At 54.7% G+C, this 57,671-nt stretch carries 53 protein-coding genes (1 of these 53 running past the window's edge); 28 read left to right on the forward strand and 25 right to left on the reverse strand.

Annotated features, from left to right (window positions below; genetic code table 11):
• Both ABK821_RS07520 and dacC read left to right on the forward strand, forming a co-directional pair.
• Window positions 1-220: hypothetical protein (locus ABK821_RS07520; RefSeq protein ID WP_395033904.1), on the forward strand; the 220-nt coding region annotated here is incomplete at its 5' end.
• A 359-nt stretch (window positions 221-579) separates the two neighbouring features.
• Window positions 580-1,782, forward strand: a complete 1,203-nt coding sequence (dacC, locus tag ABK821_RS07525) for a serine-type D-Ala-D-Ala carboxypeptidase (protein WP_138360404.1) — start codon at window positions 580-582, stop codon at window positions 1,780-1,782.
• Window positions 1,783-1,817: 35 nt separating this feature from the next.
• Here the strand turns inward: dacC and deoR are convergent, their stop codons facing one another.
• Both deoR and ybjG read right to left on the reverse strand, forming a co-directional pair.
• Window positions 1,818-2,576 carry a DNA-binding transcriptional repressor DeoR gene (gene deoR, locus ABK821_RS07530; protein WP_138360405.1) on the reverse strand — a complete coding sequence of 253 codons (759 nt, stop codon included), beginning with the start codon at window positions 2,574-2,576 and terminating at the stop codon, window positions 1,818-1,820.
• 125 nt (window positions 2,577-2,701) lie between these two features.
• Window positions 2,702-3,295, reverse strand: coding sequence for an undecaprenyl-diphosphate phosphatase (gene ybjG, locus ABK821_RS07535; protein WP_138360406.1), 594 nt, complete (start codon window positions 3,293-3,295; stop codon window positions 2,702-2,704).
• Between the two features lie 315 nt (window positions 3,296-3,610).
• Between ybjG and ABK821_RS07540 the strand changes: the two genes are divergently transcribed.
• Window positions 3,611-4,846 carry an MFS transporter gene (locus ABK821_RS07540; RefSeq protein WP_142501594.1) on the forward strand — a complete coding sequence of 412 codons (1,236 nt, stop codon included), beginning with the start codon at window positions 3,611-3,613 and terminating at the stop codon, window positions 4,844-4,846.
• A 61-nt stretch (window positions 4,847-4,907) separates the two neighbouring features.
• Here ABK821_RS07540 and ABK821_RS07545 read toward each other — a convergent pair whose 3' ends face one another.
• Window positions 4,908-6,110 (reverse strand): MFS transporter, encoded by a 1,203-nt coding sequence (locus ABK821_RS07545; RefSeq protein WP_138360408.1) that lies wholly within the window; start codon window positions 6,108-6,110, stop codon window positions 4,908-4,910.
• 178 nt (window positions 6,111-6,288) lie between these two features.
• Between ABK821_RS07545 and ABK821_RS07550 the strand changes: the two genes are divergently transcribed.
• Window positions 6,289-6,831, forward strand: a complete 543-nt coding sequence (locus ABK821_RS07550; protein ID WP_142501593.1) for a TetR/AcrR family transcriptional regulator — start codon at window positions 6,289-6,291, stop codon at window positions 6,829-6,831.
• 157 nt (window positions 6,832-6,988) lie between these two features.
• Here the strand turns inward: ABK821_RS07550 and ABK821_RS07555 are convergent, their stop codons facing one another.
• Window positions 6,989-8,674 (reverse strand): aspartate:alanine antiporter, encoded by a 1,686-nt coding sequence (locus ABK821_RS07555; RefSeq protein WP_138360410.1) that lies wholly within the window; start codon window positions 8,672-8,674, stop codon window positions 6,989-6,991.
• Window positions 8,675-8,942: 268 nt separating this feature from the next.
• On the opposite strand from ABK821_RS07555, the gene ABK821_RS07560 reads away from it, so the two are divergent.
• Window positions 8,943-9,326, forward strand: coding sequence for an inner membrane protein YbjM (locus tag ABK821_RS07560; protein ID WP_138360411.1), 384 nt, complete (start codon window positions 8,943-8,945; stop codon window positions 9,324-9,326).
• Window positions 9,327-9,329: 3 nt separating this feature from the next.
• Here the strand turns inward: ABK821_RS07560 and ABK821_RS07565 are convergent, their stop codons facing one another.
• Window positions 9,330-9,593: a GrxA family glutaredoxin gene (locus ABK821_RS07565; protein WP_004100567.1), complete on the reverse strand. Its 264-nt coding sequence runs from the start codon at window positions 9,591-9,593 to the stop codon at window positions 9,330-9,332.
• A gap of 204 nt (window positions 9,594-9,797) precedes the next feature.
• On the opposite strand from ABK821_RS07565, the gene ABK821_RS07570 reads away from it, so the two are divergent.
• From ABK821_RS07570 to ABK821_RS07625, 12 genes are all read left to right on the forward strand, one after another.
• On the forward strand, window positions 9,798-10,088 hold the full coding sequence (locus ABK821_RS07570) for a YbjC family protein (protein WP_138360530.1): 291 nt from the start codon (window positions 9,798-9,800) through the stop codon (window positions 10,086-10,088).
• The gene (nfsA, locus tag ABK821_RS07575) at window positions 10,072-10,794 is read left to right on the forward strand and encodes a nitroreductase NfsA (RefSeq protein ID WP_138360412.1); all 723 of its coding nucleotides are present in this window, start codon (window positions 10,072-10,074) and stop codon (window positions 10,792-10,794) included. Before ABK821_RS07570 ends, nfsA begins: the two co-directional genes overlap by 17 nt.
• Window positions 10,795-10,909: 115 nt before the next feature.
• Window positions 10,910-11,812: a 30S ribosomal protein S6--L-glutamate ligase gene (rimK, locus tag ABK821_RS07580; RefSeq protein ID WP_138360413.1), complete on the forward strand. Its 903-nt coding sequence runs from the start codon at window positions 10,910-10,912 to the stop codon at window positions 11,810-11,812.
• 89 nt (window positions 11,813-11,901) lie between these two features.
• Window positions 11,902-12,381: a YbjN domain-containing protein gene (locus ABK821_RS07585; protein ID WP_138360414.1), complete on the forward strand. Its 480-nt coding sequence runs from the start codon at window positions 11,902-11,904 to the stop codon at window positions 12,379-12,381.
• 347 nt (window positions 12,382-12,728) lie between these two features.
• On the forward strand, window positions 12,729-13,841 hold the full coding sequence (gene potF / locus ABK821_RS07590; protein WP_138360415.1) for a spermidine/putrescine ABC transporter substrate-binding protein PotF: 1,113 nt from the start codon (window positions 12,729-12,731) through the stop codon (window positions 13,839-13,841).
• Between the two features lie 170 nt (window positions 13,842-14,011).
• Window positions 14,012-15,145 (forward strand): putrescine ABC transporter ATP-binding subunit PotG, encoded by a 1,134-nt coding sequence (gene potG / locus ABK821_RS07595; RefSeq protein ID WP_138360416.1) that lies wholly within the window; start codon window positions 14,012-14,014, stop codon window positions 15,143-15,145.
• Window positions 15,146-15,155: 10 nt separating this feature from the next.
• Window positions 15,156-16,109 carry a putrescine ABC transporter permease PotH gene (gene potH, locus ABK821_RS07600; RefSeq protein ID WP_138360417.1) on the forward strand — a complete coding sequence of 318 codons (954 nt, stop codon included), beginning with the start codon at window positions 15,156-15,158 and terminating at the stop codon, window positions 16,107-16,109.
• On the forward strand, window positions 16,106-16,951 hold the full coding sequence (gene potI, locus ABK821_RS07605; RefSeq protein ID WP_138360418.1) for a putrescine ABC transporter permease PotI: 846 nt from the start codon (window positions 16,106-16,108) through the stop codon (window positions 16,949-16,951). The genes potH and potI overlap by 4 nt, the downstream gene beginning before the upstream one ends.
• A gap of 57 nt (window positions 16,952-17,008) precedes the next feature.
• Entirely contained in the window at window positions 17,009-17,497 is a 489-nt protein-coding gene (locus ABK821_RS07610; protein ID WP_142501592.1) for a YbjO family protein, read from the forward strand.
• A gap of 42 nt (window positions 17,498-17,539) precedes the next feature.
• The gene (gene rlmC, locus ABK821_RS07615; RefSeq protein WP_138360420.1) at window positions 17,540-18,670 is read left to right on the forward strand and encodes a 23S rRNA (uracil(747)-C(5))-methyltransferase RlmC; all 1,131 of its coding nucleotides are present in this window, start codon (window positions 17,540-17,542) and stop codon (window positions 18,668-18,670) included.
• Window positions 18,671-18,748: 78 nt separating this feature from the next.
• Entirely contained in the window at window positions 18,749-19,465 is a 717-nt protein-coding gene (locus tag ABK821_RS07620; protein ID WP_138360421.1) for a response regulator transcription factor, read from the forward strand.
• On the forward strand, window positions 19,462-20,934 hold the full coding sequence (locus ABK821_RS07625; RefSeq protein WP_142501590.1) for an ATP-binding protein: 1,473 nt from the start codon (window positions 19,462-19,464) through the stop codon (window positions 20,932-20,934). Before ABK821_RS07620 ends, ABK821_RS07625 begins: the two co-directional genes overlap by 4 nt.
• A gap of 68 nt (window positions 20,935-21,002) precedes the next feature.
• On the opposite strand, the gene artJ is transcribed toward ABK821_RS07625, so the two are convergent.
• The 6 genes from artJ to ABK821_RS07655 form a co-directional block, all read right to left on the reverse strand.
• Complete coding sequence (gene artJ, locus ABK821_RS07630) at window positions 21,003-21,734, reverse strand: arginine ABC transporter substrate-binding protein ArtJ (protein ID WP_138360423.1); 732 nt, start codon at window positions 21,732-21,734, stop codon at window positions 21,003-21,005.
• A 191-nt stretch (window positions 21,735-21,925) separates the two neighbouring features.
• Entirely contained in the window at window positions 21,926-22,594 is a 669-nt protein-coding gene (gene artM, locus ABK821_RS07635; RefSeq protein WP_138360424.1) for an arginine ABC transporter permease ArtM, read from the reverse strand.
• Window positions 22,594-23,310 (reverse strand): arginine ABC transporter permease ArtQ, encoded by a 717-nt coding sequence (gene artQ / locus ABK821_RS07640; protein ID WP_395033908.1) that lies wholly within the window; start codon window positions 23,308-23,310, stop codon window positions 22,594-22,596. The genes artM and artQ overlap by 1 nt, the downstream gene beginning before the upstream one ends.
• 6 nt (window positions 23,311-23,316) lie before the next feature.
• On the reverse strand, window positions 23,317-24,048 hold the full coding sequence (artI, locus tag ABK821_RS07645; RefSeq protein WP_138360426.1) for an arginine ABC transporter substrate-binding protein ArtI: 732 nt from the start codon (window positions 24,046-24,048) through the stop codon (window positions 23,317-23,319).
• A gap of 19 nt (window positions 24,049-24,067) precedes the next feature.
• Window positions 24,068-24,796, reverse strand: a complete 729-nt coding sequence (gene artP, locus ABK821_RS07650; protein ID WP_138360427.1) for an arginine ABC transporter ATP-binding protein ArtP — start codon at window positions 24,794-24,796, stop codon at window positions 24,068-24,070.
• A 204-nt stretch (window positions 24,797-25,000) separates the two neighbouring features.
• Window positions 25,001-25,516 carry a lipoprotein gene (locus ABK821_RS07655; protein ID WP_395033910.1) on the reverse strand — a complete coding sequence of 172 codons (516 nt, stop codon included), beginning with the start codon at window positions 25,514-25,516 and terminating at the stop codon, window positions 25,001-25,003.
• A 117-nt stretch (window positions 25,517-25,633) separates the two neighbouring features.
• On the opposite strand from ABK821_RS07655, the gene ABK821_RS07660 reads away from it, so the two are divergent.
• Both ABK821_RS07660 and ABK821_RS07665 read left to right on the forward strand, forming a co-directional pair.
• Window positions 25,634-25,957, forward strand: coding sequence for a heavy metal-binding domain-containing protein (locus ABK821_RS07660; RefSeq protein ID WP_138360429.1), 324 nt, complete (start codon window positions 25,634-25,636; stop codon window positions 25,955-25,957).
• A complete protein-coding gene (locus ABK821_RS07665) occupies window positions 25,954-26,784 on the forward strand; it encodes an N-acetylmuramoyl-L-alanine amidase (RefSeq protein WP_343178245.1) in 831 nt (276 codons plus the stop codon). The genes ABK821_RS07660 and ABK821_RS07665 overlap by 4 nt, the downstream gene beginning before the upstream one ends.
• Here ABK821_RS07665 and ABK821_RS07670 read toward each other — a convergent pair.
• From ABK821_RS07670 to poxB, 4 genes are all read right to left on the reverse strand, one after another.
• A complete protein-coding gene (locus ABK821_RS07670) occupies window positions 26,781-27,794 on the reverse strand; it encodes an NAD(P)-dependent oxidoreductase (protein WP_308560920.1) in 1,014 nt (337 codons plus the stop codon). The genes ABK821_RS07665 and ABK821_RS07670 overlap by 4 nt on opposite strands.
• Window positions 27,795-27,890: 96 nt before the next feature.
• Window positions 27,891-29,324, reverse strand: a complete 1,434-nt coding sequence (locus ABK821_RS07675; protein ID WP_138360431.1) for a DUF2867 domain-containing protein — start codon at window positions 29,322-29,324, stop codon at window positions 27,891-27,893.
• 9 nt (window positions 29,325-29,333) lie between these two features.
• A complete protein-coding gene (gene ltaE / locus ABK821_RS07680) occupies window positions 29,334-30,335 on the reverse strand; it encodes a low-specificity L-threonine aldolase (RefSeq protein WP_138360432.1) in 1,002 nt (333 codons plus the stop codon).
• A gap of 39 nt (window positions 30,336-30,374) precedes the next feature.
• Complete coding sequence (poxB, locus tag ABK821_RS07685) at window positions 30,375-32,093, reverse strand: ubiquinone-dependent pyruvate dehydrogenase (RefSeq protein WP_343178247.1); 1,719 nt, start codon at window positions 32,091-32,093, stop codon at window positions 30,375-30,377.
• Between the two features lie 150 nt (window positions 32,094-32,243).
• On the opposite strand from poxB, the gene ABK821_RS07690 reads away from it, so the two are divergent.
• A complete protein-coding gene (locus ABK821_RS07690) occupies window positions 32,244-32,678 on the forward strand; it encodes a DoxX family protein (protein WP_138360434.1) in 435 nt (144 codons plus the stop codon).
• 368 nt (window positions 32,679-33,046) lie between these two features.
• Here the strand turns inward: ABK821_RS07690 and hcr are convergent, their stop codons facing one another.
• The 4 genes from hcr to aqpZ form a co-directional block, all read right to left on the reverse strand.
• The gene (hcr, locus tag ABK821_RS07695; protein WP_343178248.1) at window positions 33,047-34,015 is read right to left on the reverse strand and encodes an NADH oxidoreductase; all 969 of its coding nucleotides are present in this window, start codon (window positions 34,013-34,015) and stop codon (window positions 33,047-33,049) included.
• Between the two features lie 11 nt (window positions 34,016-34,026).
• A complete protein-coding gene (hcp, locus tag ABK821_RS07700) occupies window positions 34,027-35,679 on the reverse strand; it encodes a hydroxylamine reductase (protein ID WP_343178249.1) in 1,653 nt (550 codons plus the stop codon).
• Window positions 35,680-35,824: 145 nt separating this feature from the next.
• Entirely contained in the window at window positions 35,825-36,724 is a 900-nt protein-coding gene (locus tag ABK821_RS07705; protein ID WP_343178250.1) for a lysine exporter LysO family protein, read from the reverse strand.
• Between the two features lie 173 nt (window positions 36,725-36,897).
• Window positions 36,898-37,593, reverse strand: a complete 696-nt coding sequence (gene aqpZ / locus ABK821_RS07710; RefSeq protein WP_138360438.1) for an aquaporin Z — start codon at window positions 37,591-37,593, stop codon at window positions 36,898-36,900.
• 395 nt (window positions 37,594-37,988) lie between these two features.
• Between aqpZ and ABK821_RS07715 the strand changes: the two genes are divergently transcribed.
• Window positions 37,989-39,647 carry an ATP-dependent endonuclease gene (locus tag ABK821_RS07715; RefSeq protein ID WP_308560851.1) on the forward strand — a complete coding sequence of 553 codons (1,659 nt, stop codon included), beginning with the start codon at window positions 37,989-37,991 and terminating at the stop codon, window positions 39,645-39,647.
• A gap of 204 nt (window positions 39,648-39,851) precedes the next feature.
• Here the strand turns inward: ABK821_RS07715 and cspD are convergent, their stop codons facing one another.
• On the reverse strand, window positions 39,852-40,073 hold the full coding sequence (gene cspD / locus ABK821_RS07720; protein WP_002896516.1) for a cold shock-like protein CspD: 222 nt from the start codon (window positions 40,071-40,073) through the stop codon (window positions 39,852-39,854).
• Between the two features lie 326 nt (window positions 40,074-40,399).
• Between cspD and clpS the strand changes: the two genes are divergently transcribed.
• Together clpS and clpA are read left to right on the forward strand one after the other, a co-directional pair.
• The gene (clpS, locus tag ABK821_RS07725; protein WP_138360440.1) at window positions 40,400-40,717 is read left to right on the forward strand and encodes an ATP-dependent Clp protease adapter ClpS; all 318 of its coding nucleotides are present in this window, start codon (window positions 40,400-40,402) and stop codon (window positions 40,715-40,717) included.
• 31 nt (window positions 40,718-40,748) lie between these two features.
• Complete coding sequence (gene clpA / locus ABK821_RS07730; protein WP_343178251.1) at window positions 40,749-43,031, forward strand: ATP-dependent Clp protease ATP-binding subunit ClpA; 2,283 nt, start codon at window positions 40,749-40,751, stop codon at window positions 43,029-43,031.
• Window positions 43,032-43,360: 329 nt separating this feature from the next.
• On the opposite strand, the gene infA is transcribed toward clpA, so the two are convergent.
• The 5 genes from infA to trxB form a co-directional block, all read right to left on the reverse strand.
• On the reverse strand, window positions 43,361-43,579 hold the full coding sequence (gene infA / locus ABK821_RS07735; RefSeq protein WP_002211347.1) for a translation initiation factor IF-1: 219 nt from the start codon (window positions 43,577-43,579) through the stop codon (window positions 43,361-43,363).
• Window positions 43,580-44,018: 439 nt separating this feature from the next.
• The gene (gene aat, locus ABK821_RS07740) at window positions 44,019-44,723 is read right to left on the reverse strand and encodes a leucyl/phenylalanyl-tRNA--protein transferase (RefSeq protein WP_308560850.1); all 705 of its coding nucleotides are present in this window, start codon (window positions 44,721-44,723) and stop codon (window positions 44,019-44,021) included.
• Window positions 44,724-44,763: 40 nt separating this feature from the next.
• The gene (gene cydC / locus ABK821_RS07745) at window positions 44,764-46,485 is read right to left on the reverse strand and encodes a cysteine/glutathione ABC transporter ATP-binding protein/permease CydC (protein WP_343178252.1); all 1,722 of its coding nucleotides are present in this window, start codon (window positions 46,483-46,485) and stop codon (window positions 44,764-44,766) included.
• Window positions 46,486-48,252 (reverse strand): cysteine/glutathione ABC transporter permease/ATP-binding protein CydD, encoded by a 1,767-nt coding sequence (gene cydD / locus ABK821_RS07750; RefSeq protein ID WP_138360444.1) that lies wholly within the window; start codon window positions 48,250-48,252, stop codon window positions 46,486-46,488.
• Between the two features lie 114 nt (window positions 48,253-48,366).
• Window positions 48,367-49,335, reverse strand: coding sequence for a thioredoxin-disulfide reductase (gene trxB, locus ABK821_RS07755; RefSeq protein WP_138360445.1), 969 nt, complete (start codon window positions 49,333-49,335; stop codon window positions 48,367-48,369).
• Window positions 49,336-49,866: 531 nt separating this feature from the next.
• On the opposite strand from trxB, the gene lrp reads away from it, so the two are divergent.
• The 5 genes from lrp to serS all read left to right on the forward strand — a co-directional run.
• A complete protein-coding gene (gene lrp / locus ABK821_RS07760) occupies window positions 49,867-50,361 on the forward strand; it encodes a leucine-responsive transcriptional regulator Lrp (RefSeq protein WP_002439523.1) in 495 nt (164 codons plus the stop codon).
• A 135-nt stretch (window positions 50,362-50,496) separates the two neighbouring features.
• The gene (gene ftsK / locus ABK821_RS07765; protein ID WP_343178253.1) at window positions 50,497-54,486 is read left to right on the forward strand and encodes a DNA translocase FtsK; all 3,990 of its coding nucleotides are present in this window, start codon (window positions 50,497-50,499) and stop codon (window positions 54,484-54,486) included.
• A 120-nt stretch (window positions 54,487-54,606) separates the two neighbouring features.
• Complete coding sequence (gene lolA / locus ABK821_RS07770; protein WP_138360447.1) at window positions 54,607-55,218, forward strand: outer membrane lipoprotein chaperone LolA; 612 nt, start codon at window positions 54,607-54,609, stop codon at window positions 55,216-55,218.
• An 8-nt stretch (window positions 55,219-55,226) separates the two neighbouring features.
• A complete protein-coding gene (gene rarA / locus ABK821_RS07775) occupies window positions 55,227-56,570 on the forward strand; it encodes a replication-associated recombination protein RarA (protein WP_343178254.1) in 1,344 nt (447 codons plus the stop codon).
• A gap of 90 nt (window positions 56,571-56,660) precedes the next feature.
• On the forward strand, window positions 56,661-57,671 hold the 5' portion of the coding sequence (gene serS / locus ABK821_RS07780; RefSeq protein ID WP_142501579.1) for a serine--tRNA ligase. It continues 282 nt past the right edge of the window; only the first 1,011 of its 1,293 coding nucleotides appear in the window; it begins with the start codon at window positions 56,661-56,663; the stop codon falls past the right edge of the window.

Raw genomic sequence — 57,671 nt, forward strand, 5'->3', positions numbered from 1 at the left:
CCCTCTGGCCGCCGTCCTGGCGGCCAGTCCTGGATGCGCGCCTGCGTTCTCGCCAGGTTTCCTTGATGCGCCCAACCCCCATGCGGTGAGTCCGTTATTCGTCAGGGGCTTTTCAGAGGCTGAAAATCATAAAAAAAGTTATATCCTTTATATTTCAGCCCGTAGTATCAGATCAGTAAGTGAATCAACCGAATCAGATTTTCGTTTAAACCACCGATAATGCGATTGCCACAGGCAAATAAAAAAAGACAACACCGATGATTTGCTTAAGTGAACGGCATTACTGTCTGCGTCCTGGTTGTACGCGCCGGATATGTGTATCGTTCCGGTATGACGCATCCTGGCGAGGCGAGGCCGTTCAAACGGATAGCCGTTTTGTAAGGTAACTTGAATTATTTTGCGTATTAGCCATCATGATCAAAAAATTGCTCGGTTTGCAGCAACAGGCGAGATTATTGCGTAAACTTTAGCAACTCGCTGTTTCTTTAAGGTCATTTGTACGCTGTACTCACCGATCGCAGCGGCGCGGAAGAGTGTGGCGGCATATTTTTGTTTGGAATGGATACTTGGGTGGCTCTTATGAAGCATGATGCATTTTCCCTTCGCGGCATGGTGACAGGCTGCGCGCTTTTATTTTTCGCTGCGCCTGCGCTACAGGCTGCTGAACAACTCCCTGATGCCCCATCAATTGATGCCCGCGCCTGGATCCTGATGGACTATGACAGCGGAAAAGTGCTCAGCGAAGGCAATGCCGATGAAAAACTGGACCCGGCAAGTCTGACTAAAATCATGACCAGCTACGTTGTCGGCCAGGCGTTAAAGGCGGGTAAGATTAAGTCTACCGATATGGTGACGATTGGACGCGATGCGTGGGCAACAGGAAATCCGGCGCTGCGCGGTTCTTCGGTGATGTTCCTCAAACCGGGCATGCAGGTGTCGGTGGACGATCTTAATAAGGGCGTGATCGTTCAGTCCGGTAATGACGCCTGTATCGCGATTGCTGATTATGTCGCGGGCAGCCAGGATGCGTTTATCAGCCTGATGAACGGCTATGCGAAGAAGCTGGGCCTGACTAACACCACGTTTATGACCGTACACGGCCTTGATGCGCCGGGGCAGTTCAGTACCGCCCGCGATATGGCGTTACTCACCAAAGCGATGATTCATGATGTTCCGGAAGAGTATGCTATTAACAAAGTGAAAGAGTTTACCTTCAATAAAATCCGTCAGCCGAACCGCAATCGTCTGCTGTGGAGTACTAACCTCAATGTCGATGGCGTGAAAACCGGGACAACGGCTGGCGCAGGTTATAACCTGGTCTCTTCGGCGACGCAAAACGGCATGCGCCTGATTGCCGTGGTACTGGGAACCAAAACTGACCGCATCCGTTTTAATGAATCGGAAAAGCTGTTGACCTGGGGCTTCCGGTTTTATGAGACCGTGACGCCGATTAAACCTGATGCGACCTTTATTACCCAGCGCGTCTGGTTCGGCGACAGCAATGAAGCGAAACTGGGGGCGGGCGACGCCGGTTCTATTACGTTGCCGAAAGGCCAGTTGAAAAACCTCAAGGCCAGCTACACGCTGAATGACGCGCAGCTGACAGCGCCGCTGGCTAAAGGGCAGGTTGTTGGCACGATTGACTTCAAACTCAATGATAAGACCATTGAGCAGCGGCCGCTGATTGTGATGGAAGCGGTAAAAGAAGGCGGTTTTTTCAGCCGGATGCTTGATTTCGTGCTGATGAAACTGCACGGCTGGTTTGGTGGCTGGTTCTCGTAACAGGCAGGCCGCGCCCTGCGGGGCGCGGTTAGCGATTAGTAAAGCAGGGAAATCTGTTTCTCTTTCGCCAGCGCGAGCAAATCGTCATTCGGGCAAACATCGCTGGCAATCACGTCAAACTGTGATAAATCCCCCATCCGCGCGGGCCGGACTTTAGCGAATTTACTGTGATCGACGACCAGCACGTGATAGCGGGCGTTTTTCATCGCCCAGTGTTTCACCGGCAGCTCTTCGAGGTTAAAGCAGGTTGCTCCCTGCTCGCAGTCGATACCGGCGGCGGAATAGAACGCGATATCCGGGCAAAGATGGCTTAGCGTATCCTGCAGGCTCAGTGGTTTAAAAATTGCGTTGCTGGCGTGAAATTCGCCGCCGCATAAAATTGCCCGACACTGGGGTTTTTCCTGCAAGGAAAGAAAGGTGTTGAGCGAATAGCATACCCCGGTAAAGGGCAGGGCGTTGTCAATGGCGTCAATTATCCACGGTGTGGTTGTCCCACAGTCGAAAAAAGCCATCTGATGGGCCTTAAGCAGCTTTGCCGCATGGCGGGCGGCGCGGCGTTTTTCATCCACCAGTCGCGTTTTCTGATCGCTCAGCAGGTAGTGCGTCGCGCTGCGCGGTTCCAGCACGATATAACCGCCGAGCAAAACTACCGGGCCATTGTGGCCGTTGAGATCGCGACGAATGGTCATTTCCGACACACCAAGCAGGGTTGCCGCCTCTTTCAGATGGAGTTTATCACTGCGCTTGAGTGCCTGAATAAGCTGACTGATACGTTCGTCACGACGAGTTTCCATATTCCCTCTACGCTGAAAGCGCCCTGCACAGACAGGGCGTCAGCGGCGATTTTACCTGCCGGAAAAGGGTTAGTCACGCGCAGGCGCTGGGTCCGTCCGTAAGTACCGCCTGGTCCGAAAGGCGCTTATCCGCGTACCCAGCCTTTACGAATCGGTAGCGAAAATAACAGGTGGTACAGCCGTTGCAGATGTGGGTAACACGTATTTCCCCCGCTTTGCCACAATAACTGGGCGCTCAGACAGGCACTCATCGCGGTAAGTAACCCGCCCAGCATATCCATCGGCCAGTGAACACCGAGATAAACTCTGGACCAGGCAATCGCGCAGGCCATGCCGATAAGCAATGCGCCTGACCACAGCCGATGCCAGAACATAAACGCCAGCGCGAAGGTAAAGCCGAGTGTACCGTGATTGCTTGGGAAGGAATTATTCGGCGAATGATGCAGGAAGTTATAGCCGATACCGGCGGCAAACGGACGCTGATGGGGAAAAAGAAGGCCAAATAGCCAGGAAAGCGTGAGGCTAACGGCCAGCGCCATTATCACCTTACATACCAACTGGCGCTGATTTGGCTCCCAGAACCATAAGCCGAATACCCATAATGGCATAATAATAATCAGGTCTTTGGCGATAAACGTCGCGGTTTCAATTGCCCACCAGGGGGAAGCAGGGGTTGCATTAAGTAAGGCAAACAGCGCGTAGTTAATATTTTCCAGCATACATCCAGGCTCTTTAATTCGTTAGCAACAAACCGCTCACCTTAAAAAACGGTATCGATAAGGTAAAGCAGTATTGTCTTAATTGTCAGACTGTTATGCATAAACCGGCCAGTAAGCTTCATCAACAGACCGAGGAAGGGAGTATATAGCGTGTCATTTAATTGCAACATAAACGAAATATACACAGCGGAATTTTTCTTTGCAGAGGACATCGTTATCCCGGAGGAAAAAGTTTTCATCGCTACTCACAATTCGCTATCTCCCGGGCACGACTTTCATTAAACTTTGCGCGGTTTTATTTAAATAAGAGATTTCATGCACAATTATTCGCTTGCGGGCAAACGCCTCGGACGTCAGGCGCTGCTCTTTCCGCTGTGCCTGGTGTTATATGAATTCTCCACTTATATCGGCAACGACATGATCCAGCCGGGAATGCTCTCGGTCGTGGACGCGTTTGGCGTTGGCAATGAGTGGGTGCCGACCTCAATGACTGCCTATCTGGCGGGCGGTATGTTCTTACAGTGGCTGCTGGGCCCGCTTTCGGATCGCATTGGCCGTCGTCCTGTGATGCTGACCGGCGTCGTATGGTTTATTGCGACCTGTCTGGCGACGCTGCTGGCACAAACGATTGAACAGTTCACGCTATTGCGCTTTTTGCAGGGCATCAGCCTCTGTTTCATCGGCGCGGTCGGCTATGCGGCAATTCAGGAGTCTTTTGAAGAGGCGGTTTGCATCAAGATCACCGCCCTGATGGCGAACGTCGCGCTGATTGCGCCGCTACTCGGACCGCTGGTAGGCGCCGCCTGGGTTCACTTTCTGCCGTGGGAAATGATGTTTGTCCTGTTCGCCGTGCTGGCGACGATCGCGTTCGTCGGGCTACAGCGCGCGATGCCGGAAACCGCCACACGGCAGGGCGAAAAGCTATCGGTAAAAGCGCTGGGGCGTGATTATCGCGACGTGCTGAAAAACCGACGCTTTGTCGCTGGCGCGCTGGCGACCGGTTTTGTCAGCCTGCCGCTGCTGGCATGGATCGCCCAATCGCCGGTGATTATTATCAGCGGTGAGCAGGCGACCAGCTACGAGTATGGCCTGTTGCAGGTGCCGATTTTCGGCGCGTTGATTGCCGGTAATCTGGTTCTAGCGCGCCAGACATCGCGCAAGACGGTGCGCTCGCTGATTATCCTCGGCGGCTGGCCGATTATCACCGGGCTGCTGATTTCGGCGGCGGCGACGGTGGTTTCGGCGCATGCTTATTTGTGGATGACCGCAGGGCTGAGCGTTTATGCCTTCGGTATTGGTCTGGCGAACGCCGGGCTGGTGCGCCTGACGCTCTTCGCCAGCGACATGAGCAAGGGGACGGTGTCGGCGGCAATGGGTATGCTGCAGATGCTGATTTTTACCGTAGGGATCGAAGTCAGCAAACACGCCTGGGAATTCGGCGGCAGCGGGCTATTCAGCCTGTTAAATCTGCTGAGCGGAGCGTTGTGGCTGGTGATGACGGCTTATTTCCTGAAGGATAAGCGTGCGGGCAATTCTCGCGAGCCGCAGTAATCCTCTTGTTGACCTGTTGCGATGTTGGCATCGCAACAGGCATTGTCCCCTCAGCGGCGGATTAACCATTTTCGATAACAGGTTCAGGCTGTGGCTTCGCCACCGCCCGGGCGACGATGGCCGCGATCAGCACTAATGCCAGCACCACCATCATGGCGCTGCGCAGGCCGAAGTGTTCGCCGAGGAAACCCAGCAGCGGCGGCCCGACAAGAAAGGCGAGATAGCCGGTAATCGCCACCACGCTGACGCGCTTCGGCGCATTGGGGCCGGTATCGCTGGCGGCGGAAATGGTCAACGGGAAACCCAGTGACGCGCCGAGACCCCAAAGCAATACGGAGAGACCGGCGATCCACGGACTATCGACAAAAATAATCAGGCCAATGCCCAGCGCGCCCATGATGGCGCTGGCGCGGACAACCGCGACCCGGCTGTAGCGGTCGATAAACCAGCCGCCGGTAAAACGGCCGATGGTCATCCCAAGGGTGAAACCCGCGTAAATGAGGGAGCCGGACGTTGGGCTGAAGCCGTGGCCGTCAACCATCAGCAGCGGTAGCCAGTCGTTGGCGGAACCTTCGGCAAACGCCATCGCCAGCACGATCACGCCAATCAACAGCAACTGGATATCGCGCCATATCGGCATGCCTTTGCCTTCATGATGTGCGGCTTCCGCGGCATTTTTGCCGGTACCATCAGGAATGGCGCGAATCGCGATAGCGACAGGGGCGATAGCCGCCAGCGCCGCCAGCAGAATATGCAGCGTGGCGGGCAGGCCGAAGCCCGTCACCGCCATACCTATTCCGGCGCCAATCAGCGTGCCAAAGCTATAGAACCCATGCATCATTGGCAGGACGGTTTTCTTCATTTCACGTTCAACGGCTGCGCCTTCGACGTTAATTGCCACCTCGACGGAACCAAAGCTGGCGCCAAAGATGGCTAAGCCAGCCGCAAACAGCACGGCTGAGTTGACCCATAGCGCGGCGCTGAGCACCAGCATTCCAGCCACTGCGCAGGACATCGTGGCGCGAATGACTTTACGGGTGCCAAATCGATTAACCAGCCACGCCGAGCAGAGAATGCCGCTCATGGAGCCTATTGACAGGCCAAAGAGAACAATGCCCATCTCTGCTGTGGAGAGCGCAAGCCGATCGCGAATTGCCGGCGTGCGGGTTGCCCATGAGGCCATCAACAATCCGGGAATAAAAAAGAAGGTGAATAGCGCCCACAGCCTTAGCTGGAGGGCTCTACGGGAGGTTTGCGCTGTCATCCGTAAATGCCTGTGAGTAAAGAGATGGCGACAACAGTAGCAAATTTGTGTACATTTGTACATAAATCTGATTTACCGCTGACCGTCTTTCCGTGACCGTAGCGTGTTGATTTACCCTGAGGAATTTTTTAAACGCGCCGCGTGACTGAGCGTTTATTTGCATGAAAGAGGAAAATTGATGGCCCGTCGACCGAACGATCCGCAGCGCCGGGAGCGCATATTACAGGCGACGCTGGACACTATCGCTATCCACGGCATCCATGCGGTAACCCACCGGAAAATCGCCACATGCGCCGGTGTGCCCTTGGGCTCGCTGACGTACTATTTCAGCGGTATTGAGGCACTGGTCGAAGAAGCGTTCCGTCTGTTTACTGACCAGATGATGGCGCAGTATCAGCAGTTTTTTGCCGCTGTCAGTACCCGCGAGCAGGCATGTGACGCTATTGCCGGGATGATTTTCAGCGCTCAGGTCACCACTGCGCGCAATATGAAATTGATGTACCAGCTTTATGCATTTTGCAGCAGCCAGCCAACGTTAAAAGCGGTGATGCAGAACTGGATGCTACGGAGTCAGAAAACCCTGGAGCAGTGGTTTGAACCGGCAACGGCCCGCGGGCTGGATGCCTTTATCGAGGGGATGACGCTGCACTTTGTGACCGACAGCGCGCCGCTCTCAAAAGAGGCGATTCGCCTGATGGTGGGCAGACTGGCGGGGGAGTGAGCGGGGCGCAGACAACAAAAAACCCATCAACCTTGAACCAAATTGGCGGGGTTGATGGGCTCCACAAAATGGGGACATCAAAGAAAAGCAGTGGCACTACTTATGACTGATGCCGTGAAAAAAAGTTCTGCGTATGTGCGTTTTTTTTCTGAAAAATTTACCGCAACCCAGGCCAGATGATGACAATCAGCGTACCCGCCAGGGTTAGCAGCACGTTAGCGATGGCATAGGTTCCGGCGTATCCCAGCGCGGGAATGTTGCTGCGTGCGGTATCGCTGATGATTTCCATCGCCGGAGCGCAGGTACGGGCGCCCATCATTGCGCCGAAGAGCATCGCACGGTTCATTCGCAAAATATACGCGCCGAACAGGAAGCAGATCACGACCGGCACCAGACTGACGATAAGCCCGGCTGCCAGCATCTGGCCGCCGACGGCGCCAAGACCGTTGTTAATCCCCGCACCGGCGCTGAGGCCGACCCCGGCCATAAACACCATTAGCCCGAACTCTTTCACCATATTCAGCGCGCCCTGAGGGATATAGCCGAACGTCGGGTGGTTAGCACGCAGGAAGCCGAGCATAATCCCGGCAAACAGCAGACCGGCAGCATTCCCGATACCGAAGCTAAATGAGCTGAACTGGAAGGTGATCATGCCGATCATCAGGCCAACGATAAAGAAAGCGCAGAAGGCGAGCAGGTCGGTCACCTGGCTGTGAATGGAGATAAAGCCGATACGGTCCGCCACGGTTTTAACGCGACGGGCATCGCCGCTGACCTGTAAAACATCGCCCTTATTGAGCACCACGTTATCGTCAATCGGCATTTCGATCTGGCTGCGAATAACCCGGTTTAAGAAGCAACCGTGATCGGTAAGTTTCAGTTGTGCCAGCCGACGACCGACGGCGTTGTGGTTTTTTACCACGATCTCTTCGGTGACGATACGCATATCCAGCAGGTCGCGGTCGAAGACCTCTTTGCCGTTACGAAAGCTGGGATCGAGACGGGCATGGGCGTCCGGATAGCCCACCAGCGCAATATCATCGCCCATTTGCAGCACCGCATCGCCGTCCGGGTTGGCCAGAATGCCGTTACGGCGAATACGCTCGATATAGCAGCCGGTCTGGCGGTAAATACCCAGTTCGCGCAGATTTTTACCATCAGCCCATGCCACCAGTTCCGGGCCGACGCGATAGGCGCGGATCACCGGCAGATAGACCTTGCGCCGGGAGTCGGTATCAAGACCACGCTCACGGGCGATTTGCTGGGCGCTGGTTTGCAAATCCTGATGCTGCAATTTCGGCATATAGCGCGCGCCAACGATCAGGCTCACCAGGCCGATCAGATAGGTCAGGGCATAGCCGAGGCTGAGATGATCGAGCGAGACGGCAAGCTGGTCGCGGGCCATGCCGAAGTGGCGTAGCGTATCCCCGGCGCCAACCAGCACCGGCGTTGAGGTCATGGCGCCGGCCAGCATGCCGGCCGTCAGACCGATATCCCAGCCAAATAACTTGCCCAGCCCCATGGCGATCAGCATGGCGCTGCCCACCATGACCAGCGCGAGCATCAGGTAATTTTTGCCATCGCGAAAAAAAATAGAAAAAAAGTTGGGGCCTGCTTCGACGCCAACACAAAAAATAAACAGCATAAAGCCGAGATTCAGGGCATCAGTGTTAATTGTGAAATGCTGCTGGCCTAATAATAGGGAAACGACTAAAACGCCAATAGAATTACCAAGTTGTACCGGCCCGAGACGCAGTTTCCCGAGGCAGAGACCTAATGCAAGCACAACGAACAGTAACAGGATGTAATTCCCGTTTAACAAATCTGCGACGTTTATATTCACGAAAGCCAACTTCTCATTTACTAGTAAGCTATTGAAGAAAATGGTTATTTTATCTAAGGTTGATCCAGTGTTCTTGTTGTCCTGAACGCTATTCTGGCATCCCAATTATAACCAGTAAAATATAGCCGCTAGTTTAATCTTTCCTGGGGACTGCGGCTAGTCACAATCGTTTTTGCATCTACAGGATCTTATATTGGCAGGAATTGCCAGAATCTTTATCTGACTGGACGAAGTGGACGTTAGCTAGAGGTAAAATCAGGAGGATGTGGTGAAAGCTGAGCGTGCCTGGGCGGGTATTATCTGCGGGTTCTTTCTATTTATCGTGGTCTGTTTGTCATTGCTGTTTTATATGAAAGGCGCTTTTCCGACGACCGGGAATCCGGAGTTCGGGCTGCTGTTTTTTTTACTGCCCGGCGCGGTGGCAAGCGGCCTCTCTCCAGGGCAGCGGGTACTTTACCCGCTGCTCGGGGCGATACTGGCTGTTCCTGTCTGTCTGACGGTAATGCGGCTTTTCTTTGTAACTCAGCGCTCTGTCTGGCAGGAACTGGCGTGGCTGTTCAGCGCGGTATTCTGGTGTGCGCTGGGCGCCCTCTGTTTCTTGTTTATTTGCGCCTGGCTGAGTACCAGACGCAGGCACTCGTCAGAAGAGTGAGTCTCAGGCAAACAGGCCGAGATTCTCCTTCGCCCAGGCTTCAAAATCGGTGCAGCCGCCGATGTGTTTCTGGTCGACAAAAATCTGCGGTACCGTTTCAACCGGTTTTCCCACGGTTTTTTCCAGATCGGCTTTGCTGATGCCTTCGGCGTGAATATCAATGTAACGATAGTTAAAATCATCGCGCTCATTGCTCAGTTTTTCTGCCAGCTCTTTGGCGCGAACGCAATACGGGCAACCGGGACGGCCAAAAATGACGGTAAACATAGTCTCTCTCCTTTATTCTCTGCCTGATGGCGAATGGCGCGTATCATGCCGTGTTATGCCGGTGAGGGAAAGAAGGTTCTGCCTTTTGCTTTGATGGCTTATGCTTATGTTTGATAAATATTTTGCTGATGAAACCGCTATACTGGCCCGACAGGCGCGCTGTATTCGCGTGATAATGCGAACTATCTGGATCGGAGGAGCATGATGCGATCGCCCGCACTATTGCCAAAACGTGTTCTGGTCATTGAGATTATCGGCGTAGCGCTATTGACCCTGGCCTGGCTTTCGCTTAATCAATACGTCAGCCTGCCAGCGCCGCTCGCCAGTCCAACGGCGGCGCTGTTGATGATTTTTGCCGGGGTTTTGCTGATGCTTCCGGCTGCCGTGGCGCTAACGTGGCGGCTGGCGAAAATTATCGCTCCGCAGTTGACGCAAACGAAAAATACACCTTCATCATTGCCTGACAGAGAAAAACGAGATGACGCCAACCATTGAGCTGCTATGTAGCCACCGTTCCATTCGCCATTTTACCGACGCGCCGATCAGCGACGAACAACGCGCGGCGATTATTGCCAGCGCGCAGAGCGCATCCAGTTCCAGTTTTTTACAATGTACCTCAATTATTCGCATCACCGATCCTGAGATGCGCCAACAACTGGTGCCGATGAGCGGTGGCCAGCAGCACGTGGCGCAGGCCGCGGAATTTTGGGTCTTTTGCGCTGATTTTAATCGCCATCTGCAAATCTGTCCGGATGCCCAACTGGGGCGGGCGGAACAACTGCTACTGGGGTGCGTCGATACGGCGATGCTGGCGCAGAATGCGCTGGTGGCCGCGGAATCCCTGGGGTTAGGCGGGGTCTATATCGGCGGATTGCGTAACAATATCGACGCGGTGAGCCAACTGCTGGCGCTTCCGCTGCATGTGCTGCCGTTGTTTGGTCTGTGCCTTGGCTGGCCCGCCGATAATCCGGATGTGAAACCGCGTATGCCGCCGACGATGCTGGTACATGAAAATCACTATCAGCCGCTGGACGAGAGCGCTCTCGCGGAATATGACGAGCAGATGGCGCAATATTATCTTTCACGCGGAAGCAATACGCGTCGCGATACCTGGAGCGAGCATATCCGCCGGACTATCGTGAAAGAGAGCCGTCCGTTTATTCTGCAATATCTGCATAAGCAGGGATGGGCGACGCGTTGATTACGTGTAAACTGCGTCCCGTCTGACACAAGGAAATAGCGCCAGGTCAGCGCTAATTGATAATGTTGTTTGCTACCAGGGCCCGCCAGCGCGGGTCTTTTTGCAGAGGTGCAGGGTGAAAATAGCCATATTATCCCGGGACGGGACGCTTTATTCATGTCGTCGCCTGCGCGAAGCCGCGCAAAAACGTGGTCACAAAGTGGAAATCCTCGATCCACTTTCCTGCTATATGAACGTCAGTCCGGTAGCGTCATCAATTCACTACAAAGGACGCCAGCTCCCGCATTTTGATGCGGTTATCCCGCGTATCGGTTCGGCGATCACTTATTACGGCACTGCCGCGCTGCGCCAGTTTGAGCTGCTGGGCAGTTATCCGTTAAATGAATCGGTCGCCATTACTCGTGCGCGGGATAAGCTGCGTTCGCTCCAGCTGCTGGCGCGTCAGGGGATTGACCTGCCGCTTACCGGAATTGCCCATTCGCCGGACGATACCAGCGATCTGATCGCGATGGTGGGCGGCGCGCCGCTGGTGGTTAAGCTCGTGGAAGGGACGCAGGGGATCGGCGTGGTGCTGGCCGAAACGCGTCAGGCGGCAGAGAGCGTCATTGATGCTTTTCGCGGCCTGAACGCACATATTCTGGTGCAGGAGTATATCGCTGAGGCGAAAGGCCGGGATGTGCGCTGTCTGGTGGTGGGGAATGATGTGGTGGCGGCGATTGAGCGGCGGGCGAAGGAGGGGGATTTTCGCTCCAATCTGCATCGCGGCGGTCAGGCCACGGTGGCGAGCATTAGCGAACAGGAGCGCGAGATGGCCATTAAAGCGACGCAAACATTGGGTCTGGATGTTGCGGGCGTCGATATTCTGCGCGCGACGCGCGGCCCGCTGGTGATGGAGGTTAATGCCTCTCCTGGTCTGGAGGGGGTGGAAACCACCACGGGAGTGGATATCGCGGGGAAAATGATCGCCTGGATCGAACGTCAGGCCAGGCCCGGATTTTGTCTTAAAATGGGGGGATAATCCCCTTTCTCGACGCTGTCGTGGTATATGGCGCATTTTTTGCGTAAGCTATGGCGTCGCATTTTCAACTGTAAGAGGTCACAGGTCATATGGATTCACTGGTCGTTCCGGGTCTTGATACGTTACGTCAATGGCTCGACGAATTGGGCATCAGCTTTTTTGAGTGTGATTCCTGCCAGGCATTGCACCTGCCGCATATGCAAAATTTCGAAGGCATTTTTGATGCCAAACTTGACCTGGTTGACAATGTGGTACTGTTTTCTGCGCTGGCTGAGGTTAAACCCTCCGCGCTACTGCCGCTCTCTGCCGATCTTTCAGCGATTAACGCCAGCTCGTTAACCGTGAAAGCTTTCCTCGATATTCAGGATGATAATCTGCCTAAACTGGTTGTGTGCCAGGCGTTGAGCGTCGGTGTTGGCGTCACGCTCAATCAGTTTGCCTGGTTTTTCCGCCAGAGTGAGGAGCAAATTTCGATGGTTATTCTCGAAGCCAGCGCGAATCAGATGCTGTATAAGAGTGAGGAAGACGAACCGGTGACTGAAAATATTCAGTACCATTTTCTTCACTAAGCCCCGGGAAATAGAGCGCAGCCGCTGCCATAGCCGCTGCGTATTAGCCATTTTTATTCTGCCAATTCCCTTTCTTTAAAGCATTTTTCACCGCCATCTTGCCAGTTTCGGTTTATCACGTAGACCGTTATGGCATAAAAAATTGATAAAAGGCGTTTTTTTACCTGGGCTATAGCCTCTTATTCTGGCTACAGTTATTCTGACGCTGCTTCCCGTTGCGGGCAACCATCCCGGGAGAGAACCTCTCTCCTTTTTCTTAGGCAATAAAAACATGCATGATTATTGCATGTGCACACGTGCGTATATTAAGTCCGTTGGCTAACGGGCATTGAGAAGGAATAATAAATATGACCGCCTTTGGTAAAAAATGGTTAACAGGCCTGGTGACGGGCGCGCTGATGGCCGTCTCGGCCGGTTCGCTCGCAGCGGAACAAAAAACACTGCATGTTTATAACTGGTCTGATTATATTGCGCCGGATACGGTGGCAAATTTTGAAAAAGAGACCGGTATTAAAGTGGTGTATGACGTTTTTGACTCCAATGAAGTGCTGGAGGGCAAATTAATGGCGGGCAGCACCGGTTTTGACCTGGTGGTACCGTCGGCGAGTTTCCTTGAGCGTCAACTGGCGGCAGGCGTTTTTCAGCCTCTGGACAAAAGTAAACTCCCCAACTGGAAGAACCTCGATCCTGATGTGCTGAAGCTGGTGGCCAAGCATGATCCGGGTAACAAATACGCAATGCCGTACCTGTGGGCGACCACCGGGATTGGCTACAACATCGATAAAGTTAAAGCCGTACTGGGCAAAGATGCGCCTCTGGACAGCTGGGATCTGGTGCTGAAACCGGAAAATCTGGAAAAACTGAAAAGCTGCGGCGTTTCGTTCCTTGATGCACCGGAAGAGATTTTCGCCACCGTGCTGAACTACCTCGGTAAAGATCCTAACAGCAGTAAAGCCAGCGACTACACAGGCCCGGCGACTGACCTGTTGCTGAAGCTGCGTCCGAATATCCGCTATTTCCACTCCTCACAGTACATTAACGACCTGGCCAACGGCGACATCTGCGTTGCTATCGGCTGGGCGGGCGATGTGTGGCAGGCGGCGAACCGGGCGAAAGAAGCGAAGAACGGGGTCAACGTCACCTACTTTATTCCGAAAGAGGGGGCGCTGGCGTTCTTTGATGTTTTCGCGATGCCTGCGGATGCAAAAAATAAAGATGAGGCTTATCAGTTCCTCAATTATCTGATGCGCCCGGATGTTATCGCTCATATCAGCGATCACGTCTATTATGCCAACGGTAACAAGGCCTCGCTTCCGCTGGTCAGTAAAGAGATTCGCGACAATCCGGCAATTTATCCACCGGCGGACGTCTTCGCTAAGCTGTTTACGCTAAAAGTTCAGGATCCGAAAATCGACCGGGTGCGTACTCGCGCCTGGACGAAAGTAAAAAGCGGAAAATAAGACCGGAGGGCCCGGTTCGCCGGGCCTAAAAGGATCAACTCAGCGGGAACATTACCGTGCACCCGACGAGTGCGCGCCCCTAAATGGTGCAACTGCACTAACAAGCAACAAGCACTTTGTATGGCAACCGGGCCATGCCATGGTTTTGATTTTTGCCGGAGAGCACTCACGTGAATGACGCAATCCCTCGCCCGCAGGCGAAGGCCCCTAAAGCGCTGACCCCGCTACTGGAAATCCGTAATTTAACCAAGTCTTTCGATGGGCAGCATGCCGTCGATGATGTCAGTCTTACCATTTATAAAGGCGAAATTTTTGCCCTGCTGGGCGCGTCCGGCTGCGGTAAATCAACCCTGCTGCGCATGCTGGCGGGATTTGAGCAGCCGACTGCCGGGCAGATTGTGCTGGATGGCGTGGATCTGGCACGGGTGCCGCCATATCAGCGTCCCATCAACATGATGTTTCAATCCTACGCGCTGTTTCCTCATATGACGGTAGAGCAAAATATCGCTTTTGGGCTTAAACAGGACAGGCTGCCGAAAGCCGAAATCACCAGCAGAGTGCAGGAGATGCTGGCGCTGGTGCATATGCAGGAGTTCGCGAAGCGTAAGCCGCATCAGCTCTCCGGCGGCCAGCGTCAACGGGTGGCGCTGGCCCGCAGCCTGGCGAAAAGGCCGAAGCTGCTGTTACTTGATGAGCCGATGGGGGCGCTGGATAAAAAGCTGCGCGATCGGATGCAACTGGAAGTGGTCGATATTCTTGAGCGTGTCGGCGTGACCTGCGTGATGGTTACCCACGATCAGGAGGAGGCGATGACGATGGCAGGGCGTATTGCCATTATGAATCGCGGCAAGTTTGTGCAAATCGGCGAGCCGGAGGAGATTTATGAGCACCCGACTACCCGCTACAGCGCGGAGTTTATCGGTTCGGTCAACGTCTTTGAAGGTCTGGTGAAAGAACGTCAGGACGATGGTCTGGTGCTGGATTCGCCGGGGCTGACGCATCCGTTGAAGGTGGATCCGGACGCTGCCGTGGTCGATAACGTACCGGTGTGGGTCGCCCTGCGTCCGGAGAAAATCATGCTCTGTGAAGCGCCGCCCGCCGATGGCTACAACTTTGCGCTGGGCGAGGTTATCCATATTGCCTATCTTGGCGACCTGTCTATCTATCATGTTCGCCTGAAAAGCGGGCAGATGATCAGCGCGCAGTTGCAGAATGAACATCGTTATCGTAAAGGGGCGCCGACCTGGGGGGATGAGGTCCGCTTGTGCTGGGATGCGGATAGCTGCGTCGTGCTGACGGTGTAAGGAGAGGGTGATGAGTACATTAGAACCCCCGTCAGGTGTGAAAAAACCGGGCGGTTTCGCGCTGTGGCTGGCGCGTCTGCAGATGGCCCATGGGCGCAAGCTGGTTATCGCGCTTCCCTACGTGTGGTTGATTCTGCTGTTCCTGCTGCCGTTCCTGATTGTTTTTAAAATCAGCCTCGCGGAGATGGCGCGGGCGATCCCACCGTATACCGATCTGCTGGAGTGGGCGGATGGTCAACTGACGCTGACGCTAAATCTCGGTAATTTCCTGCAGCTCACCGACGATCCGCTCTATTTTGAAGCGTATCTGCAGTCGCTGCAGGTGGCGGGGATCTCGACGTTCTGCTGTTTACTGCTGGGCTACCCGCTGGCATGGGCGGTGGCGCACAGTAAGCCGTCAACGCGCAATATCCTGCTGCTGCTGGTTATCCTGCCATCGTGGACGTCGTTTCTGATCCGCGTGTATGCCTGGATGGGGTTACTGAAAAGTAACGGTGTGCTGAATAATTTCCTCCTGTGGCTGGGGGTTATCGATCAGCCGCTGGAGATCCTGCATACCAATCTGGCGGTCTATATCGGGATTGTGTACGCCTATCTGCCGTTTATGGTGCTGCCAATTTATACCGCGCTCAGCCGTATCGATTACTCCCTGGTCGAGGCGTCTCTCGATCTGGGGGCCCGGCCGCTGAAAACCTTCTTCCAGGTGATTGTGCCGCTGACCAAAGGCGGCATTATCGCCGGGTCGATGCTGGTATTTATTCCGGCGGTCGGGGAGTTTGTTATCCCGGAACTGTTGGGTGGGCCGGACAGCATTATGATTGGCCGCGTGCTGTGGCAGGAGTTCTTTAACAACCGCGACTGGCCGGTAGCGTCTGCGGTGGCGATAGTGATGCTATTGCTGCTGATCGTACCGATCATGTGGTTCCACAAACATCAGCAAAAGCAGATGGGAGAACATGGATGAATCATTTGCCGGTAGTGCGTTCGCCGTGGCGAATTTTAATTCTGGTGCTTGGTTTTACCTTTCTGTATGCGCCGATGCTGATGCTGGTCATTTACTCATTTAACAGTTCAAAGCTGGTGACGGTATGGGCCGGGTGGTCGACGCGCTGGTATTACGAACTGTTCCATGATGACGCGATGATCAGCGCGGTTGGTTTAAGCCTGACGATTGCCGCGTGCGCCGCCACCGCGGCGGTGATCCTCGGTACCATTGCCGCCGTGATGATGGTGCGTTTTGGCCGCTTCCGGGGTTCCAACGGCTTTGCTTTTATGATCACCGCGCCGCTGGTGATGCCCGATGTGATCACCGGCCTGTCGTTGCTGCTGCTGTTTGTTTCACTGGGGCACGCCATCGGCTGGCCCTCTGAACGCGGAATGCTCACCATCTGGCTGGCGCATGTCACCTTCTGCACCGCTTACGTCGCGGTGGTGATTTCATCGCGTCTGCGCGAACTGGATCGTTCTATTGAAGAGGCTGCGATGGATCTGGGCGCCGCGCCCCTGAAGGTTTTTTTCGTTATTACGCTGCCGATGATTATGCCAGCGGTGATTTCCGGCTGGCTGCTGGCGTTTACCTTGTCGCTGGACGACCTGGTGATTGCCAGCTTTGTTTCCGGGCCGGGGGCGACAACCTTGCCGATGCTGGTTTTTTCCAGCGTACGTATGGGGGTCAATCCGGAGATTAACGCCCTGGCGACCATCATCCTTGGTGTCGTCGGTGTTGTTGGTTTTATCGCCTGGTATGTGATGGCCCGCGCGGAAAAACAGCGGGTGCGCGATATCCAGCGTGCAAGACGCGGCTGAACCGCCTAAAATCTGCAGTAGAGTTAACATCGGCGCCGTCTTTGCGGCGCCGTTTTCATGGAAGACTTTACGTTGGGATTGTTTACTAAAACGCGAGCATCTCATGCTCGTCTTAACGTACCTGTGCTGGTGCAGGTGGTCGCTTTCGCCATTATTCTGATCCGTGGTGTGGATTTACTGATGATCTTCAATCAGCTAGGTGTTGAGGGCATCGTTGAATTTGTCCATCGCAGCGTACAGACATGGGCGTTGACGCTGGTTTTCTTCTCGAGCCTGGTGCTGGTGTTTGTTGAGCTCTGGTGCGCATTTTCGCTGGTGAAAGGGAGCAACCGGGCGCGTTGGATCTATCTGTTGACCCAGGTTATGGTGATCGGCTACTTGTGGGCGGCATCGCTGGGCTACGGTTACCCCGAGTTGTTTAGCATCGCCGGAGAATCGAAGCGCGAAATATTGCGTTCTCTGATACTGCAAAAATCACCGGAGCTGTTGATGCTGGCGCTTCTGTTTATTCCTGCGCCGTGCCGACGCTTTTTCCGCTTACAGTAACGGTGATACAATCCCCGCCCCTGTTTTTTTGAAGGTTTTGTTATGCACTGCGCACTTTATGACGCCGGCCGTTGTCGCTCCTGTCAATGGCTGGAACTGCCGGTATCCCAACAGCTTGCCGATAAAATGGCCGACCTGCATACGCTGTTGGCGGATACGCCGGTAGCGCACTGGTGCGCGCCAGTCTGCGGCCCGGAAAGCGGGTTTCGCAACAAAGCGAAAATGGTGGTCAGCGGTAGCGTTGAGCGTCCGCTGCTTGGGATGCTGCACCGTGATGGCGCAGCGGAAGATCTCACCGATTGTCCGTTATACCCCGCGAGCTTCGCCCCGGTGTTTACCGCCCTCAAGCCGTTTATCGCCCGCGCCGGGTTAACGCCCTATAACGTCGCCCGCAGGCGCGGCGAGCTAAAATATCTTCTGCTTAGCGAAAGCCAGCGGGATGGCGGCATGATGCTGCGTTTTGTCCTGCGTTCAGAGAGCAAACTCGCCCAGTTGCGCGCTGCCCTGCCGGAACTGCGGGCGCAACTGCCGCAGCTCAAAGTGATCACCGCCAATATTCAGCCGGTACATATGGCGATCATGGAGGGAGAGCAGGAGATCTTCCTGACCGACCAACAGGCGCTGGCGGAAAATTTTAATGGCGTGCCGCTGTGGATCCGTCCGCAAAGCTTCTTTCAGACTAACCCGGTGGTTGCCAGCCAGCTGTATGCCACCGCCCGTGACTGGGTGCGCCAACTGCCGGTTAAGCATATGTGGGATCTGTTTTGCGGCGTAGGAGGCTTTGGCCTGCACTGCGCCACGCCGCAAATGCGCCTGACCGGCATTGAAATCGCTCCCGAGGCCATTGCCTGTGCGAAGCAGTCGGCAGCGGAACTCGGGCTGCATAATCTGCATTTCCAGGCGCTTGATTCGACGCAGTTCGCCACCGGCAAAGGGGAGGTTCCCGAACTGGTGCTGGTGAATCCACCGCGACGCGGTATCGGCGAGGAGCTGTGCGCCTGGTTAAGCCGCATGGCGCCTGCTTATATTATCTACTCCAGTTGTAACGCCCGGACGATGGCGAAAGATATCGCTCAACTGGACGGGTATCAAATTGCGCGTATTCAGTTGTTCGATATGTTCCCTCACACCGCCCACTACGAAGTGTTGACTCTGCTGGTTCGCGAAATATAAATAAAATGTGAATTTTTCTGGCGGCGAAGATCGGGTAAACCTGGTTAAGCGAAATCTAACAATAGCGGAGCAGTGCCGGTGGCAAAGAGAATTCTGTTGGTTGAAGATGATGACGATATCGCCGCGTTGTTGCGCCTGAATCTGCAGGATGAGGGATATCAGATTATCCATGAGGCGGACGGGGCGCAGGCGCTACGGCAACTGGAAAAAGCGAACTGGGATGCGGTGATCCTCGACCTGATGCTGCCTAATGTTGACGGTCTGGAAATCTGTCGGCGTATTCGTCAGCAAACCCGTTATTTGCCGGTGATTATTATCAGCGCCCGCGCCAGCGAAACCCAGCGAGTGCAGGGCCTGGAGATGGGGGCCGATGATTACCTCGCCAAACCGTTTTCCATTCTTGAACTGACCGCCAGGGTCAAAGCGGTGTTTCGGCGCCAGCAGGCGATGAGCCAGAATTTACTGATGGATGCCGGGCGTATTACCAGCCATGGTTTAAGTATTGATCCTTTATCTCGCGAAGTGACGCTGCGCGGCGAGACGGTGGATCTGACACCGCGTGAGTTCGATCTTTTGTACTACTTTGCCCGTCACCCAGGGGAAGTTTTTTCCCGCCTGGCGCTGCTTGATCAGGTATGGGGCTATCAGCACGACGGCTATGAGCATACGGTCAATACCCATATTAACCGTCTGCGCGGAAAAATTGAGCGCGACCCGGCGGAGCCGGACATCATTCTGACCGTCTGGGGTAAAGGCTATAAATTTGCCGTGGAGCGGAAAGAGGCGCAGCCATGATCCGCCGCCTCAGCCTTAGCCAGCGTCTGGCGCTGGTTTTCACCTTACTACTCCTGTTATGTGCGATAGCCGTTTGCCTGATCCAACTCTACAGTAGCGCGCAATATGGCAATGCGATGGTGCAGCGTCTTTCCGCCGGGCTGGCAGCGCAAATCGCCGCCCGCGAACCGCTGCTGGATCCCCGGGGACAGGTTGACCGCCAGAAGCTGAAGCCGCTTTTTGACCGGCTGATGACCTTTAATCCCAGCGTGGAGTTGTACGTAATCTCCCCCGACGGGAAACTGCTGGCCGATGCCGCACCGCCGGGCCATATAAAGCGCCAGCGCGTTAACCTGGCGCCGGTACACACTTTCCTCTCAGGCGGCGGATGGCCGATCTATGGCGACGATCCGCGCAGCGCAGATCGGCAAAAAGTGTTTAGCGTAGCGCCGCTGCGGCTGGACGGCCAGTTGCGCGGTTATCTGTATATTATTTTGCAGGGGGAAACCTTCAACGAACTGGCGGCCAGCGCCTGGCAGAAAACGCTGTCGAGCCTGCTACTGTGGACCCTGCTACTGGTGACGGGGCTTGGCCTGCTGGCGGGCTGGCTTGCCTGGTATTGGGTTACCCGCCCGGTACGCCAGCTCACCGCGCTGGTGGCGACGGAGCAGCAGGATAGTATTGATGCAATTAAGGCGCTGGCGGCGCAAACGCCGGAAGCGAAACCGGGTAATGAAGTGGCTGTACTGCATAAACGGTTTATCGTGCTGGCCCGTCAGATTGCCGGGCAATGGGATCGCCTGGCGGATAGCGAGCGTCAGCGTCGTGAATTTATCGCTAATATCTCCCACGATTTACGCACGCCGCTTACTTCGTTGCTGGGATATCTGGAAACGTTAACGCTTAAAGCCGACAGGCTGACGGCGGAAGAGAACAAACAGTATCTGAATATCGCGCTGCGTCAGGGAAACAAAGTGCGCCATCTTTCGCAGCAGTTGTTTGAACTGGCCCGTCTGGAGCATGGCGCGATCAAGCCGCAGCCGGAGACATTTTCCCTGGCTGAACTGGTACAGGATGTGGCGCAAAAATTCGATCTGCCGATCGCCACGCGCAAAATCGGTTTACAGCTGGATCTGGCGGTGGGTTTACCGCAGATAACCGCAGATTTATCGATGATTGAACGGGTGCTGACCAATTTGCTCGATAACGCCATTCGTCATACCCCGGAAGGCGGGCTTATTCGCCTGACGGCGCGTCAGTCAGGGCGGTCGCTGATTGTTGAAGTCGCGGACAGCGGGCCGGGAATTGCTGATGAACAACGGGCAACCCTGTTTGAACGGCCTTCGGTACTTGCGTCCGGTGCGCAAAGCGCATCAAGAGGGGGACTGGGGCTGCTGATTGTGCGGCGGATGCTGCAACTGCACGGCGGCGATATTCGCCTGATCGCAGCGCCGGCAGGGGCCTGTTTCCAGTTTACCCTGCCGCTGTAAGGTTTCTGATGTACGGCGCGGCACCGCCCGGCAGCCCGGACAGACGCATCGCGCCGCCTGTGGCGTGATTACTCCGGGAACCACTGTTTGCTGATTTTCTCATAGGTGCCGTCGGCTTTAATTGCCTTCAGCGCGGCATTCAGTTTTTCCAGCAGCGCTTTATTATCCGGGCGCACCGCAATGCCGAGGCCGGTGCCGAAGTATTGCGGATCGGTCACTTTCGGCGTCGCCGCGCCCAACTGCGGGTTGGTTTTCAGCCACTCGTTAACCACGGCGGTGTCGCCAAATACCCCATCAATACGGCCATTTTTCAGGTCAAGAAACGCATTCTGGTAACTGTCGTAAGCCACGGTTTTCACTTCCGGATGTTTATCCTGCAGATATTTCTGGTGCGTGGTACCGTTTTCCATACCAATACGTTTACCTTTCAGATCGTCGAAAGAGTGGAAAGCATCTTTTTTCGAAATGACCAGCGCGGAGTTGGCGTAGTACGGGGCGGTAAATGCAACCTGCTTGCTACGCTCCGGCGTAATGTCCATGCCGGAAATAACGGCATCATATTTCTTGAATTTGAGCGCCGGGATCAGACTGTCGAACGCATGGTTAGTAAAAGTACATTCCGCCTGCATCTGTTTGCACAGGGCGTTCGCCAGATCGATATCGAAGCCGACGATCTGATTACTGGCATCCAGCGATTCAAACGGTGGGTAAGTCGCCGAAACGCCAAAGCTGATTTTTTCTGCGGCAGCGGCGCCAAAGGCGCAAGAGGTAAGCAGTGCGGCCAGAACTAACTTTTTCATCGTGGTGGAACTCCCGTCGGTCAATCTTATGATGTTGTGCCGTGTCTGCGGCTGGGTTTAACAATGCCACTAAATGAATTTATATTCAATAAATATGGATAATTATTTTTTCATAAATAAAAAAGACGGACAGGCTGTTGGCCGTATCCGTCTGGTGTTTGCTAATTATGCACTTTTAGTACAAGAAAAGACTAGTTCCGTCGCTCAAAAGCCAGCGCTTTATGTTCCACCAGGCGCATAAGCAGCGTCAGCAGACCGTTGACGATAAGATAGACAATCCCGGCGGCGCCGAACACCATCACATCATAGGTGCGGCCGTAGAGCAGCTGGCTGTGGCCCATCACTTCCATCAGCGTAATGGTGTAGGCCAGAGATGTACTCTTGAACACCAGCACCACTTCGTTGGAGTAGGAGGAGAGGGCGCGCTTAAAGGCATACGGCAGCAGAATCGCCAGCGTATCCTTTTTGCTCATCCCCAGTGCGCCGCAGGATTGCCACTGGCCTTCCGGAATGGCGCGAATGGCGCCATAAAACAGCTGCGTGGTGTAAGCGGCGCTGTTTAAGGAGAGGGCGATTAGCGCGCACAGCCAGGGCTCGGAAATCAGATGCCAGAGGAATGGATACGCCTGTAGCGACGGGAACTGGCCAGGGCCGTAGTAAATCAGGAAGATCTGCACCAGCAGCGGTGTACCGGTAAACAGCGTAATATAGCCGCGCACAAACCACACCAGCCCCGGCGTTTTAAGGGTCAGAATGATGGTCAGGATCAGCGATAAAATCAGCGCCACAACGATCGAGGCCGCGGTCAGCGTCAGGCTGGTGTGCAGCCCTTTCAGCAGTTCGGGTAAATAATCAAGCATCAGCCAGGTCTCCGTTCGAAGCGTGTCGCACGCTGGTCAATACGTTTGAGAATGTACTGACTCACCAGGGTGATGACCAGATAGATTGCCGCTGCGATGATGTACCAGTTAAACGGCTCCTGGGTACGGGTGGCGATACTTTTGGTTTGCAGCATCAGGTCGTTGACGCTGATCAGGCTTACCAGCGCGGTATCCTTCAGCAGCACCAGCCACTGGTTGCCGAGACCCGGCAGCGCGTGGCGCCACATTTGCGGCATCACCAGGCGGAAGAAAATAGCGGATTTCGATAACCCCAGCGCCTGGCCGGATTCCCATTGCCCCTGTGGGACTGCCTTTAGCGCCCCGCGCAGGGTTTGCGATGCGTAAGCGGCATACAGCAGAGAGAGGGCTACGGCTCCGCAGAGGAACGGGCTGACGTCGAAGTTTTCAATTTGCACCTGTACGGGGATCTGCGCAAAGCCGAGGTGAATAGTAAAGCCGTCAGACAGGGTTAACAGGAGCTGAGAGGAACCGAAATAGATAAACAGAACCACCAGAATTTCCGGTAGCCCACGTAAAAGGGTGACAATGCCGGTTGCGAGCCAGGCGACCGGGTGCAGCTTCACCGACTCGAGAACGGCAAACAGCATCGCCAGCACCAGGCCGAGGATCAGCGCGCAAACGGCAAGGCCGACGGTCATCCCGGCGGCGCTTGCTAAGGGAAAAAATTCGTTCATTCAGCGTTACTTCTGGAACCATTTATTGTAGATAGACTGATAAGTCCCATCGCTTTTTACTTTTTCCAGCGCAGCGTTAAATTTCTGCTGCAGTTCGGTATTGCCCTGGCGCACTGCGATACCGAGGCCAGTACCGAAGTAGTCTTTATCGGTGACTTTATCGCCCACCGCCGCCAGCTTCGGATTGCTCTTCAGCCATTCGGTGACCACGGCGGTATCGCCGAACACCGCGTCAATACGACCATTCTGCAGATCCAGCTTCGCATTCTGGTAGCTGTCATAAGGAACGGTGGTGATTTCCGGGTGCTTGTCGTTGATAAATTTCTGGTGGGTGGTGCCGTTCTGCACGCCGACTTTTTTGCCTTTCAGCGCATCAATGCTGGTGAATTTACCCTGCTGAGCGACGAACAGCGCGGAGTTATCATAGTACGGCGTCGTGAACAGCACCTGCTTTTCACGCTCCGGGGTGATATCCATCCCGGCCATGACCGCATCGAAACGGCGGAACTTCAGGCTTGGGATCAGGCTATCGAAAGCCTGGTTGGTAAAGGTGCAGGTGGCATCAATCTCTTTACACAGGGCGTTCGCCAGATCGACGTCAAAACCAACGATTTTGTTACTGGCGTCGATCGATTCAAACGGCGGGTAGGAGGCCTCGGTCGCGAAGCGAATAGTTTGGGCAGCGGTAGCGGAGAGGCTCATGCCCGCAAGAAGAGCGGCAATCAGTACTTTTTTCATCGTCATTTCCCCGAAAACATCAATGTGACAGATAGTTTTTAAACGCGTCGGTTTGCGGATGCGTGAAGCAACGGGCATCCCCTTGTTCAACGATATGACCATTTTCCATATACACCACGCGGCTCGCTGTTTTACGCGCCACTTCCACTTCGTGGGTGACAATGACCTGCGTAATGCCGGTTTCAGCCAGTTCGCGGATAATACTGACGATCTGAGCGGTGATTTCTGGATCAAGCGCCGCCGTGGGTTCATCAAACAGCAACACCTGTGGTTCCATCATCAGCGCGCGGGCAATGGCGACGCGCTGCTGCTGACCGCCGGAAAGATGCAGCGGGTAACGATCGCTGTAGGGTTTCAGGCGCAAACGTTCAAGTAGCTTTTCAGCGCGCGCCAGAGCCTGATCTTTACTTAACCCGAGCACACGGCAGGGGGCTTCAATCAGGTTTTGCTGCACGGTCAGGTGCGGCCACAGATTGTACTGCTGGAAAACCATCCCCACGTTCTGGCGCAGTTCGCGAATGGCTTTATCAGAAGGCGTTCTGGTAAAGTCGAAATGATTTCCGGCAATATGTAACGTGCCGGAACGCGGCATCTCCAGCAGGTTGAGTACGCGCAGCAACGAGCTTTTACCGGCACCGCTGGGGCCGAGCAGCACCAGCGTTTCCCCCTGCGGGCAATCCAGCGTGATGTCGAACAGCGCCTGGTGTGCGCCGTAGAAGCAATTAATGCCGTTTAGTTTAATACTCATCTGGGCAGTCTGATACTAATAGCAATTGAGGCCGCAAATAGTACCTTTGGCAGAATAGTTATGCAATATTTATGCGTTAAAAGTTAAATGTAAACCACGATTAGCGTTAAAGTTAGCACAAAATATGGGTTCGTAAAGGCGGGGGGCGTAAATGTCGGTATTAGCAGAGGAAATACCGACATTTTACCGGGTTATACGCCTTGATTAGCGATTTTCGAGACTCTGACGCAGAGTGCCTGCCGGCGCATGGGCGTTATTGCTGAGGTAACGTACGTCATCGACGGCCCAGCACTGGCCTTCCTGAATCATCAGTACCTCGTCTTTCCAGCTTTGCGTCGCCTGTTTTAGCGTAACGCGCAGCGGAATGTTGCGTGCATCGCGGTTTGGAATTGTCGAAGCGCTGGCGACTTCGGCGCTGTCGGCCGGCGTGGCGTTGCTGGAGAACAGATTAGACTGCAACAAGGCGTGGTTTGACGGGGAGTGACGCGCGTCGCTCAGCAGTTTCGCCAGACCATCGCTCAGGTACGGACGCAGCGCCGTCAAATCACTGTTGTGATGTTGTATCTGGTAATTGTAAAACTTCTGCGCCACGTCATCCGGGCCGCCCTCAATACAAGGGCCGCTGCGGGTGCCGTTGTCTTTGTAGGCCGGTGTCACGGTGGTACAGGCGCTGAGCGCCAGCGCGCAGGGGAGGACAAATGCAAGAACGTTGTAGCGCATGATGATTTCCTTATAAGCTCGCTGCGTTAGAATATCTTTTAAAGCATAGTGTATCAGATAGGGATTGTGCTTGATCCGCAAAGCTAACGCATTGAACGTTAAAGGAGGAGTTTCACCATGCAATTTTCAACCACACCGACTCTGGAAGGCCAGCCGATCATTAAATACTGCGGCGTCGTTACCGGGGAAGCGATTCTCGGGGCTAACGTTTTTCGCGATTTTTTCGCCAGTATTCGCGATATTGTCGGCGGTCGTTCCGGCGCCTATGAAAAAGAGCTGCGTAAAGCCCGTGAAATCGCCTTTGAAGAGCTCAGCGAACAGGCGAAAGCGCTGGGCGCCGACGCGGTTGTCGGGATTGATATTGATTATGAAACCGTCGGCAAGGACAGCAGCATGTTGATGGTGAGCGTCAGCGGCACCGCGGTGAAGACCCGGCGATGAAAATTTGCCGGGCGGGCGTCTTGTTGGCGCTACTGCTGGCGGGCTGCGCCACGGAAAACGGCATTATCGATCGCGATGGTTATCAGCTGGATACGCGCCATCCGGCGCAGGCGGCGTATCCGCGCATCAAAGTGCTGGTTATTCACTATACCGCCGATGATTTTGACGTTTCGCTGGCGACGCTGACCGACAATCAGGTGAGCGCCCACTACCTGATCCCGGAGAAACCGCCACGGTATCATGGCAAACCGCGGATCTGGCAACTGGTGCCGGAAGCGGATCTGGCCTGGCATGCGGGGATCAGTTACTGGCGCGGAAGTACGCACATTAACGATACGTCAATTGGTATTGAACTGGAGAACCGCGGCTGGCAAAAAACGGCGGGCGTGAAGCGCTTCACGCCGTTTAATCCGGCGCAGATTGATGCCCTGATCCCGCTGGCGAAAGATATTATCGCCCGCTACCACATTGCGCCGCAGAACGTCGTCGCGCACGCGGATATTGCCCCGCAGCGCAAAGACGATCCGGGGCCGCGCTTTCCGTGGCGCAGGCTGGCGGAGCAGGGGATTGGCGCGTGGCCGGATGCGGAGCGGGTCGCGTTTTATCAGCAAGGGCGTCCCTCATACCAGCCGGTAGATACCGCGGAGCTGCTGGACGTGCTGTCTCGCTATGGCTATCAGGTCACGCCGGAGATGACCCCGGAACAGCAGAAGCGGGTGATTATGGCTTTCCAGATGCACTTCCGCCCCGCGCGCTGGGACGGCGTTGCCGATGCCGAAACGCTGGCGATTGCCGAGGCGCTGCTGGAGAAGTACGGGCGAGGTTAGCGGTGTAGCTTGCCGTGGTCTTTCAGCCATGCGGCAGTGCGAATAATGCCCTCATCCAGCGAAATCACTGGCTGGTAGCCCAGTTCCTGCTGAGCGCGGGTGGTATCGAGGGTAAAATCAAAATTCAGCTTAGAAACGCCGTAGTGGGTAAAGGCGGGCTCTTTGGCTGACTTGTTGCCAAAGTGCTCCATGCTGCGGGCGATGATATCCAGCATCGGGTAAGGCACAGAGCGAATACGGCACTTAATCCCCAGCTCATCGATAAGTTTCTGCACAATGCAGCGCAGGGTTTGCGCTTCGCCATTGCTGATATTGTAAGCGCGGGCAGAGGGCAGATTGTCGCACAGCGGCTGGCTGGCGAGCCACATCGCGTGCACCGCATTTTCATAGCAGGTCATATCCACCAGCGCGCTACCGCCGCGCGGCAGCAGGACGCTACCGTAGTGCTGCATCATCTGCGCCAGGCGCGGAATAAAGACTTTATCATGAGGGCCAAACAGGCTTTGCGGGCGTAAAATTGTAAAACGGGTGTTCGGATTGGCCTGCGCCAGCAGGTTGATCACTTCTTCGCTCGCCGCTTTACTGCGGGCAAACTCATTGGCGAAACGTTGCGGGCGAAAATCTTCCTGAATAGCGCGATGGTGGTGGTAATCAAAATAGAGCGACGGCGAAGAGATGTGCACGAAGTTGCGTACTCCCCAGGCGACGGCCCATTCACCGAGGCGGCGGGTGGCGCGGACGTTGGCTAAATCGAAAGCCTGCTGGGTGCCCCACGGGGAGGTGAAACTGGAACAATGCCAGAGCGTGTCGATACCGGCGAGCATCACTTTGGCCTGCGAGGAGACCAGTTCGGTCAAGTCGGCGGGGACGAACTCGGCCCCCATTTTGCTCAGAAGCTTGCCCATTGCTTCATTGCGCCCGGTCGCTCTGACGCTAATGCCCTTGTTACGCAGATATTCCACTGCATTGCGGCCTAATCCGCTGGTCGCACCGGTAACCAGTACCTTCATATCGATCCACTGTTTCACAAAAGAATTTCGTGCGCATTTTTCCGTGATTCTGACTGTGATGCAATGAGAATAAGGAAAGAATTCTGTTGGTATACTCTAATTGCTGGTGATTTGCTCCGCCCGCCGGATGATACGTCGCGCCATGCCGCGAAAAATAAACAGATGGGCCGGGATCATCAGCAACCAATAAAGCAGGCCCGGCATACCGTGTGGGTGCCACCAGGCGCGAACGTCCAGTTCGCGACGATCGCCTTTATCGCTCAGAGTAAAACTCAGGCGACCAAGGCCGGGTGCCTTCATGCCGAACAGTAAGGTGAGCTGTTTCTCCGGCTCGACGATAATAACCTTCCAGCTGTCCACAGTGTCGCCGGTTTGCAGGTAATCCCGCGGTGGGCGGCCCTTTGCCAGCCGGTGGCCAACCAGCAGATCCATCGCCCCGCGAGTCTTCCACAGGATATTAGCGAAGAAGTACCCCGCTTTACCGCCGATTTGATTGACGACTTTCCACAGCGCGGCGAGGCTGGCGTGAGTGCTCACGGTACAACCGGCCTGTTTCGCATAGTAGCCATACTCGGGCCGCCAGCGGGCAAAGGCCTGGGCGTCGTAGCCCCAGTCGCCGGAGTTCACCAGTTGCTCTTCTTCCTTTAGCGTGCGGCGCACCGCTTCATCGAACGCGATCAACGGTTGAGGGATCAGGGCCCGCAGGGCGCGATCGTCGGCGATAAGATCGTGCTTTAGTCCCTGGATCAGCGCTTTGGCGGTTGTTGGCGGTACCGAGGTAATGACGTTGAGAAACCAGACCGAAATCCAGCTTGTGGGAAAAGGGATGGGGATCAGCGGGCGGCGTTTGCCGCTGACCGCCATAAAGCGGATAAACTGCTGCTGATAGCTTAAAACCTCCGGCCCGGCGGCTTCGAAAACGCGGTGTTCGCTGGCGGAGTGATTAAGTAACTGCAGCAGATAGTAGAGTAAGTTTTCCAGCGCAATCGGCGTGGTGCGCGAGCGCACCCAGCGCGGCGGCGTCAGCACCGGCAGGTTGTAAACCATATCGCGCATCACTTCGAAAGCGGCGGAACCCGCGCCGACGATAATGCCGGCGCGAATTTCCGTTACCGGTACGCCGGATTCGCGCAGCAGGTCGCCGGTGATCTGGCGGGCCCGCAGATGGTCGGATTGTTCTCGCTCCGCGACCTGCAATGAGCTCAAAAAAATGACTTCGCGGACCGGAACTTTGCGCAATGCATCGCGCATGTTGAGGGCGACCTGTCGCTCATGACGGACAAAGTCGCCGCTTTCGCTCATTCCGTGTATCAGGTAGTAAACGGTATCAGCCTGAGCCAGCAGTTCGGGCAGCCCGTCCGGCTGGTTTAAATCAAGTTGATAGCACTCAACGCCGGGGAGACGCTGTTTTTTCAGCCTGTCGATATGGCGTGCCGCCGCCAGCACCGGAAAGCCTTGCTCGCTGAGTCGATTCACCAGATGCTGGCCAATATAACCGCTGGCGCCGAGTACCAGGATGCGTTGCAACACGCCGACTCCTTAACGCGTTAAAAACGCCTGCCAGTGATCAACCACTTCGGCAAGCTGCTGACGGGTAACGTCAATATGCGTCACCAGGCGCACAACGGGCGAGGCGTTGATCAGCACGTCACGTTCGCGTAAGTATTCGCCCAGCGCGGCGGCATCGTCTTCGCCGACGCGGACAAACAGCATATTGGTGTCATGGCGAGTCACGTCAGCGCCAATGGCGCGCAGTTGCTCTGCCATCCACGCCGCATTCTGGTGATCCTCTTTTAAGCGCGCGACGTTGTTTTGTAACGCATACAGGCCCGCCGCCGCCAGAATCCCGGCCTGGCGCATCCCGCCGCCGACCATCTTCCGCCAGCGGATAGCGCGGTGAATGTACGCCTGACTCCCCACCAGTAGCGACCCCACCGGCGTACCGAGGCCTTTTGAGAGGCAAATCGTAAATGAATCACAATATTGCGCGATGTCGCGCAGCTCGCAGCCATATTCCACGACGGCGTTAAAAATACGCGCGCCGTCAACGTGTAGCGCCAGACCGCGCTCGCGGGTAAATTCCCATGCCTGTTTTAAATATTCACGCGGCAGCACTTTGCCGTTATGGGTGTTTTCCAGACTGAGTAAGCGAGTGCGGGCAAAATGGATATCATCCGCCTTGATCTTCGCGGCAACCTTATCCAGCGGCAACGTGCCGTCAGCGGCGGCATCAATGGGCTGCGGCTGGATACTGCCAAGTACCGCCGCGCCGCCAGCTTCGTAGAGATAGTTATGGGCGCCCTGGCCGACAATATACTCTTCGCCGCGCTGACAGTGGCTGAGCAGGGCGACCAGATTGGCCTGGGTGCCCGTTGGCAGGAAGAGCGCGGCTTCTTTGCCCGCCCGTTCAGCGGCATAGCGCTGGAGTGCGTTAACGGTAGGGTCGTCGCCATAAACATCATCCCCGACCGGAGCGGCCATCATTGCTTCTAACATGGCGCGGCCCGGACGGGTGACGGTATCACTGCGTAAATCTATCACGGCATTTCCTTGAGTTGCTTCAGGGGGATACCGTCTGTTTTACCTTAGCCAGTTGGTTTTCGCCAGTTCGATTACTTCGTCACCGCGGCCGCTGATAATGGCGCGTAACATATACAGGCTGAAACCTTTCGCTTGTTCCAGTTTGATCTGCGGCGGGATCGCCAGTTCTTCTTTCGCGACCACCACATCGACCAGGACCGGACCTTCGCTGCTGAAGGCGGTTTGCAGCGCGTCATCAACATCCGCTGCGCGCTCTACCCGAATGCCTTTGATGCCGCAGGCTTCGGCGATGCGGGCAAAGTTGGTGTCATGCAGCTCGGTGCCGTCGGTGAGATAACCCCCGGCTTTCATCTCCATTGCCACGAAACCGAGAATACTGTTATTGAAGATAATAATCTTCACCGGTAGCTTCATCTGCGCCAGCGAAAGAAAATCCCCCATCAGCATGCTAAAGCCGCCGTCGCCGCAGAGGGCAACCACCTGTCTGTCCGGGGCGGTGGCTTTCGCGCCGATGGCCTGCGGCATGGCGTTAGCCATTGAACCGTGGTTGAACGACCCCAGCAGGCGACGTTTACCGTTCATTTGCAGATAACGTGCGGCCCAGACGGTCGGCGTACCGACGTCGCAGGTAAAAATGGCGTCATCGTCGGCAAAGCGGCTAATTTGCTGCGCCAGATACTGCGGATGGATGGTTTTATCGCTGGGTTTCGCTAAATCATCCAGTCCTTTACGCGCGTCGCGATAGTGCTCCAGCGCCTTATCAAGGAATTTACGATCGGTTTTTGCTTCCAGCATCGGCAATAACGCGGCGAGGGTGGATTTAATATCGCCGACCAGCGCCATATCGACTTTACTGTGCGCGCCAATGCTGGCTGGATTGATATCAATCTGAATGATTTTGGCGTCAGTCGGGTAGAAGGCGCGATAGGGGAACTGAGTGCCGAGCAGAATCAGGGTATCGGCATTCATCATGGTATGGAAGCCTGAAGAGAAGCCGATCAATCCCGTCATGCCCACATCGTAAGGGTTGTCGTACTCCACATACTCTTTGCCGCGCAGCGCATGAACAATGGGCGCTTTAATTTTGGCGGCGAATGCCACCAGCTCGTTATGCGCGCCCGCACAGCCGCTGCCGCACATCAGGGCGATATTGCTGGCGTAGCGTAAGATCTGTGCCAGTTTTTTCAGCTCTTCCTCAGCCGGAGTTACAACCGGCTGCGGGGCATGATACCAGTGGCTACTGGCGCTTTCCGGCGCCGGTTTCAGCGCGACGTCGCCTGGTAGCACGACAACCGATACGCCACGGTTGATGACCGCTTTACGCATGGCGATCGCCAGTACCTGCGGGATCTGCTCCGGGGTGGATACCAGTTCGCAATAGTGGCTGCATTCGCGAAACAGCTCTTGTGGGTGGGTCTCCTGAAAATAGCCGCTGCCGATTTCGCTGGAAGGGATATGGGCAGCAATGGCCAGAACCGGGACGTGATTACGGTGACAGTCGAACAGACCGTTAATCAAATGCAGGTTACCCGGCCCGCATGAGCCCGCACATACCGCCAGTTCACCGGTGAGTTGTGCTTCAGCGCCAGCGGCGAAGGCGGCGACCTCTTCATGGCGTGTGGCCATCCAGTCAATCGTCCCCATCCGGTTCAGGCTGTCGCTCAGGCCGTTCAGGGAGTCGCCCGTCACGCCCCAGATACGTTTCACGCCAGCCTGTTCAAGTGTTTTTGCAATGTAAGCGGCAACGGTCTGTTTCATGGTTTTCCATCTCCTTTTTGTGATAACGCTTACAAGCTTAGATGAAACTGGCTGTTACGTTTGCGTATCTCTCATTTTCAACTGGTTTTATTCTTCGGAAATTCCGCATAATCTGTCTTCTCACAGAGCGGTAAACAGGAATCATTTCAGATGGTTAAATTATTGTTAAATAGCGTTAATAGAATATTGTCTCATGACGACTTCGGCAAACTCTTATTACGACTTGCCGTCGGCGGGCTGATGCTGTTTCACGGGTTGCATAAGCTATTTGATGGTGTTGGCGGTATCAGCAATATGCTGGTGGCAAAAGGATTGCCGGGATTTATCGCTTATGGCGTGCTGGTGGGAGAGGTGGTTGCGCCTTGTCTGTTGATTCTGGGGATCCTCACTCGTCCGGCAGCGCTGGTGATAGCTTTTACTATGGTTGTGGCCTGGCTGATGGTCGGCGCAGGTAAAACCTTTGCGCTGGATGCGGTAGGTGCCTGGGCGATTGAGAGCCTGGTCTATTTCTTTGTCGGTGCGCTGGCGATCGCTTTTATGGGGGCCGGGAAATATTCGTTAGCGGGTAATTCACCCTGGCGATAGGTCGGATGTCGTTTTTTTATCACCCAGTCTGCTCACCCTGGTTGGGTCCTGTACGCCAGGGTGTTTGCTTATCCGTTCTTTAACCCTTTTTAAAGGGTGATTTTAAGTTATTGATTTTTATGCCATAAATTATTTGGGTTGCAGGAAGGCGGCGACGCAGTGAATCCCCGGGAGCGTACTCCAGTACGTGACTGGGGTGAACAAGGAAAGCCAACGCACATGCAACTTGAAGTATGACGGGTATAAATACGCTTTGAATAGGACGGGCATATTGGGTTGTCATTCACCGCCGACGGGGTTGCGCAGAAGCAGAAATGCCACCCGGCAAACCGCCGGGTGGCATGGATAACATCGGTAATGCTGAATAATCAGGCCAGAACTAAATCGCCCTGCGGATGGCAGGAGCAGGCCAGCACATAACCGTCGGCGATTTCCGCATCGGTCAGCGTCATGGTGCTGCTGACCGTATATTCACCGGAAACCACTTTGGTTTTGCAGCAGCCGCATACGCCAGCACGACATGCCACGGTTACCGGAACTTTATTGCTTTCCAGCGCGTCCAGCAGCGTGGTGCCGACAGGCGCGTAAAACGCCTGCGCCGGTTGCAGTTTGGTGAACTTCAGGCCCCCGGTTGCCGCTTCGGCAACTGGCGTAAAGAACTTCTCTTTAAAGAAGCGCGTTACGCCGAGCGCTTTCACTTCCTGCTCAACCATGTCCATGTACGGCTCCGGGCCGCAGGTCATGACGGTGCGCGATGCCAGGTCCGGCACGTTTTTCAGTAACGCAGTGGTCAGGCGACCAGACACGAAACCGTGGGTCGCATTGTTCTCCGCGACCAGCGTGACCGGGTACTGACGCCATTCCTCAGCGAAAATCACATCCTGCGGCGAACGCACGTTGAAGATCACCTGCACATCTGCCTGCGGGCGGTATTTTGCCAGCCAGCGACGCATCGACATAATTGGCGTGACGCCGCAACCGGCCGCCAGCATCAGGAACTTGTCTTCGGCTTTGTCTTCACAGATAAAGTCGCCCATCGCATCGGACAGCCAGATAGAGTCGCCGCGTTTCACCTCGCGGGTTAACCACTGTGAACCTGCGCCTTCATCAATGCGACGGATCGTCAGCGTAATGTACTCGCTGACGCCCGGCGTGGACGAAAGGGTGTAGGCCCGCAGCGTATCCGCAGCGTTGCGAACGCTCACCAGCGCATACTGACCGGCACGGTACGGATAGTGATCGTGACACAGTAATGAGAGAGTCCACACATCCGGGGTTTCCTGATGGATGTGATGTACCTGCATTCGCCACGGACACTGAGTGGTTGGCATCGTCATTCTAAAACTCCTTACGCGCTCAACAGTTGCTGCATATCTTCTTCAACGGTGGTGACCTGACGCAGGCCAAATTTCTCGTTGAGGACAGCCAGCAGATCCGGGGTGAAGAAACCTGGCGCAGTCGGCCCGGTCACGATGTTTTTCACGCCCAGAGACAACAGCGTCAGCAGGATGACGATCGCTTTCTGTTCGAACCAGGAGAGCACCAGAGACAGCGGCAGGTCGTTCACGCCACAGCCCAGTTTTTCTGCCAGCGTGACGGCCAGAATGATGGCGGAGTAAGCGTCGTTACACTGACCGGCGTCAACCAGACGCGGCAGACCTTCGATGTCGCCGAATTCCAGTTTGTTGAAGCGGTATTTACCACAGGCCAGCGTCAGAATCAGGCAGTCATCCGGTACGCTGGTCGCGAAATCGGTGAAGTAGTTACGTTCGCCACGCGCGCCGTCACAGCCGCCCACCAGGAAGATGTGACGCAGTTTTTCGCGGCTGACCAGGTCGATCAGGCTGTCTGCTGCGCCCAGCAGCGTCTGGCGACCGAAACCAACGGTGATCAGATGCGGGATTTCGCTGTACGGGAAGCCTGCCATCTGCTGCGCCTGGGCGATAACCGGAGAGAAATCTTCGCCTTCCAGGTGGTTTACGCCCGGCCAACCGACGATGCTGCGCGTCCAGATACGGTCGTCATACGCGCCAACGGTCGGGTCGATGATACAGTTAGAGGTCATCACGATAGGGCCAGGGAAGCGGGCGAATTCAACCTGCTGGTTCTGCCAGCCGCTGCCGTAGTTACCGACCAGGTGTCTGAATTTACGCAGTTCCGGGTAACCGTGCGCGGGCAGCATTTCACCGTGGGTATAGACGTTCACGCCAGTCCCTTCGGTCTGCTCCAGCAGGTTGTACAGATCTTTCAGGTCATGACCAGAGATCAGGATGCACTTACCTTCAACCGCTTTCACGTTAACCTGAGTCGGGGTCGGGTGGCCGTATTTGGTGGTTTCACCGGCATCAAGGATGCTCATCACTTTGAAGTTCATCTGGCCGATTTCCATAGAACATTCCAGCAGAGCGTTCATATCGGCAGGCCAGGTGCCCAGCCACGCCATGATTTTGTGGTACTGCGCGTAGATGTCGTTGTCATACTGGCCCAGAACGTGGGCGTGCTCCATGTACGCTGCCGCACCTTTCAGGCCATACAGGCAAAGCAGACGCAGGCCGAGGATGTTCTCGCCAATAGCGGCTTTGTCTTTGTTCGGGGTGAATTCGGCGGCCTGACGTTGCAAATCGCCCGGATCGTCGCTGACCAGTTGCAGGTCGGCCATCGGGTTGTTTACCGTGGCGCTTGCATCGATGTTCTGGCACTGCGCTTTCAGTGATTCGCGCAGGGCGATCGCTTCACGGGCATAGCCGACGATACGCGGAGAATCGAAGTTAACGTTGGTCAGAGTGGAGAAAAATGCACGCGGGGCAAAGTTGTCAACGTCATGATCGATGATGCCATATTCACGGGCTTTAACAGCCCATGCAGACAGACCTTGCAGGGACGCAATCAGCAGATCCTGGAGATCGGACGTTTCCGCTGTTTTACCGCACATACCCTGCGCGTAGGAGCAGCCGTTCCCCGTCGGAGTACGGATGGTTTGTTCACATTGCACACAAAACATGGTCACACCTTTTTTAAAGTTATATTTAATATACATGTTTAAGGTTATGCCTGCGGGGGAGATGAGAAAAGGTATTTCTGATACAACTTACAGGGAGATTGATTTAGCGCAAAATTGGCGGTCGAAAACAACCGCCAGAAAGGGATTATGCGGAGAAAAAGGCCATCAAAATGGGTACCAGCAGACTCAAAATGAAGCCATGAACGATAGCTGCCGGGACAATTTCCACGCCGCCTGAACGTTGCAGGACCGGTAGCGTAAAGTCCATTGATGTCGCTCCGCACAGGCCGAGTGCGGTTGAACGGCTGCGTCGTACCAGGCCGGGAATAAACATAATTGCCAGCAGTTCCCGGGAAAGATCGTTGAAAAACGCGGCGCTACCAATAACCGGCCCGTACGATTCGGTCAGTAAAATCCCGGACAACGAATACCAGCCAAATCCGGAAGCCATTGCCAGACCGGTTTTTAACGGCAGATCGAGAATAAAGGCATTGATGACGCCAGCCAATAACGAACTGATCATGACCACGACCGCCACAATTATTCCACGGCGATTAAGGATGATTTGCCGTAGGGTCATGCCATTATTACGCAGTTGCATACCGATGAGTAACAAAAGGAAAATTAGCGTATATTCGCTGGCCTCGGTGGCGTGTTGTAAAAAAGGGATGCCGCTCAGCCCAATCAAAAAACCAATAAGCACTATGCCGCATAGCTGGAGAGATTCCATGGCCATTGCGAGACGGGAAGGTAATTTTTCCTGGCGGTGATGATTTCGCCACGGTATTTTTTGCTCAAGCCACATCAGGGCCGCAATATTGCATAGCAGGATAATAACGATGCTGACCGCTGAATAATGGAGAATCGCCAGTAGATTGCTGGCAAGATTATCGAGAAAGGCCAGGCTAATTCCCATAAAAAAGAGAATGATATAGACAATCCAGCTTAACAGCCGGTTGATCAGTTTTAATGCGGCCTGATGCTGAAGCGGAATAAGATAGCCCACAATCAGCGGAACCAAAATGATGAAAAGTCCTGAAAACATGAACAGCCGGGTCCTTTATATGCGAAACTGCGCAATGACACTACCCAATAAAGGCTGTCAGGTAAAGGTGTAAAAAAACCGGGCGGCGCTAACGCTTACCCGGCTTACATATTGCTCTATGACCGCAGGCCAGGGAGGCATAGCCGCCACCCGATACTCCGGATCTTAATCCATTAATCGCGCTTTTCGAGCAAGGTGCGGTACAGCACGCCACCCAGAATACCGCCGATAATCGGCATCACCCAGAACAGCCACAGCTGTTGTAATGCCCAGCCGCCCTGGAAGAGCGCAACCGCGGTGCTGCGCGCCGGGTTCACCGAGGTGTTGGTGACCGGGATACTGATCAGGTGAATCAGCGTCAGCGCAAGGCCAATGGCAATGGGAGCAAAGCCTGCCGGGGCATTCTTATCGGTTGCGCCATGAATAACCAGCAAAAAGCCGCAGGTCAGGACAATCTCAATCACAATCGCGGAAAGCATTGAGAAACCGCCTGGAGAGTGCTCGCCATAACCGTTAGAGGCGAAACCGCTGGCAGCCGCGTCAAAACCTGCTTTACCGCTGGCAATAACATACAAAATAGCGGCGGCAATAATACCGCCGATAACCTGAGCGATAATATAGCCAATGACCTCTTTTGCCGGGAAGCGGCCGCCAGCCCACAAACCTAAAGTGACCGCCGGATTAAAATGCCCGCCGGAAATATGGCCCACGGCATACGCCATGGTTAATACAGTTAAACCGAAGGCTAACGCGACGCCGGCAAAGCCAATGCCTAATTCCGGAAACGCTGCGGCCAGTACAGCGCTACCGCAACCACCAAACACCAGCCAGAATGTACCAAAACATTCTGCTGCTAATTTTCTGAACATAACGACCTCAATAAAAAACGTAAACCAACATAAGTTGCCGTCTCGGCTTTTATTTATCGGCACAAATGCGACGATAAAAATAAAGGAGCGTTATTCTATGGATGTTTTCATCCGGAGACCAGCTAAAAAAGTGATGTTATTTAATTTCGAATAGGTGTGGTTAAAAAACGAACATATAGATGATGAATTATTATCTGGATTAAATGATATATACTCTAAATAATTCGAGTTGCAGGGCAAAAACGATTAACCGTTTTGAATGTGGTTCGCGCTGGTCACGAAAGGGCGAAGACCAGGGGGGCACCGGGTTATTGCCAGTATATCTGCAACAAGCAGTCCGACGGGTATATACTGCTGATAATTGAAGGATAAAGTGGCTAGCGGGCGGAGGGGATATGCATCTTGAGCGCGTCGAAATTGTAGGCTTCCGCGGTATCAACCGTTTATCGTTGATGCTGGAGCAAAATAACGTGCTGATTGGCGAAAATGCATGGGGTAAATCCAGCCTGCTGGATGCCCTGACGTTACTCTTATCGCCAGAGTCTGAACTTTACCATTTTGTCCGTGAGGATTTTTGGTTTCCGCCCGGTGATATTCAGGGGCGAGAGCGTCATTTGCATATTATCCTGACCTTCCGTGAAAATGACCCCGGTCGTTATCGGGTGCGTCGTTATCGGCCCCTTAGTCATTGCTGGGTACCCTGTGATGATGGTTTTCAGCGGATTTTTTATCGCCTGGAGGGAGAGCTTGCCGATGATGATGGCGTCATGACGCTGCGTAGTTTTATCAATGGCGAAGGGGAGGCCCTGGAACTGGCGGATATTGACGAGCTGGCCCGGCACCTGGTGAGATTAATGCCCGTTCTGCGATTGCGCGATGCCCGATTTATGCGGCGGATCCACAACGGTACCGTGCCGCATTCTCCACAGATTGAGATTACTGCCCGCCAGCTTGATTTTCTCTCCCGTGAGCTGGTGCATCACCCGCAAAATTTGACCGATAGCCAGATACGGCAAGGGCTGTCGGCAATGGTGCAGTTACTGGAACACTATTTTGCCGAGCAGAGCAGCGCGCAATCGCGTAACCGCCTGATGCGCCGCTATTCACACGATGAACAACGTAGCTGGCGTTATCTGGATATTATCAACCGGATGATCGATAAGCCCGGCGGCCGCAGCCATCGGGTCATTTTGCTGGGTTTATTCGCTACGCTATTGCAGGCAAAAGGAACTGTCCGGCTCGATCGCGACGCGCGACCGTTACTGCTGATTGAGGATCCTGAGACCCGGTTGCATCCTATTATGTTGTCTGTGGCCTGGCATTTGCTCAATTTGTTGCCGTTACAGAGAGTGACGACCACTAATTCCGGTGAATTATTGTCGCTGACGCCCGTTGAGTACGTTTGCCGACTGGTGCGTGAATCATCGCGGGTGTCAGCCTGGCGGCTCGGGCCCGGCGGGATGAATGCGGAAGACAGTCGGCGTATCGCTTTTCATATCCGTTTTAACCGCGCGTCATCGCTGTTTGCCCGCTGCTGGCTGTTGGTCGAAGGTGAAACGGAAACCTGGGTTATTAACGAGCTGGCCCGTCAGTGCGGTCATCACTTTGATGCGGAAGGGGTGAAAGTTATTGAGTTCGCCCAGTCGGGATTAAAACCGCTTATTAAATTCGCGCGGCGTATGGGTATTGAGTGGCATGTGCTGGTCGATGGCGATGAGGCCGGGAAAAAATATGCGGCGACGGTTCGCGGGCTGTTGAATGACGATAAAATGCTGGAACGCGATCACCTGACGGCACTACCGGCAATGGATATGGAACATTTTATGTATCGTCAGGGGTTCGATGATGTTTACCACCGGGTGGCGCAATTGCCAATGAATCTGCCAATGAACATGCGGCGGGTGATTACCAAGGCGATTCATCGCTCGTCAAAACCGGACCTGGCGATTGAGGTGGCGATGGAGGCAGGCCGTCGCGGCGTGGATGCGGTGCCGGCGCTGTTGAAAAAAATGTTTTCGCGTGTGCTATGGCTGGCGCGCGGTCGGGCGGATTAGCTTACTCTGCGGCTACTCTCTGTTTTACCTGGGGCGTGTGATATCTGGTCTGGCCTTGAAAACCGCTGAACGGGCCACATGTAGATTAAAGCTGTTGCTGAGTCCGGTGGCGGTGATGTCGCCGGGCCTGCGAGTGACGATAAAAAATGCCAGTCAGAAGGACTGGCATTTTGCTGGCGGGATGTACACAATGAAGCAAAAGAGTTATGCGGCCGTTTCCGCTTCCACAGGGACAATCACGCTGGCGTGGTTACCTTTTGGCCCCTGGTGAACATCAAACCGAACGGCTTGTCCGGCTTTTAGCGTTCTGTAACCATCCATCTGGATGGTAGAATAATGGGCGAAAATGTCTTCGCCGCCGCCCTCAGGGCAAATAAAACCGAACCCTTTAGCATTGTTGAACCACTTAACAGTACCCATTTCCATACTTCGACATCCTTCGTAAATCTTATATAAGTAAGATGGAATGAACCGATAGTGGAGTGACGAGTTGTTCAATTGCTCGCCAACTCTCGCCACTACAATTTAGAGAAATCAGGAAATGCGTCAAGCGATTGACGTGGGGAGACGGTGAAAAATGCGTCAAAACTTGAAGCAGTTAACGCTATTGCCGGGGAATGTGACAGACGTCGCGGATGGAAGTAATAGATGATAATTATCTATGATCTATTGTAGATTTGTGATGTGCATAGCCTTTGGTCATTGACAGGCCACCGCCTGTTGGCTACAGCAACCGATGATGAACAGTGACGATGAGTAAGAAAGACTGGCTGGACTTCGAGCAGCTCGTAGAGGACGAAGTTAAAGATGCGCTTAAACCGCCATCTATGTATAAAGTGATATTAGTCAACGATGACTACACGCCAATGGAATTTGTTATTGACGTGTTACAAAAATTCTTTTCTTATGATGTTGAACGTGCAACGCAACTGATGCTAATGGTCCATTATCAAGGTAAAGCGATTTGTGGCGTGTTTACCGCAGAAGTCGCGGAAACCAAAGTCTCGATGGTGAATCAATACGCGAGGGAGAACGAGCATCCGTTGTTGTGTACGCTAGAAAAAGCCTGAATACAGGCAACAAAACTTGGGGGAGGTGCCTATGCTCAATCAAGAACTGGAACTCAGTTTAAACATGGCTTTCGCCAGAGCGCGCGAGCACCGTCATGAGTTCATGACCGTCGAGCACTTGTTGCTGGCGCTGCTTAGCAACCCTTCGGCCCGCGAAGCGCTTGAAGCGTGTTCAGTGGACCTGGTCGCGCTGCGTCAGGAACTTGAAGCCTTCATCGAACAGACCACGCCCGTTCTGCCTGCAACGGAAGAAGAGCGCGACACTCAGCCGACGCTGAGCTTCCAGCGCGTGCTGCAGCGTGCCGTTTTCCACGTTCAATCCTCCGGACGTAGCGAAGTCACTGGCGCCAATGTCCTGGTCGCAATTTTTAGCGAACAGGAGTCCCAGGCGGCATATCTGCTGCGTAAACATGAAGTCAGCCGCCTTGATGTGGTGAATTTCATCTCTCACGGTACGCGTAAAGATGAGCCAGGCCAATCTGCTGATAACAGCGCCAGCCAGTCTGGCAGCAGTGAAGAGCAAGCAGGCGGGGAGGATCGTATGGAAAACTTCACCACCAACCTCAATCAGCTTGCTCGCGTTGGCGGTATCGATCCGCTGATCGGCCGCGAGAAAGAGCTGGAACGTGCTATTCAGGTTCTTTGTCGTCGCCGCAAAAATAACCCGCTGCTGGTGGGAGAGTCCGGCGTCGGTAAAACCGCCATTGCCGAAGGGCTTGCCTGGCGTATCGTGCAGGGCGATGTGCCGGAAGTCATGGCAGATTGTACGATTTATTCTCTGGATATCGGTTCGCTGCTGGCAGGCACCAAATATCGCGGTGATTTTGAAAAACGCTTCAAGGCGCTGCTCAAGCAACTGGAACAGGACACCAGTAGCATTCTGTTCATTGATGAAATCCACACCATCATTGGCGCGGGAGCCGCTTCCGGCGGGCAGGTCGATGCCGCTAATCTGATTAAACCGCTGCTCTCCAGCGGCAAGATCCGGGTGATCGGTTCGACGACCTACCAGGAGTTCAGCAATATCTTTGAAAAAGATCGTGCGCTGGCGCGTCGCTTCCAGAAAATCGATATCACCGAACCTTCCGTGGAAGAGACGGTGCAGATTATCAACGGCCTGAAGCCGAAGTACGAAGCGCACCACGACGTGCGTTATACCGCCAAAGCGGTGCGTGCCGCGGTGGAGCTGGCGGTGAAATATATTAACGATCGTCATCTGCCGGATAAAGCGATTGACGTGATTGACGAAGCCGGAGCGCGGGCGCGCTTAATTCCGGTGAGCAAACGTAAGAAAACGGTTAACGTGGCGGATATTGAGTCCGTGGTGGCACGGATCGCGCGTATTCCTGAAAAGAGCGTTTCCCGCAGCGATCGCGATACGCTGAAAAACCTCGGCGATCGTCTGAAGATGCTGGTCTTTGGTCAGGATAAGGCGATTGAGGCATTAACTGAAGCCATCAAGATGGCGCGTGCCGGGCTTGGTCATGAACACAAACCAGTCGGTTCTTTCCTGTTCGCCGGGCCGACCGGAGTCGGGAAAACCGAAGTCACCGTGCAACTGGCGAAGTCTCTGGGTATTGAACTGCTGCGTTTTGATATGTCCGAATATATGGAGCGTCATACCGTCAGCCGTTTAATTGGCGCGCCTCCGGGCTATGTTGGTTTCGATCAGGGCGGGCTGCTGACCGATGCGGTGATTAAGCATCCGCACGCGGTGCTGTTGCTGGATGAAATTGAAAAAGCGCACCCGGACGTCTTTAACCTGCTGCTGCAGGTGATGGATAACGGCACGCTGACCGATAACAACGGCCGCAAAGCGGATTTCCGCAACGTGGTGCTGGTGATGACCACCAACGCCGGAGTGCGCGAAACCGAGCGTAAATCCATTGGTCTTATCCATCAGGACAATAGCCCGGATGCGATGGATGAGATTAAAAAGATCTTTACGCCGGAGTTCCGTAACCGTCTCGATAACATTATCTGGTTCGATCACCTGTCGACGACGGTTATTCACCAGGTGGTGGATAAGTTTATCGTCGAACTGCAGGTTCAACTGGATCAGAAAGGCGTGTCGCTTGAAGTTAGCCAGGAAGCGCGTGACTGGCTGGCGGAGAAAGGCTATGACCGGGCCATGGGCGCACGTCCAATGGCGCGGGTGATCCAGGACAATCTGAAAAAACCGCTGGCCAACGAACTGCTGTTTGGTTCACTGGTTGATGGCGGTCAGGTGACCGTTAAACTGGATAAAGAGAAAAACGCGCTGACCTACGGCTTCCAGAGTGCGCAGAAGCACAAACCGGAAGCGGCGCATTAATCTTATAGTCGTGCATCTATAACCGGCCTTTGGGCCGGTTTTTTTACATCCTTGTGCTGGACGTTTTTTAACCTTGGATATTAGGGGGATCGATAGAATTGGTCGGTTAATTTTAACGATAACTTTATGGTAGAGCGGAACGTGTTGGATGCATTGCCGTACAGGTAGCTTAGAAAAAAGTTACACCGGGTATTACCAGACCAATGAGGTTCACTGCCGTACAGGTAGCCAATATTGGGGCAAGTATCAGCCTGGGATGATCGGAAATAAACGAAAAAGCCGGGAGATATCCCGGCCTTCTGCATCTGGCACCTCAGGTGCAAAAACGATCAGCGACTACGGAAGACAATGCGGCCTTTGCTCAGGTCGTACGGGGTCAGCTCAACAGTCACTTTGTCGCCCGTCAGAATGCGGATGTAGTTTTTACGCATTTTACCGGAAATATGCGCAGTTACCACGTGACCGTTTTCCAGTTCTACGCGGAACATAGTGTTAGGCAACGTATCAAGTACGGTGCCCTGCATTTCAATATTGTCTTCTTTGGCCATCTAGTCCTCTGGGGTATCACTACCGTAGTTTTGAACCGGCAAGATAATGCCGAAGTTCAGCAAGTAAGTAAAGTTTTACATATACCCGCCATCCTTCAAGTTGCATGCGCGTTGACAGCATGTACCCGGAATATCCCTGAGTATCGCCCTCGTGGCGAACAACGTGCAGATTGTCGTTTATCCCGGCCGCCTGCTGTAGCCGTTGGAGGATTCAGTGTCCCGCAACTTGAATTATTTAGGGTAAAATCGCCGAAGTCGTTTCGGCGCATTGCCCGCAATTCACGCGGATAAACCGGGTGACAGGCGCAAACGTAAAGGGGAGTGACAGAACGATGGGCGTTATCTGACTCTTATTATTCCCAAACGGCGACGGGGCAACGGGCAGAAGCTACTCTACCGCGCAATTATACCATCCCAGCAAAAAATGTGCTGAAAACATTTATGCATCGCCTGCAAATAGCATCCTGGGCACCCAGAATCGCTCCGGCAGACGCCAGGTTCGCAGCACTGAGAGATAGTCGAGATAATCGCGGCGGGAGATTTCTACCGCGCCTAAAGAGGCGGTATGCTTATTGAGAACCTGACAATCGATTAATTTTCCTCCGTTCTGCATAAAGATCTGGCTAAAGACCAGTAATGCCGTTTTAGAGGCGTTTGCCGCACGGCTGAACATCGACTCTCCGCAAAATAGCGCGCCCTGTGCGACGCCGTACATGCCGCCGACTAATTCATCTCCCTGCCACACTTCAATAGAATGGGCATGGCCCAACTCATGCAACTGGTGATACGCCTGAACGATACCCGGCGTTATCCATGTTCCTTCATCACGGTGATCGGCGCATCCTTCAATGACCTGGCCAAAGGCGTAATTCAACGTGACACGATAAGGCGAACGCTGATGAAAGCGCTTCATACTGCGGCTGAGATGGAATTTCTCCGGCCATAGTACCGCCCGCGGGTCGGGGGACCACCATAAAATAGGGTCACCCGGCGAAAACCACGGGAAAATACCGCGCTGATAGGCCATCAGCAAACGCGCCGGGCTAAGATCGCCTCCTAGCGCTAATAAACCATTAGGCTCACGCAAAGCGCCCTCCGGGGAAGGGAAGGCGATGGAATGATGAGAGAGCTGAACCAGGCGCATTTTTACCTCAGTACATCACAGGCAAAGATTCAATAATGACTTACAGGCGCTGCTTAAACTGGTAGTAACGCCCCTGTTCAGCCAGCAGTTCTGCGTGACTACCTTGCTCAATAATCTTCCCGTTGTCCATGACAATTATCTGATTAAAACGCGCAAGCCCGCGCAGACGATGCGTCACCATTAATACGGTTTTTTGACGCATCACTTGCGCAAGTAAATCAAGGATTTGGCTTTCCGTTGTTGCATCCAGTCCTTCGGTGGGTTCATCAAGCAGCATAAGCGGCGCATCATGAAGCAGGGCGCGGGCGATAGCCAGCCTGCGCAGCTCGCCGCCGGAGAGCTGGCGGCCGCCTTCACCCAACCAGCTATTAAGGCCGCTGTCTTCAAGCAATTTTTCTAAACCCACGCGCTCAAGCGTTGCTGAAAGCTGAGCATCGTTGGCATGAGGGGAGGCCAGCAGCAGGTTATCGCGCAGCGTGGCGCTAAACAGGTGCACGCGCTGCGGCACGACGCTCATTGTCTGGCGTAGCGTCGCCTCAGTAAGGTGTGCCAGAGGCTGGTCGTTGAGTAATATTTCGCCGTGAGCCGGATCCCAGGCACGCGTCAGCAACTGCAACAGGGTCGATTTCCCGCAACCTGTTCGTCCCAGAATGGCGATATGCTCCCCGGCCTTGACCTGTAACGATACATTCTCCAGCGCGGGGGCGGGCTGCTGAGGATAGCGAAAGGTGACTTGATTGAAGCTCAATGCCACCTGCTGCGGCGTGGCCGTCGTTCCCTGGGGAAAGGTCACTTCCGGCTGCTGCTCGGTGATTTGCGTGATCCGCTGCGCCGAGGCGATCACCTGACCCAGATGCTGGAATGCGCCGGTGACCGGTGCTAAAGCTTCGAACGCCGCCAGCGCACAGAAAACAAACAGCGCAATCAGCGCACCTGGATGAGTATTACCGCCTACGTCCGCAGAGGCGAGCCACAGCATGGTGATAACCGCAATACCGCCAATCAGTAACATCAGCGCCTGGGAGAGCGCGGTGAGCTCCGCCTGGCGACGCTGTGCATCCTGCCAACGAACTTCGGTTTTTGCCATCTGCTGCCGATAACGATCGCTGGCGTTGAACAGCATCAGTTCCGCCTGCCCCTGTAGCCAGGCGGTGAGCTGCTGGCGATACTGTCCGCGAAGTTGAGTCATGCTTTCACCTGCCGGCTTGCCCGCGCGATAAAACAGCGGCGGCAGTACCAGCAGGGTGAACAGCATAATGCCGCCGAGAGTCAGGGCCAGAGTCACATCCAGTACGCTCAGACCGACAGTGACAACGAGTATCACCACCAGAGCGCCTGCCAGCGGCGATATCACGCGGAGATAGAGATGATCCAGGGTATCGACATCAGCAACCACTCTGTTCAGCAACTCGCCCTGACGAAAGCGCGCCAGCCCGGCAGGGGAGAGCGGCAGCAGTTTACTGAAGGTAAACACGCGCAGATGTTGCAGGACGCGGAAGGTGGCGTCGTGGCTCACCAGACGTTCAAAGTAGCGGCCAGCGGTGCGAATAATTGCCGCGCCGCGTACGCCAGCGGCAGGCAGCATATAGTTAAAGCTGTAGAGACCCGCGACGCCAACAATGGCGGATGCAGACAGAAACCAACCGGACAGCGTTAACAAGCTAATACTGGCCAGTAGCGTGACAATAGCCAGCACGATGCCGAGCAACAGCAGCCATTTGTGCCGTTTGTATAGCACCAGGTAAGGCAATAATGCGCGCATTTAAATCTCCTCCTGACGATGAGCGAGCAGTCTTGAGAAGGGGCCGCCAGCAGAAGCCAACTGCGAATAACTGCCTTGCTCGACAATTTGGCCATCCTGCATAACCCAGATGGCATCCCATTGCGCAAGATCTTCCAGTTGATGGGTGATCATTAATGTTGTCTGCTGCATTGATGCGTCTGTGAGCGCCTGCATAACCCGCTGCTCGCTGTGAGCATCCAGGCTGGCTGCGGGTTCATCGAGCAGTAACAGGCGACACGGCATCAGCAGCGCCCGCGCAACGGCGACGCGTTGCGCCTGGCCAACCGACAGCCGACCCGCCTGATCGCCGGGCGGTGTGTTGATCCCTTGCGGCAACTGGGAGATAAATTCGCTGACCCAGGCTTTATCCAGCGCAAGCTGTAACTGCGCCTCGGTAGCTTCAGGGCATGCCAGTAGCACGTTTTCGCGTAGCGTCGCTGCAGGCAACTGCGGGTTTTGTCCAACCCAGCTCAGGAGACTTCGCCAGTGGTTGGCATCGAGGCTGTTTAACTCTACGCCGTTAACGCTGAGCGAGCCATCATAGGGAAGAAAGCCGGTTAACGTATTAAGTAACGAGCTTTTGCCCGAGCCGCTTTGCCCAACCAGCACGACGCGTTCACCCGCGCGTAATGAAAAATTCAGCGGCCCGGCCAGCACTTTCCCTTCCGGGGATTTAATCAACAGGTCGCGAGCTTCCAGACTAACCATTTCATTATCGCTTAATATCTTTTCACCACGTTCGGCCTGAGCCAGCGGCGTTTCCATAAAGGTTTTCAGGCTGTCCGCGGCACCAATAGCCTGAGCTTTGGCATGATAAAAAGTCCCTAAGTCGCGTAGCGGCTGGAAAAACTCCGGGGCCAGAATCAAGGCCAGAAAACCGGACATCAAGGTCACCCCCGTGCCGTAATGACCAAAATTGAGTTCGCCCAGATAGGAGAAACCAAAATAAACGGCGACCAGCGCAATAGAGAGCGAGGTGAAAAACTCCAGCACGCCGGAAGAGAGAAACGCCAGGCGCAGCACTTCCATCGTCCGCTGGCGGAAATCTTCGGAGGCCTGGCGAATATTGTCCGTTTCCGCGTTGCCGCGGTGAAAAATTCGCAGCGTTTCCATGCCGCGCAGACGATCGAGAAAATGGCCGCTCAAACGTGCAAGAGCAAGAAAGTTTCGTCGGTTGGCATCTGCCGCCCCCATTCCGACCAACGCCATAAACAGCGGAATTAGCGGCGCGGTACCCAGCAGGATAAGCGCCGCCGCCCAGTTATCAGGGAAAATGGTGATGACAATCAGTAAAGGCACGCAGGCCGCCAGCGTCATCTGCGGCAGATAGCGCGCATAGTAGTCATGCATATCGTCGATCTGTTCAAGGATCAGCGTTGCCCAGCTTCCTGCAGGTTTACCCTGTATCCACGCCGGTCCCGCCTGCTGCAGGCGATTGAGGACCTGACGGCGAATCTCGGTGCGGATATATTGACCAGCCTGAAAACCAACCCGTTCACGCAGCCACACGAGCCAGGCACGAAGCACAAAGACCAGGACCAGTAACGTAAAAGGCAGCAGCAGCGCCGTTGCGGGGATATTTTCCATGATCATGCGATGGAGGATCCGCGCCAGCAGCCAGGCCTGAGCAACGATTAGCAAGCCGCTAACGACGCCCAACAGACGGGAAATCATCACCCAGCGACGGGAGATAATGCTTTGATCTTTTAACCAACGGGTTAACTCTTGTTGACGGCTTTTGTTCATTGCGCGCTTAGCAGGTGTTGTTATGGGTTTTTTGGGCACGACAATGTTACAACGAGGCAAAAATAAAGGCGACTTTTCGTCGCCTTATTTACCTTTGTTACTGACTTGTAAAGATTATTTGCAAGCGTCCGCTAAACCATCCAGATAACGCTCTGCATCCAGCGCAGCCATGCAGCCTGTACCAGCGGAAGTAATGGCCTGACGGTAGATATGATCCATTACGTCGCCCGCAGCAAAGACGCCAGGTATGCTGGTCTGGGTGGCATTGCCGTGGATACCGGACTGAACTTTAATATAGCCGTTCTCCAGCGCCAGTTGACCGGCGAAAATGGCCGTATTCGGGCTGTGGCCGATAGCAACGAACAGTCCCGCGACTTCCAGCGATTCAATGTTGTCAGCATTCTGCGTATCACGCAGGCGTAAACCGCTTACCCCCATCTGGTCGCCGGTGACTTCTTCCAGCGTACGGTTGGTATGCAGCACGATATTGCCGCTTTCCACTTTGTCCATCAGGCGCTTGATAAGGATTTTTTCCGCACGGAAGCTGTCGCGGCGGTGGATCAGGTGCACTTCGGAAGCAATATTAGACAGATACAGCGCTTCTTCCACCGCCGTGTTACCGCCGCCGATCACGGCGACTTTCTGGTTACGGTAGAAGAAACCGTCGCAGGTGGCGCAGGCGGAAACGCCGCGGCCTTTAAATTCGTCTTCCGATGGCAGACCCAGATAGCGAGCGGACGCGCCGGTGGCGATGATCAGAGCATCACAGGTGTATTCACCGCTGTCGCCCACCAGGCGGAAGGGACGGTTTTGCAGATCGACGCTGTTGATATGATCGAAAATAATTTCGGTATCAAACTTGGTGGCATGCTCGTGCATACGCTCCATCAGCAGCGGTCCGGTCAGATCGTTAGGATCGCCTGGCCAGTTTTCCACTTCAGTGGTGGTGGTCAGTTGACCGCCTTTTTCCATCCCGGTAATCAGTACCGGCTGCAGATTTGCGCGCGCGGCATAGACCGCAGCGGTATATCCCGCAGGTCCAGAACCAAGAATAAGCAGTTTACTGTGTTTGGCCGTGCCCATGAGATCCTCATAATTTATTGGCATACATGAGCTGGATTGTAGGGAATTTGTTGTCGTAAAAAAAGAGCGCGGCGGTTTTGTTAACGATATGTGCAATAGAGGCTGCCGATTAATTGGCGATTTAACGAACGGAGAATATAACTAATTCTACTGTTAGCGGGACAATTATAAGAGGAAAACATGAGAATCAATGGGTGAGGATAATGAATATCTGGCATCTTGTACTAAAAAACGATGTTTTGCTTTGACAATCCCCTGTGCTTTTGCGAAAACATTCATGGAAGAAGAAAAGCAGTGTTTGGTGTGCGGCGAATTTTCATGCACGCAAATGCCATTTTTATCCGGGTTAGCGAAATCTACGCATGGTGTGGACAGACGCCATGCGTGATGTCGGTAGCTGCCGTCAGGCAACGGGCTTCTCACGTACCCCTGGATTACCCAATGTCGTACGGGTAATAACAGGATGGACTCTGGCAGTGAAGGCTCAGAGTCGGAACAGGAGTAGGGAAGGAATACAGAGAGACAATAATAATGGTAGATAGCAAGAAGCGCCCTGGCAAAGATCTTGACCGCATTGATCGCAATATTTTGAATGAATTGCAAAAAGACGGGCGTATTTCCAACGTCGAGCTTTCTAAACGGGTGGGACTTTCTCCGACGCCTTGCCTTGAGCGTGTGCGTCGTCTGGAAAGACAGGGTTTTATTCAGGGTTATACAGCGCTGCTTAACCCACATTATCTGGATGCATCACTTCTGGTATTTGTTGAGATTACTCTGAATCGTGGCGCGCCGGATGTGTTTGAGCAATTTAACTCCGCTGTGCAAAAACTTGAAGAAATTCAAGAGTGCCATCTGGTGTCCGGGGATTTCGATTATTTGTTGAAAACTCGCGTACCGGATATGTCCGCGTATCGTAAGCTACTGGGCGAGACCTTGCTGCGCCTGCCGGGCGTAAATGACACCCGTACCTACGTGGTAATGGAAGAAGTCAAGCAAAGTAATCGTCTGGTAATCAAGACGCGCTAACACGGAACAGGTGCAAAATCGACGTAGTTTGATTACACTCCTGTTAATCCATACAGCAACAGTGCCGGGGAGACCCGGCGCTGTTGTCCGTTTTAGCTGAAGGCAGGAAACAGCCTGATACCTGGAGAGCCTTTCTTGAGCCAGGAATATACTGAAGACAAAGAAGTCAAATTTACAAAGCTTAGTAGCGGGCGCCGGCTCCTTGAGGCGTTGCTTATCCTTTGCTCCCTTTTTGCCATCTGGTTGATGGTAGCCTTACTCAGCTTTAATCCATCGGATCCTAGCTGGTCACAAACGGCGTGGCATGAGCCTATTCATAACATCGGCGGTGCGCCGGGCGCCTGGCTTGCCGATACGCTATTTTTTATTTTCGGCGTAATGGCCTATACCATTCCGGTGATTATTATCGGCGGCTGCTGGTTTGCCTGGCGTCATCAGGAAAATGACGAGTACATCGACTATTTTGCCGTTTCTTTGCGGTTGATTGGCGCGCTGGCGCTGATCCTCACTTCCTGTGGGCTGGCGGCTATCAATGCGGATGATATCTGGTATTTTGCCTCCGGCGGGGTGATTGGCAGCCTGCTGAGCACCACGCTGCAACCGCTGCTGCACAGTAGCGGCGGGACAATTGCGCTGCTTTGTCTCTGGGCGGCAGGGCTGACGCTGTTTACCGGCTGGTCCTGGGTTACCATCGCTGAAAAACTCGGCGGGATTATTCTTTCTGTTCTGACTTTTGCCAGCAACCGTACTCGTCGTGATGATACCTGGGTCGATGAAGACGAATACGAAGAGGATGAAGAAGATTATGTGGACGATGCGCCTGCGAAACCGCAAGGTTCACGTCGCGCGCGGATTTTACGCGGTGCTTTAGCGCGCCGTCAGCGGCTGGCAGAGAAGTTTTCCAACCCGATGGGGCGTAAGACCGATGCCGCGTTGTTCTCCGGTAAGCGGATGGATGATGCTGAAGAAGCATTTCAGTATAGCGCTGGCGGTACGCCTGTTGCCGCTGATGACGTGCTTTTTTCCGGTTCCAGCGCCGCGCGTCCGGCGGATGCCGATGATGTTTTATTCTCCGGAACCCGTGCCGCTCGGCCAGGCGATTTTGACCCGTACGATCCGCTGCTCAATGGCCATCGCATTGCCGATCCTGTAGATGCTGCCGCGCAGGATACCGCCGTTCCTCAGGCCTGGTCTGAACCGCAGGTCGGGCAAGCGTTTCGTTCAGAAGAACCACCTGAACCTGCGTACCCGCCGCAGCATGGGTATCAGCCGGAGCTGGCACTGCAGCAGCCGCCAGTATATCAGGCTGAACCTGCGTACCCGCCGCAGCATGGGTATCAGCCGGAGCAGGCACTGCAGCAGCCGCCAGTATATCAGGCTGAACCTGCGTATCCGCCGCAGCATGGGTATCAGCCGGAGCAGGCAGCGCAGCAGCCGCCAGTATATCAGGCTGAACCTGCGTACCCGCCGCAGCATGAGTATCAGCCGGAGCAGCCACCGCAGCAGCCGTCAGTTTATCAAACTGAAGATGTGTATCAGCCGCAACAATATGTACAGCAGCCGGAACAGCCCGTTGCCACTTCTCCCGTTGAGCCTGAGGTTCCACAAGAGGAAGTGAAACCCCAGCGTACGCCCATGTACTATTTCGAAGAAGTGGAAGAGAAACGCGCGCGTGAACGTGAGCAGCTTGCCGCCTGGTATCAACCTGTTCCAGAACCTGTCAGCCCGGTTGAGACAAAACCGATCTCTCCTCCTCCTTCATCGTCGGTTGGTGTCGCTGCTTCAGGCGCGCTGGCCGCTGGCGTTCACCAGGCGACGGGAGCCGTTTCCGCAAATGCTGCCGGGGCTTCCGCTGTATCGGCAACGGCCAGTTCCGCGCCGCTCGTCCGCCCGGCATCTGGCGGCCCTCGTGCGCAGGTAAAAGAGGGGATCGGTCCGAAGCTGCCGCGACCTAACCGCGTTCGCGTGCCGACGCGCCGTGAACTGGCGTCCTATGGTATTAAGCTTCCCTCACAGCGATTAGCTGAAGAACGTGCGCGTAAGGCAGAGCATCAGCATTATAATGATCCGTCTCTGACGGACGAGGAAGCTGCAGAGCTTGAGCAGCACGAACTGGCGCGTCAGTTCGCCGCTTCGCAAAATCAGCGCTATGGTGAACATTATGTGGCGGAAGAAGATAACGCGGATGAAGATTCTGCCGCTGAAGCTGAGCTTGCCCGCCAGTTTGCCGCTTCTCAACAGCAACGCTACGCGAGCGAGCAGCCGCCGGGATCGCATCCGTTCTCTGCCGCGGATTATGAATTTTCGCCAATGAAGGCGTTAGTTGATGATGCGCCGAGTGAGCCCGTCTTTATGCCGATGCCGGAAGTGCAGCAACCTGCTTCACATCACCCGCAGCCGCAGTCGGCGCATCAGCCGATGCCGTATCAGCATGCGGGCCATCAGCCGCAACATGCGCCGCACCACACCGCTCAACACGTACAGCAGCCGTCGGCTTCGTCTCCGCAACAGGCGCCTGTCAGCCAGCCGCAACCGCATACGCCACATGGGCAGGTGCTGTCGCAGCCAGCCGCGCAGCCGCAGGAAAGCCTGATTCATCCGCTATTGATGCGCAATGGCGATAGTCGGCCGTTACAGAAGCCGACGACGCTTCTGCCGTCGCTTGACTTGCTCACGCCGCCGCCAGCTGAAGTCGAACCGATAGATACTTTTGCCCTTGAGCAGATGGCGCGTCTGGTTGAAGCGCGTCTGGCCGATTTCCGTATTAAGGCTGATGTGGTGAACTACTCGCCAGGCCCGGTTATCACCCGCTTTGAGCTTAATCTGGCGCCGGGGGTGAAAGCGGCGCGGATTTCGAATTTGTCGCGAGATTTGGCCCGCTCTCTGTCCACCGCAGCGGTTCGCGTGGTGGAGGTTATTCCGGGCAAACCTTACGTCGGTCTGGAACTGCCTAACAAAAAGCGTCAGACCGTTTATCTGCGAGAAGTGCTGGATAACGTGAAATTTCGCGATAATCCGTCACCGCTTACCGTTGTTCTTGGCAAAGATATTGCGGGTGAACCGGTTACCGCCGATTTGGCGAAGATGCCGCATCTGTTGGTGGCGGGTACTACCGGTTCCGGTAAGTCCGTTGGGGTCAACGCCATGATCCTCAGCATGCTCTACAAAGCGCAGCCGGAAGATGTGAAATTCATTATGATCGACCCGAAAATGCTCGAGCTGTCGGTCTATGAGGGGATTCCGCATCTGTTAACGGAAGTCGTTACCGATATGAAAGATGCCGCCAATGCGTTGCGCTGGAGCGTTAACGAGATGGAGCGCCGCTATAAACTGATGTCTGCGCTGGGCGTGCGTAATCTCGCGGGTTACAACGAGAAGATTGCGGAAGCTGCGCGCATGGGGCGGCCAATTCCGGATCCATACTGGAAGCCTGGCGACAGCATGGATGCGACGCATCCGGTACTGAAAAAAGAGCCTTACATCGTGGTTCTGGTCGACGAATTCGCCGATCTGATGATGACCGTCGGTAAGAAAGTGGAAGAGCTGATTGCGCGTCTGGCCCAGAAAGCGCGCGCTGCGGGGATCCACCTGGTGCTGGCAACTCAGCGACCATCAGTGGATGTTATTACCGGCCTTATCAAAGCGAATATCCCGACGCGTATCGCCTTTACCGTATCAAGCAAAATTGACTCGCGTACCATTCTTGATCAGGGCGGCGCCGAGTCGCTGCTGGGGATGGGGGATATGCTCTATTCCGCGCCTAACTCGACGATCCCGGTGCGCGTACATGGCGCCTTTGTGCGCGATGAAGAGGTTCATGCCGTGGTCCAGGACTGGAAAGCGCGCGGGCGGCCGCAATATGTTGCTGGCATCACCTCCGATAGCGAGGGCGAAGGCGGCAGCGGTGGCTACGATGGCGGCGAAGAGCTTGATCCCCTCTTTGATCAGGCGGTCAACTTTGTGACGGAAAAACGTAAAGCTTCCATTTCCGGAGTGCAACGTCAGTTCCGTATTGGCTATAACCGTGCCGCGCGTATCATTGAACAAATGGAAGCTCAGGGTATTGTCAGCGAACAAGGTCACAATGGTAACCGCGAAGTGCTGGCACCGCCTCCCTTCGAGTAACGGCAAGTTGGGTAAATAAGTGAAAATCAGCCTGTTCTGCTGTTCCACCGTGTTTAGCGGTCCTACATTTAGGGCAGAGCAGGCTCCCGCGTCGGGAGTGACGCACATTAAGGAATGACAATGAAAAAACTCGCAATCACCTGCGCTTTACTGTCCGGTTTTGTTGTAAGTCAGGTATGGGCGGATGCCGCCAGCGATTTAAAAAGCCGCCTTGATAAAGTGAGCAGCTTCCACTCCAGCTTTACGCAGAAAGTGACCGACGGTAGCGGTAATATTGTGCAGGACGGGCAGGGAGACCTGTGGGTTAAGCGTCCGAATCTGTTCAACTGGCATATGACCCAGCCGGATGAAAGCGTGCTGGTTTCCGACGGTAAAACGCTGTGGTTTTACAACCCGTTTGTTGAACAGGTCACGGCCACCTGGCTGAAAGATGCGACCAGCAACACGCCGTTTATGCTGATTGCTCGTAACCAGGCCAGCGACTGGCAGAATTACAACATTAAACAGAGTGGCGATAATTTCGTTCTGACGCCGAAAAGCGGCAGCGGTAACCTGAAGCAGTTCACCATCAATGTGGGTCGTGATGGCACGATTCATCAGTTCACCGCCGTGGAGCAGGATGATCAACGCAGCAGCTATCAACTGAAATCGCAACAAAATGGCGCCGTCGATGCATCTAAGTTCACCTTTACGCCGCCGAAAGGGGTGACAGTGGACGATCAACGTAAGTAGAGGCGAACGTGAGCAATCTGTCGCTCGATTTTTCCGACAACGCGTTTCAACCACTGGCCGCCCGCATGCGGCCAGAAAATTTAGTGCAGTACATTGGCCAGCAGCATCTGCTGGCGCCGGGCAAGCCTCTGCCGAGAGCGATTGAAGCCGGACATCTGCACTCTATGATCCTGTGGGGCCCGCCGGGGACCGGGAAAACCACGCTGGCCGAGGTGATTGCGCGCTATGCCAGCGCCGATGTCGAACGTATCTCTGCGGTCACTTCAGGCGTGAAAGAGATTCGTGAGGCGATTGAGCGCGCGCGGCAGAACCGTAACGCGGGTCGTCGTACAATTCTGTTTGTCGACGAAGTTCACCGTTTCAATAAAAGTCAGCAGGACGCTTTTCTGCCGCATATTGAAGATGGGACGATTACTTTTATCGGCGCGACGACGGAAAATCCCTCTTTTGAACTCAATTCCGCGCTGCTTTCACGTGCTCGCGTCTATCTGCTGAAGTCGCTGACCAGCGAGGATATTGAGCAGGTGCTTAACCAGGCGATGAGCGACAAAACTCGCGGCTACGGCGGGCAAAGCATTGTGCTGCCAGACGAGACGTGCAAAGCGATCGCCGATCTGGTAAACGGCGATGCGCGCCGGGCGCTTAATACGCTGGAAATGATGGCCGATATGGCCGAAAACGATGCCTCCGGTAACCGCGTGTTGAACGTTGAACTGTTGACTGAAATTGCCGGTGAGCGCAGCGCGCGTTTCGACAACAAAGGCGATCGTTTCTACGATTTAATCTCCGCGCTGCATAAATCGGTTCGCGGGAGCGCGCCGGACGCCGCGCTCTACTGGTATGCGCGGATAATTACCGCCGGGGGCGATCCGCTGTATGTAGCGCGACGCTGCCTGGCAATAGCCTCGGAAGATGTCGGTAATGCCGATCCCCGAGCCATGCAGGTCGCTATCGCCGCCTGGGATTGCTTTACCCGCGTGGGACCGGCGGAAGGCGAACGCGCGATTGCACAGGCCATTGTTTATCTCGCCTGCGCGCCAAAAAGCAACGCGGTCTATACCGCGTTTAAAGCCGCGATGGCCGATGCCCGCGAGCGCCCGGACTACGATGTTCCGGTACATTTGCGCAATGCGCCGACCAGGCTGATGAAAGAGATGGGCTACGGGCAGGCTTACCGTTATGCTCATGATGAGCCCAACGCTTACGCCGCCGGAGAGCAGTATTTCCCGCAGGAAATGGCGCAAACGCGCTATTATCAGCCGACAAACCGGGGGCTGGAGGGGAAAATAGGCGAAAAGCTCGCCTGGTTGGCCGAACAGGATCAAAATAGCCCGATAAAACGCTACCGCTAATTGAGGCGTTGCGGTAAGGTTGTCACACTATTTCCGTGGTCGCGCTCTGCGGCCATTTTTCTTTATTAATTCGATAAGCACAGGATAAGCATGCTCGATCCCAATCTGCTGCGTACCGAGCCAGACGCAGTCGCAGAAAAACTGGCACGCCGGGGCTTTAAGCTGGATGTAGATAAACTTCGCGCTCTGGAAGAGCGTCGTAAAGTTCTGCAGGTTCAAACTGAAAACCTGCAGGCGGAGCGCAACTCCCGATCGAAATCCATTGGCCAGGCGAAAGCGCGCGGGGAAGACATCGAGCCATTACGCCTGGAAGTGAATAAACTTGGCGAGCAACTGGATGCCGCGAAGCGCGAGCTGGATACGCTGCTGGCGGAAATTCGCGATATTGCGCTGACTATCCCCAATATTCCATATGACGACGTTCCTGTTGGTCGCGATGAAAACGATAACGTTGAAGTCAGCCGCTGGGGTACGCCGCGGGAGTTTGATTTTGACGTGCGCGATCACGTGACGCTGGGGGAAATGCACGGCGGGCTGGATTTCGCCGCCGCTGTGAAGCTGACGGGATCTCGCTTTGTGGTCATGAAAGGCCAACTGGCACACCTGCACCGTGCGCTGGCGCAGTTTATGCTGGATCTGCACACGGAACAGCATGGTTACAGCGAAAACTATGTCCCGTATCTGGTTAACCAGGACACGCTGTACGGTACTGGTCAACTGCCGAAATTCGCAGGCGACCTGTTCCATACCCGTCCGCTGGAAGAAGAAGCGGACAGCAGCAACTACGCGCTGATCCCGACGGCGGAAGTTCCGCTGACTAACCTGGTTCGCGATGAGATCATCGACGAAGACGATCTGCCAATCAAAATGACCGCCCATACGCCGTGCTTCCGTTCTGAAGCGGGATCTTATGGTCGTGATACGCGTGGCTTGATCCGTATGCATCAGTTCGACAAAGTTGAAATGGTGCAGATCGTGCGCCCGGAAGATTCCATGGCGGCGCTGGAAGAGATGACCGGTCATGCGGAGAAAGTTCTGCAACTGCTGGGCCTGCCGTATCGTAAAGTGGCGCTGTGTACTGGCGATATGGGCTTTAGCGCA

It is taken from the genome of Klebsiella sp. KE9456 (genome assembly GCF_043832615.1).
In the GTDB taxonomy this organism is placed as follows: Bacteria; Pseudomonadota; Gammaproteobacteria; order Enterobacterales; family Enterobacteriaceae; genus Klebsiella; species Klebsiella indica.

Excerpts from the sequence above, each read along its gene's own strand:
- dacC (WP_138360404.1), top strand. The coding sequence starts at position 580 with ATGAAGCATGATGCATTTTCCCTTCGCGGCATGGTGACAGGCTGCGCG.
- deoR (WP_138360405.1), bottom strand. The coding sequence starts at position 2,576 with ATGGAAACTCGTCGTGACGAACGTATCAGTCAGCTTATTCAGGCACTC.
- ybjG (WP_138360406.1), bottom strand. The coding sequence starts at position 3,295 with ATGCTGGAAAATATTAACTACGCGCTGTTTGCCTTACTTAATGCAACC.
- ABK821_RS07540 (WP_142501594.1), top strand. The coding sequence starts at position 3,611 with ATGCACAATTATTCGCTTGCGGGCAAACGCCTCGGACGTCAGGCGCTG.
- ABK821_RS07545 (WP_138360408.1), bottom strand. The coding sequence starts at position 6,110 with ATGACAGCGCAAACCTCCCGTAGAGCCCTCCAGCTAAGGCTGTGGGCG.
- ABK821_RS07550 (WP_142501593.1), top strand. The coding sequence starts at position 6,289 with ATGGCCCGTCGACCGAACGATCCGCAGCGCCGGGAGCGCATATTACAG.
- ABK821_RS07565 (WP_004100567.1), bottom strand. The coding sequence starts at position 9,593 with ATGTTTACCGTCATTTTTGGCCGTCCCGGTTGCCCGTATTGCGTTCGC.
- ABK821_RS07570 (WP_138360530.1), top strand. The coding sequence starts at position 9,798 with ATGCGATCGCCCGCACTATTGCCAAAACGTGTTCTGGTCATTGAGATT.
- nfsA (WP_138360412.1), top strand. The coding sequence starts at position 10,072 with ATGACGCCAACCATTGAGCTGCTATGTAGCCACCGTTCCATTCGCCAT.
- ABK821_RS07585 (WP_138360414.1), top strand. The coding sequence starts at position 11,902 with ATGGATTCACTGGTCGTTCCGGGTCTTGATACGTTACGTCAATGGCTC.
- potF (WP_138360415.1), top strand. The coding sequence starts at position 12,729 with ATGACCGCCTTTGGTAAAAAATGGTTAACAGGCCTGGTGACGGGCGCG.
- potH (WP_138360417.1), top strand. The coding sequence starts at position 15,156 with ATGAGTACATTAGAACCCCCGTCAGGTGTGAAAAAACCGGGCGGTTTC.
- potI (WP_138360418.1), top strand. The coding sequence starts at position 16,106 with ATGAATCATTTGCCGGTAGTGCGTTCGCCGTGGCGAATTTTAATTCTG.
- ABK821_RS07610 (WP_142501592.1), top strand. The coding sequence starts at position 17,009 with ATGGAAGACTTTACGTTGGGATTGTTTACTAAAACGCGAGCATCTCAT.
- rlmC (WP_138360420.1), top strand. The coding sequence starts at position 17,540 with ATGCACTGCGCACTTTATGACGCCGGCCGTTGTCGCTCCTGTCAATGG.
- ABK821_RS07625 (WP_142501590.1), top strand. The coding sequence starts at position 19,462 with ATGATCCGCCGCCTCAGCCTTAGCCAGCGTCTGGCGCTGGTTTTCACC.
- artJ (WP_138360423.1), bottom strand. The coding sequence starts at position 21,734 with ATGAAAAAGTTAGTTCTGGCCGCACTGCTTACCTCTTGCGCCTTTGGC.
- artM (WP_138360424.1), bottom strand. The coding sequence starts at position 22,594 with ATGCTTGATTATTTACCCGAACTGCTGAAAGGGCTGCACACCAGCCTG.
- artQ (WP_395033908.1), bottom strand. The coding sequence starts at position 23,310 with ATGAACGAATTTTTTCCCTTAGCAAGCGCCGCCGGGATGACCGTCGGC.
- artI (WP_138360426.1), bottom strand. The coding sequence starts at position 24,048 with ATGAAAAAAGTACTGATTGCCGCTCTTCTTGCGGGCATGAGCCTCTCC.
- artP (WP_138360427.1), bottom strand. The coding sequence starts at position 24,796 with ATGAGTATTAAACTAAACGGCATTAATTGCTTCTACGGCGCACACCAG.
- ABK821_RS07655 (WP_395033910.1), bottom strand. The coding sequence starts at position 25,516 with ATGCGCTACAACGTTCTTGCATTTGTCCTCCCCTGCGCGCTGGCGCTC.
- ABK821_RS07660 (WP_138360429.1), top strand. The coding sequence starts at position 25,634 with ATGCAATTTTCAACCACACCGACTCTGGAAGGCCAGCCGATCATTAAA.
- ABK821_RS07665 (WP_343178245.1), top strand. The coding sequence starts at position 25,954 with ATGAAAATTTGCCGGGCGGGCGTCTTGTTGGCGCTACTGCTGGCGGGC.
- ABK821_RS07670 (WP_308560920.1), bottom strand. The coding sequence starts at position 27,794 with ATGAAGGTACTGGTTACCGGTGCGACCAGCGGATTAGGCCGCAATGCA.
- poxB (WP_343178247.1), bottom strand. The coding sequence starts at position 32,093 with ATGAAACAGACCGTTGCCGCTTACATTGCAAAAACACTTGAACAGGCT.
- ABK821_RS07690 (WP_138360434.1), top strand. The coding sequence starts at position 32,244 with ATGGTTAAATTATTGTTAAATAGCGTTAATAGAATATTGTCTCATGAC.
- hcr (WP_343178248.1), bottom strand. The coding sequence starts at position 34,015 with ATGACGATGCCAACCACTCAGTGTCCGTGGCGAATGCAGGTACATCAC.
- hcp (WP_343178249.1), bottom strand. The coding sequence starts at position 35,679 with ATGTTTTGTGTGCAATGTGAACAAACCATCCGTACTCCGACGGGGAAC.
- ABK821_RS07705 (WP_343178250.1), bottom strand. The coding sequence starts at position 36,724 with ATGTTTTCAGGACTTTTCATCATTTTGGTTCCGCTGATTGTGGGCTAT.
- aqpZ (WP_138360438.1), bottom strand. The coding sequence starts at position 37,593 with ATGTTCAGAAAATTAGCAGCAGAATGTTTTGGTACATTCTGGCTGGTG.
- ABK821_RS07715 (WP_308560851.1), top strand. The coding sequence starts at position 37,989 with ATGCATCTTGAGCGCGTCGAAATTGTAGGCTTCCGCGGTATCAACCGT.
- cspD (WP_002896516.1), bottom strand. The coding sequence starts at position 40,073 with ATGGAAATGGGTACTGTTAAGTGGTTCAACAATGCTAAAGGGTTCGGT.
- clpS (WP_138360440.1), top strand. The coding sequence starts at position 40,400 with ATGAGTAAGAAAGACTGGCTGGACTTCGAGCAGCTCGTAGAGGACGAA.
- clpA (WP_343178251.1), top strand. The coding sequence starts at position 40,749 with ATGCTCAATCAAGAACTGGAACTCAGTTTAAACATGGCTTTCGCCAGA.
- infA (WP_002211347.1), bottom strand. The coding sequence starts at position 43,579 with ATGGCCAAAGAAGACAATATTGAAATGCAGGGCACCGTACTTGATACG.
- aat (WP_308560850.1), bottom strand. The coding sequence starts at position 44,723 with ATGCGCCTGGTTCAGCTCTCTCATCATTCCATCGCCTTCCCTTCCCCG.
- cydC (WP_343178252.1), bottom strand. The coding sequence starts at position 46,485 with ATGCGCGCATTATTGCCTTACCTGGTGCTATACAAACGGCACAAATGG.
- cydD (WP_138360444.1), bottom strand. The coding sequence starts at position 48,252 with ATGAACAAAAGCCGTCAACAAGAGTTAACCCGTTGGTTAAAAGATCAA.
- trxB (WP_138360445.1), bottom strand. The coding sequence starts at position 49,335 with ATGGGCACGGCCAAACACAGTAAACTGCTTATTCTTGGTTCTGGACCT.
- lrp (WP_002439523.1), top strand. The coding sequence starts at position 49,867 with ATGGTAGATAGCAAGAAGCGCCCTGGCAAAGATCTTGACCGCATTGAT.
- lolA (WP_138360447.1), top strand. The coding sequence starts at position 54,607 with ATGAAAAAACTCGCAATCACCTGCGCTTTACTGTCCGGTTTTGTTGTA.